Here is a 57,016-nt window from a genome sequence, read left to right as displayed (position 1 = left end):
CATCGCCTTCTGGTTGGGACTCGTGGTCGCCGGCTGCTTCGTGTACTGGCGCCGGCCTCGAGACACCGCCGCCAGGGCCTTCCTCGCTCTGGGACTGGTCGTGCCGGTGGGGATGACGGCCTACCCGGCCGGGCTCCAGGTGATCGACTTCGCCAGCGACGACGGACCGTGGACCTACGTCGTCGGGGACATCGCCAACTGCTTCGCCTGGGCCACGATGCTGCTGCTGTCCCTGGAGTTCCCCAAGCCGGTCTCCGCCTTCGCCCGCCGCCGCTGGCTGCGCGTGCTGCCCTTCGTCGTGCCGTTCGTCCTGTACGCCGCGCGGTACGGCCTCCTGGAGTCGCGCTCGGACGATCCGCTCACGCGCCTCGAGGGGCAGATCCTCCCGTCCGCTACCTCCGCCGTCGTCGTCACCCCGCTCGTCGCCCTGGTGCTGTTCGTCCGCGCACGCCAGCCCGACCAGACCCGGGAGAACAAGCTCGCCATCCGCGTGGTGCTCACCAGCGTCCTGGTGACCGGGCTCCTGTTCGTCGTCCTCGGCCAGCTACCGCAGCTCGTCGACGGTCTGCCGCAGGTGGCGCTCTGGCTCCAACCGATCGCGTTGTTCATCTCGCTGGTCGGGGTGGCCGCGGCCATGCTGCGCTACCGGATCTACGAGCTCGACGTCATCGTCCGGCGATCGCTGCTGCTCGAGGTGGCGCTCATCGTCGTCGGCGTCGCGTTCCTCGGGGTGGCCTGGCTGCTCAACCGCCTCGGGATCGCCACCGACCGCGCGCAGGTCGTGGTCGGCGGGTTGGTCGCCGTGTCGCTCATCCCCCTGGGCCACTGGGTCCGGCAGCGACTGAACCGCTGGTTCTTCGGCGCCCGGGACGACAGCTACCAGGTCGTCTCCCAGCTGCGCGGCGTCGGCTCCTCGGTGTCGATCGAGGACGCTCTCACGGATGCGCTGACCAGGCTGACGCGCACCCTGCGGCTCGTGTACGCCGCCATCGAGGTCGACGGCCGCGACGGCAACGAGGACATCGCCGTCTCCGTGGGCGAGCCGGATCGACCCGCGACCATGGTCGAGCTCGAGCACCACGGCCAGCCCTGGGGCCGTCTTTCCCTGGGCGTCTCCCGCGGCCGCGAACCCTTCGGGCCGCGAGACCGCCGGCTCCTCGACGACGTCGCCTCGCAGCTGGGTGCCCTCGTGGCAAGCCTGGTGATGAACCGCGACCTGCGCCGGTCGCGAGAGCGGATCATCTCCGCGCGGGAGGAGGAGAGGCGACGGATCCGTCGCGACCTCCACGACGGGCTCGGACCCGCACTGGCCGGCCAGTCGATGCAGCTGCAGTTCGCCCGCGAGCTGCTCAGGACCGACCCGGAGCAGGTCGACGCCGTTCTCGAGCGGATGAACGGTGAGGTGCGCGACGCCATCGCCGAGATCCGGCGGCTGGTGGACGACCTGCGGCCCAAGGTCCTCGACCAGCTCGGGCTGGTCTCGGCACTGCGTCAGCACGCCGCAGGCGCCTCGTTCAGCCGGGCCGGCGAAGGTGACGGAGCCGGTCTGATGAGGTGGTCGGTGTCCGCCGGTGACGTCGAGCCTCTCCCTGCCGCGGTCGAGGTCGCGGCGTACCGGATCGTGCTGGAGGGCGTCAACAACGCCGCGAAGCACAGTGCGGCCTCGCACTGCCAGGTCGACCTGCAACGGGTCGACGGCACCCTCCGCATCACCGTGGCCGACAACGGCCGAGGCCTCCCCCACGAGGTTCGCACCGGCGTGGGGCTCGGCTCGATGCGCGAGCGCGCCGAGGAGCTCGGCGGCACCTTCGACCTCGTCTCCACCCGACGGGGGACGACGATCACCATCCACCTTCCGCTCACCCTCTCCTGAAGGGCATGACATGGACACCATCCGCGTGATGATCGTCGACGACCACCCGACGTTCGTGCAGGGACTCCAGTTCGTCGTCAGCACCACCGAGAGCATCGCGGTGGTGACCGTCGCCGAGAACGGCGCCGAGGCGGTCGAGCAGGCGGCCGAGCTGCAGCCCGACGTGATCCTGATGGACCTGCACATGCCCGTCATGAACGGCATCGACGCCACCGCCCAGATCAAGGCCACGTCCCCGAACATCGCGATCCTCGTGCTCACGATGCTCGAGGACGACGACTCGGTCTTCGCCGCCATGCGCGCTGGTGCCTCGGGGTACCTCCTCAAGGGGGCCGACAAGGATGAGATCGTCAGGGCGATCCAGGCGGTGTTCGCCGGCGAGATGATCTTCGGACCAGGCATCGCCCAGCGGGTGATGCGCTACTTCCAGTCCCAGCCCACCCAGCACGAGGCCGACCCGTCGGCGGCCTTCCCCCAGCTGACCGAGCGCGAGCGCCAGCTCCTGGGGCTCATCGCCGCAGGCCACGACAACTCCACCATCGCCTCGGAGCTGGTCCTGTCACGCCGGACCGTCCGCAACCACATCAGCAACATCTTCTCCAAGCTCCAGGTGGCACATCGTGCCCAGGCCATCGTGATGGCCCGGGAAGCCGGGCTCGGCACCAAGCGCGGCGGCTAGCGCCCGAGCCAACCCGCAGAAACCGGCACTCGCGCACCGCTCCCCGCACGAACACCGGCGAGCCCGTCGCCGAACCGTCGGCGCGGCCGGGGAGAATGCGCCCATGGCACGGCGCAGCACCAAGCAGGACCCGCTCCCCGACGACTTCGTCGAGCACATCGTCGACACCGACGTGGGCGTGGAGATGAGGTCGTCGTTCCTCGAGTACGCCTACTCCGTCATCTACTCCCGCGCCCTCCCCGACGCGCGCGACGGGCTCAAGCCCGTGCAGCGGCGGATCCTCTACACGATGGCCGACATGGGGCTGCGGCCCGACCGCGGGCACGTGAAGAGCGCCCGCGTGGTCGGCGAGGTGATGGGCCGGCTGCACCCCCACGGCGACGGTGCGATCTACGACGCCCTGGTGCGGATGGCGCAGCCGTGGTCGATGCGGCTGCCCACGGTCGACGGCCACGGCAACTTCGGCAGTCCCGACGACCCGCCCGCGGCCATGCGCTACACCGAGTGCCGGATGGCGCCGCCCGCGCTGGCGATGACCGACGGGATCGGCGAGGACACCGTCGACTTCCGGCCCAACTACGACTCGCGCGAGACCGAGCCGAGCGTGCTGCCGGCGGCCATCCCGCACCTGGTCGTGAACGGCACGACGGGCATCGCGGTGGGCATGGCCACCAACTGCGCCCCGCACAACCTGGTCGAGGTCGTGCAGGCGCTGCGGCACCTCATCAAGCACCCGGACGCCTCGCTCGACACGCTGATGCGGTTCGTCCCCGGCCCAGACCTGCCCACCGGCGGCAAGATCGTCGGGCTCGACGGGGTGAAGGACGCCTACCAGACCGGCCGCGGCACGTTCCGGATGCGCGCCACCGCCCGGGTCGAGACCCTCGGCCGGCGCAAGGGCATCGTGGTCACCGAGCTGCCCTACGGGGTGGGCACCGAGAAGGTCGTCGAGCGCATCAAGACCCTGGTCCAGGGCAAGAAGCTCCAGGGCATCTCCGACATCAAGGACCTCACCGACCGGGCCAAGGGCCTGCGGCTGGTCATCGAGGTGAAGAACGGCTTCCACCCCGAGGCACTGCTCGAGCAGCTCTACCGGCAGACACCGATGGAGGACTCCTTCGGCATCAACGCCGTCGCGCTCGTCGACGGCCAGCCCCGCACGCTCAGCCTCAAGGAGATGCTGCGGGTGTTCCTCGACCACCGGTTCGAGGTCGTCCGCCGCCGCTCCGTCTACCGCCGCGGCAAGGCTGCCGACCGCCTGCACCTCGTGCTCGGGCTCCTCATCGCGATCCTCGACATCGACGAGGTCATCCAGGTCATCCGCGGCAGCGACAACGCGGCGATGGCCAAGGAGCGCCTCATCGAGATCTTCGACCTCACCGAGATCCAGGCCGACTACATCCTGGAGATGCCGTTGCGCCGGCTCACCAAGTTCTCCCGCATCGAGCTGGAGAAGGAGCAGTCCGAGCTCGAGCGCACCATCGAGCAGCTCGACGCGATCATCAGCGACGAGGGCCTGCGCTGGAACGTCGTCTCCGACGAGCTGGCCGAGGTCGCCAAGACCTACGGCACCCCGCGCCGTACCGTCCTGCTCGAGTCCGCCGGCACCGCCGTCACCGCGACGGCCGCGCCGCTCGAGGTCGCCGACGACCCCTGCTTCGCGTTCCTCTCCTCGTCCGGTCTGCTCGCCCGATCGTCCTCCGACGAGGTGCCGGGCACCGGTGACGCGGGTTCCCCGGGCAGGGCCAACCACGACGTCGTCGTCTCCGTGGTGCGGACGACGGCGCGCGGCGAGATCGGCGTGCTCACCAGCCGCGGCCGGGTGCTGAAGCTCGGCGTCCTCGACCTGCCCGCGCTCCCGGCCTCGGCCAACGACCCCAACCTCCAGGGCGGCCTGCCGCTGAGCGAGGTGCTGCCGCTGGAGTCCGGTGAGAAGGCTCTGGCCCTCACCTCGCTGGGCACCGACGGCCCCGGACTCGCGATCGGCACCCGGCAGGGGGTGGTCAAGCGGGTGAACCCCGAGGTGCTGACCAACCGCGACGAGTGGGACGTCATCGGCCTGAAGGACGGCGACGAGGTCGTCGGCGCGACCGACCTGGTCAGCGGGACCGAGACGCTCTGCTTCATCACCAGCGACGCGCAGCTGCTGCACTTCGGCGCCGACCAGGTGCGCCCGCAGGGCCGAGCGGGCGGTGGCATGGCCGGCGTGCGGCTCGCCGCCGGCGAGCGGGTCGCCTGGTTCGGCGCCCTCGACCCCGCCGATGCCGTCGTCGTCACGGGCTCCGGCTCCTCCACCGCGCTGCCCGGCACCGAGCCGGGGGCGCTGAAGGTGACGCCCTTCTCGGAGTACCCCGGCAAGGGCCGCGCCACCGGCGGAGTCCGCTGCCACCGGTTCCTCAAGGGCGAGGACACCCTCGTCGTGGCCTGGGCCGGCACCGGTCCCGCCCGGGCGGCGGCGGCGAGCGGCGCACCGGTCGACCTCCCCGAGGCCACCGGCAGGCGCGACGGCTCCGGAACGCCCGGGTCGCAGCCGATCGCGGCCGTCGCCGGACCCGTCGCTTCGGCCGCGGCCGTCCTCAGTCGTGTGACAGGGTGACGACCGTGCTGACGTCTGGGTCGATCCGAGCCGCCGCCGGAGCCGCTGCCCTCGTCCTCACGCTGACCCCGGCGCTGGCGGGCTGCGGCGGCAGCGACGACAGCGGGTCGACGTCCGGCGACCAGACGCCCGCGCAGGTCGTGGCGACCGCGCAGCAGAAGCTCACCGAGGCCTCCGGCGTGCAGCTCAGCCTGACCACCGACGACCTGCCCGACGGCATCAACGCGATCCAGAAGGCCGTCGGCGTCGCCACCGACGCCCCGGCCTTCGACGGCAAGCTGACGGTCCTGCTCAGCGGCCAGGCGTTCGAGGTCCCCGTCATCGCGGTCGACGACGTCGTCTGCGCGCAGATCCCGCTGACACCGGGCTGGTCGGACGTGGACCCCGTGGACTACGGCGCGCCCGACCCCGCCGGCTTCCTCTCCCCCGACGACGGCTTCGGCGCCATCCTCGGCGCGGCCACCGGGCTGACGAAGGGCAACAGCATCCGCGGCGGGGCCGACAACGACGAGATCCTCACGTCCTACTCCGGGTCGGTGGCCGGCGACGTCGTCGCGAAGGTGATCCCCGGCTCGTCCGGCGACTTCGAGCTGAGCGCCCAGATCACCGACGACGACGAGCTGCGCCAGCTGGCGCTGACCGGTGTCTTCTACAAGAACGCCACCGCCAACACCTACACGGTCGGCTTCGACGACTACGGCACGACGAAGGACGTCCAGGCCCCGTGCCCATGATGTGCCCGTGAAGACCGCCCGGCCGCGCACCCTCCTGGCGCTGGCGGCCGTCGCGGTCGCCTTCGCCGCGGCCGACACCTACGTCGTCGTCCTCGCGCTGCCGGAGATGATGGCCGCCGTCGGGGTCCCCATCGACCAGCTCCAGGAGGCCGCGCCGATCGTCTCCGGGTTCCTGCTCGGGTACGTCGCGATGCTCCCGCTCATCGGCCGGATCGCCGACCTCCGCGGACGGGTGCCGGTGCTCGTCGCCGCCCTCGTCGTGTTCGCCACGGGCTCCCTGCTGACCGCGCTCGCCTACGACATGCCGACGATGGTGCTGGGGCGCTTCCTCCAGGGCGTCGGTGGCGGGGGGCTGGTGCCGGCGACCCTCGCCCTGGTCGCCGACCTCTACCCCGTCGAACGCCGCGGCGTCCCCCTCGGCGTGGTCTCCGCCGTCCAGGAGATCGGCAGCGTGCTCGGCCCCCTGTTCGGTGCGGTCGTCCTCTCGGTGGCCGACTGGCGGTTCATCTTCGTGGTCAACCTGCTCGTCGGGCTGGTGCTGGCCGCCGCCGTACGCCGCCTGGCCGGCCACCCCGACGACCGGTCCGGAGCGCGCACCGGCCGCTTCGACTGGCCCGGGAGCCTGTTGCTCCTCGTCACGCTGGGATCCGCCGCCCTGGTCTTCCTGCGACCACCTGCGCTGCTGCGCGACGTCACGTGGGGCGAGCTCTTCGTGCCGTGGACCGGCGAGAGCCGGTGGACCACGCCGATCGGCACCGTCACCGTCGTCGTCGGCCTGCTGTTCGTGATCCGCACGCTCACCGCGAGCCGGCCGCTGGTCGACGTGCGGGCGTGGCGGGGCATCGCCCGCGAGGCGGACCTCCGCGGCGCGCTGCTCCTGGCCGCCGCGCTCGCCGGCGTCGTGCTGGCGTTCGCCACGGCCGACCCCCGTGTGGAGGTCTTCTCCGACCGCGGTCTCTGGTACCTCGCCGGCGGCGTCGTCGCCGCCGTCGTCTTCGTCCTCCACCTGCGCCGCGCGCCGAACCCGATCATCCCGACCGGCGCCCTGCGCCGCACCCCGGCCTGGGGCTCGATGGCCGTCAGCTTCTTCGTCGGCGCCGCCCTGATCGCCGCGCTCATCGACATCCCGATCTTCGCCCGCACCACGATCTACCCCGACTCCCAGCTGCTCGCCGCGCTCGTGCTCGTCCGCTTCCTGGTCGCGCTGCCCGTCGGCGCGGTGGTCGGCGGGTACCTCACCCAAGGCCTGCCCGCCGGCGTGGTCACCGCGGCCGGGATGGCGTGCGCGGCCGTCGGCTTCGTCGCGATGAGCTCCTGGCACCTCGAGACGCTCGAGCACGCGTCCGCCACGATTCCGCTCGTCATCGGCGGCTTCGGCTTCGGCCTGGCCCTCGCTCCGGTGAACGCCGCGGTGCTGGCCGCCACCGACCACGAGGTGCACGGCCTGGCGACCGCCACGGTCGTCGTGTCCCGGATGGTCGGCATGCTCGTCGGCATCTCCGCGCTGACCACGATCGGGCTGCGCCGCTACTACACCGAGCAGCAGGACATGCCAGGAGTCCGCGAGGTCTGCGACGGCAAGTCCCGCTGCGAGGCGTTCACCCTGCTCCTCAAGGAGGCGGGCATCGCTCAGGAGCACACCGTCTTCCTGGGCGCCGCCGTCTGCGCGGTCATCGCCGGGGTCCTGGCCCTGGTGCTGTTCCGGTCCGCGGCCACGAGGGCGCTCGACGCCCGGACCCTGCTCCGGTCCGGCGGCTGATCTCACTAGGGTGAGGGACCGTGGGAGACGAGTTCGACGACCTGCTCGCCGCCAACGCGGCGTACGCCGCCGACTTCAAGGGCGGTGACTTCGACGGCATCGCCCACGCGGGCGTCGCCATCGTCACGTGCATGGACTCCCGGATCGACCCGCTGCGGATGCTCGGGCTGCACCACGGCGACGCCAAGATCTTCCGCAACCCCGGCGGTCGGGTCACTCCGCAGGCCGTCGAGGCGCTGGTCCTCGGCGTGCACCTGCTGAACGTCAACCGGATCCTGGTCATCCCGCACACCCGGTGCGCGATGACCGCCTCGACGCAGGAGGAGCTGCGCGAGCGGGTCGGCCGCTCGGCCGGGCAGGACGCCGCCTGGCAGGAGTTCGACGTCGTCGAGGACCAGATGGCCGCCCTCGAGGAGGACGTCGCCAAGATCCGCTCGCACCCCCTCATCCCGCACAGCGTCAAGGTCGGCGGTTTCCTGTACGACGTCGACACCGGCCGCCTCGAGAGAATGCTCTAGCCCCGCGACGGGACGGGGGCCGACACTGGTCCCATGCGTCTCCTCGAGCGGGAGCACCAGCTCACCGCGCTGCACGACTACGCCGATGACGCCCGTCGCGGCGACGGACGGCTGGTGCTCGTGTCGGGCGAGGCCGGCATCGGGAAGTCCAGCGTGGTCGACGCCTTCGTCGAGACGCTGCCGCACGACGTCCGGGTCGCCTGGACGGCCTGCGACGGTGCGTTCACGCCGTCGGCCCTCGGCCCGCTGCAGGACGTCGCCGAGCAGTGGGGCGGCGCGGTGCGCGTGGCCTGCTCGGAGGGTGTCCCCCGCGACGCCCGTTTCGCGGCCCTGCTGTGCGACCTGCGCGACCACGACGGCCTGTCGGTGCTCGTGCTGGAGGACCTCCACTTCGCCGACGAGGCCACGCTCGACCTCCTGGGGCACCTGGCCCGACGTCTGCGCGGTGTCGGCGCGCTGGTGGTGGCGACGTACCGCGACGACGGCCTGGCCGAGAACCGCTCCCTCCGCGAGACGCTCGGGGAAGCCTCCAGCCAGCGGTCGACCCGCCGCATCGCGCTCCCCGCACTCACCTCCGCTGCCGTGGTCTCGATGAGCGAGGGCAGCGGGCTGCCGGCCGAGGAGGTGCACGCGCTCACCGGCGGCAACCCGTTCTTCGTCAGCGAGATCCTCTGCAGCCCCGGCGAGGCGCTGCCGGCGTCGGCGCGCGACGCGGTCCTCGCCCGGGCCGCGCGGCTGACCCCTGCGGGCCGAGCGGTGCTGGACGCCGCCGCACTGGTCGGCGAGCGCGTCGAGCCCGCGCTGCTGGCGGCGGTGACCGGTGCCGGCGTCGACGCCCTCGACGAGCCGGTCGCGGCCGGGCTCCTGACCGCCGAGGACGGGCAGATCCGGTTCCGCCACGAGATCGCCCGGCGTGCCGTCGAGCAGGAGGTCGGCCCGCACCGGGCCGCCGAGGTGCACCGCCGCGTCCTGGCCGAGCTCCGGCGCGCGGGCGTCACCGACGACGCGCGCCTGGCCCACCACGCCGAGGGTGCGCTCGACGCCGAGGCCACCCTGCTCCACGCCCGGCGAGCGGGCGACCGGTCCGCGAGCCTGGCGTCGCGTCGCGAGGCGGTGTCGCAGTACGAGCGGGCGCTGCGCGCCGTGCCCGCCGACCAGCCCCTGGTCCGGGCCGACCTGCTCGACCAGCTCGGCCGGCAGCTCGCCGTCCTCGACCAGTGGGCCCCCGCGGCCGTGGTGATGGAGGAGTCCGTCGCTCTGTGGCGCGCCGGCGGCGTGCTGCTGCGCGAGGGCGACGCCCTGCGCCGGCTGTCGGTGGCCTACTACCGCCTCTGCCGAGGACCCGAGGAGCGCGAGGCCGCCGCCCAGGCGCTGGCCGTCCTCGAACCGTTGGGACCGTCCCACGAGCTGGGGTGGGCGTTGGCCCGACTGGCCGCGGAGTTCATGGACTCCGATCCGGAGAGGGCCCTGGACCTCGCCACCCGAGCGCGCGAGATGGCCGCCGCCCTCCACCTCCCCGACGTGGCCAGCGACGCCCTCAACACCCTGGCCTGCGTCGAGTACGACCGGAGCGACCGCTGGCTGGAGTGGATGGAGGAGGCACTGACCGTCGCCCTCGAGCACGGCATGCACGAGCAGGCGGGCCGCGCGTACGCCAACCTCCAGGCCATGTTCCTGGACGCGATGCGTCTCACGGAGGCCGAGCAGGTCTACCGGGACGGGATGGCCTACTGCGAGGAGCACGACAACAGGACGTCTGGCCTGTGCCTGGCCGGCGGCCAGGCCGGCCTGCTCGCGGTCTCGGGGCGCTGGGCCGAGGTCGAGCAGATCTCCGAGGGACCGCTCAGCGGCGACCGCAGCTCCCCCATCAACCGCGTCACGTTCCTGGTGCCGCTGGGGCTCTCGCGCGCCCGGCGCGGCGCCGCCGATGCGTGGCGGCCGCTCGACGAGGCGGCCGCCTCGACCGACGCGTCCGGACTGCCGTCGTACGCCGCGGTCTGCCGAGCGGCGCGCGCCGAGGCCCGCTGGCTGGCCGGCGAGCACGAGGAGGCAGTCAGGGAGCTCGAGCTGGCCGCGGGCTTCGCGGCCGACTGCCCCTCGGAGCGTCCGAACGTCGCCCTCGTCCGGTGGCGCCTCACCGGTGAGCTCGGGCCGGAGGCCGGGGACCTGCCGGCGCCGTACGCCGCGGAGCTGGCCGGGGACGTGCGGAAGGCGGCCGAGCTGTGGGACGAGGCGAGCCGCCCGTACGACGCGGCGATGGCGCTGCTCGGCTCGTGCGAGGAGGACGACCTCCGCGAGGCGCTCGAGCGCCTCGACGCGCTCGGCGCCGTGCCGTCCGCCGCGATGGCGCGCCGGCGGCTGCGGGAGGCCGGTGCCCGGGACGTGCCGGTCGGTCCGCGCCCGGCCACCCGTCAGCATCCCCAGGGCCTCACCGCGCGCGAGCAGGAGGTGCTGGAGCTGCTCGCGATCGGGCTCAGCGACCAGGACATCGCGGACCGGCTGGTCCTGTCGACGCGCACGGTGCACCACCACGTGAGCTCCGTGCTGGGCAAGCTGGGCGTCGCCAACCGGCGCGAGGCGGCGGCTACCTATGCCGGAAAGTAGGCAGTCGCCCGCCCGGCATGGGTAGTCGCTACCGATCCGTCGTACCCCTCTTCTTCCTAGGTTCGTGGTCGTCCAGAGAGGACACATCGAACCCAAGGGAGAACCGCAATGCCGCTCTACATGGACGTCCACCACCTCGGTGAGCCCGTCAGCCTCGACGACGTGGCGAAGGCCCACGTCGCCGACCTGCAGCACCAGGACAAGTACGACGTGAAGTACCTGCGCTACTGGGTCGACGAGACCCGCGGCGAGATCTTCTGCCTGGTCGAGGCACCGGACCCGGAGTCCGCGAACCTGGTCCACAAGGAGGCCCACGGCCTCGTCGCCGACGAGGTCCACCTGGTCCGTGAGGGCTCGTGATGAGGCGCCAGCTCGCGGCCGTGCTGGCCGGCGCCGCCGTGCTCACGGCCGTGGCGGCCGGTGTGCCGGCCCCGTCCACGGCGTCCCCAGCCTGGCTCGACCAGGTCCGTGACGCCACCCGCGCCTACCACAGCCTGAAGGCCGCCAAGGCCGACGGCTACGGCAAGCTGAAGGACGCCGACGGCATCGCCTGCATCGACATGCCCGGCGAGGGTGGCATGGGCGTGCACTTCGTCAACGGCGACCTGGTCGGCGACGCCGAGGTGGTCGCGACCACGCCCGAGCTCGTCGTCTACGACCCGACGCCCGACGGCATGAAGCTCGTCGCGCTCGAGTACGTCGTGTTCAAGAAGGCCTGGAGGGCCGAGCACCCGACCGGCCGGCCGCAGCTGTTCGGCCAGACGTTCGAGCTCGTGAAGGCGGGCAACCGCTACGGGCTCCCGGCCTTCTACGAGCTCCACCTGTGGGCCTGGAAGAACAACCCGTCCGGGATGTTCGAGGACTGGAACCCGCGGGTCACCTGCTGACCCTGCCCGGAGACGGCCGGCGCACCGGGGGGTACGCGCCGGCACGGGGGTACGGCGGTGGGTGAGTGTTGGTTGCCTCTGCAAGAGCCAACACTCACCCACCGCCCTTCGTCGTCCCAGGAGTGGTCCCGGATCCGTAGACGTGCGCGAGCACCAGCCCGATGCCGGCCCCGACCGCGGCGCCGACGCAGTTGCGCACCAGGTCGTCGCTGTGGCAGGTGCCGTTGCCCAGCAGGCCCTGGACCAGCTCGACCAGCAGCGAGGCGCCGACGCCGGCGAGGAACACCGGCCAGAAGCGACGCAGCGCGTAGGCCGCGGCCACGCCCCAGGGCACCAGCAGCACCACGTTGAGCACCGCCTCGGCGTCGTCCACGGGCAGACCGGTCCCACCGCCGCAGCCGCGCCAGTCGACCGACAGACCCGGCGTGACCCGCGCCAGGGTGACCGACAGCGCCATGCTCATCGCCGCGGCGGCCGCCCTCCCCGCGTAGACGCGGTCGCGCGGCCAGCCGCGCGCCTTCGCGAACCGCGAGAACTGGTTGACGGTGCCCACGCAGAGCAGCGCGAACGCCACCCACACGTTCGGCTGGCGCAGGATGCTCCACGCGACGGTGACGAGGTCGCTCACCGCGCCAACGCGCTCATCACGACCTCCAGGCCACGGGTGTCCTCCGCGGGCTCGCGCATCTGGTTCGTCACGAACGCCACCACCGTCCGCTGAGCCGGCTCGATCATCACCAGCGACCCTCCCCAGCCGCCCCAGCCGCGCATGCCGCCGAAGCGCCCGTAGCCGAGCCCCCAGCTCACCGGCATGCCGAGCACGCGGTCGACGCCGGCGTACTGCTCCTCCCACGCGCGGGCCACGGCCGCCTCCGAGATCAGGGGTACGCCGCCGGCCAGCACCGACTGGACGAGCGCCACCGACCGCGCGTTGCCGTAGCCACCCGCGGCCGGCACGAGCGCCCGCCGCCACGCCACGCCGTTGGCGTCCCGCACCCGGATCGGCGTCCCGCCGGTGGCCGGCGCGTCGGCCGCGGCGGCGCCCGCGACGTAGTCGTCGTCGCGGCCCGGCGGAGGGACGGCGAGCGCGAGGCGCGGGTCGTCACCTTCCGGCAGGCCGAAGCGGAAGTCCGCGCCGAGGGGGCCGGCGACCTCGCTCGCGAACACGTCGCCGATGCTCCGCCCGGTGACGCGCCGCACCACCTCGCCGAGGAGGTACCCCTGCGTCAGCGAGTGGTAGCCCGCCGCCGTCCCCGGCTCCCACTGCGGCGTGAGAGCGGCCAGCCGCCTGGTCGCGGCGTCCCAGTCGACGAGCTCGGCGACCGGACCGTCCCAGTCCGGCAGGCCGGCGGTGTGCGCGAGCACGTGCCGCACCAGCACGCCGCCCTTGCCGGCGACCGCGAACTCCGGCCAGTACGCCGCCACGGGCGCGTCGAGGTCGAGCTCACCGCGGTCGGCCAGCAGGAGGACGGTCAGGGCGGTCATCGTCTTGGTGACGGAGAACACGCAGGCGACGGTGTCTCGCGACCAGGGCACGGTCCGCGCTGGGTCGGCGTACCCGCCCCACACGTCCACGACCGGCTCGCCGTCGACGTACACGGCGACCGATCCCCCGGTGTCGCCCTCGTCGAGGTAGCCCGCCAGCGCCTGGGCGACGGCGGCGAACCGCTCGTCGTACTCGCCCTCGAGCTCCCCCTCAGGCCTCGAGCGCCTCGACATGGGCGAAGCCAACCACACGGCACCCGGACACAAAGAGGCCCCGCGCGGTCGAACGCGCGGGGCCGTGGTCAGCTGGCTACTTCGGTCGCCTGAGCTCGTCGCCCTTGGGCTTCACCGGCTGGGGTGCAGCTACTTTCTTCGCCATCCTTCGATCCCTTCACTCGCGTCGGCTAGGTCGTACCTCCCTTGCCGTGCTCCACGAAGTGATGCGTCCCGTCGTCCCACTCCTCGAGTGCACCGTGGCAACTGAGGCGCCCACGACCCTAGACCTGCAGCCATCGACCTGTCTCTGGCCCGGACGGGCGGCAGACACCCTGGGGTCACGGCTCTCGGGCTCAGGCGTCGAGCGCCTCGACGTCGACGTCGTAGGCGCCCTGCACCAGGAACTCCTTGCGCGGGGCCACGTCGGAGCCCATCAGCAGCTCGAACACCGCGACCGCCTCGTCGGCGTCGTCGATGGTGAGCCTGCGCAACGTCCGGTGGCGGGGGTCCATGGTGGTCTCGGCCAACTGGTCGGCGTCCATCTCACCGAGGCCCTTGTAGCGCTGGACGGGGTCCTTCCAGCGGACGCCCTTCTTGGTCAGCTCGGCCAGCCGGCGCTGGAGCTCGTCGTCGGAGTAGCTGTAGACGTACTTCTCCATGCCCTTCTTGGGGTTGCTGATCTCGATGCGGTGCAACGGCGGCACGGCGGTGAAGACACGGCCCTCCTTGATCAGGTCGGGCATGTACTTGAAGAACAAGGTGGCCAGCAGGCAGCGGATGTGGGCGCCGTCGGAGTCGGCGTCGGCCATGAAGATGATCCGGCCGTACCTGGCGGCGTCGAGGTCGAAGGTGCGTCCGGAGCCCGCGCCGACCACCTGGATGATCGAGGCGCACTCGGTGTTCTTCAGCATGTCGCCGACCGAGGCCTTCTGGACGTTCAGGATCTTGCCGCGGATCGGCAGCAGCGCCTGGAACTCGGAGTCGCGCGCGAGCTTGGCCGTGCCGAGCGCCGAGTCGCCCTCGACGATGAACAGCTCGGTGCGCTCGTTGTCGGCGGCCCGGCAGTCGGCGAGCTTGGAGGGCAGCGCGGAGGACTCGAGGGCGTTCTTGCGGCGCTGGGTCTCCTTGTGCTGGCGGGCCGCGATGCGGGTCTTGGAGGCCGCCACGACCTTCTCCATCACCAGCTTGGCCTGGGCCTTCTCGGCCCGCTTGGTGGAGGTGAGGAACCGCTTGAGCTCGGCGGAGACGACCTTGCGCACGGACGTGCGCACCTGGGGCGTGCCGAGGATCTCCTTGGTCTGGCCCTCGAACTGCGGCTCGGCCTGACGCACCGTCACCACGGCGGTCATGCCCTCCAGCACGTCGTCCTTGATGACGTCGGCGTCGCCCACCTTGAGCGCCTTGCTCGACCGCATCACGTCGTTGAACGTCTTGGTGATCGCCTGCTCGAAGCCGCTGACGTGGGTGCCGCCCTTGGGGGTGGCGATGACGTTGACGAACGATCGCAGCTCGGTGTCGTAGCCGGTGCCCCAGCGCACCGCGATGTCGATGCCGAGCTCGCGCTCGACCTCCTGGGGCGTCATGTGCCCCTTCGCGTCGAGCATCGGCACGGTCTCGGTGAAGGTGTCGCTGCCCTGGAGGCGGACCACCTCGGTGACCGGCTCGTCGTGGGAGAGGAACTCCACGAACTCGGTGATGCCGCCGTCGTGGCGGAACTTCTCCTCCACGGGGGTGTCGCCGCGCAGGTCGCGGATCACCAGCTCGAGGCCGGGCACGATGAACGACGTCTGGCGGGCGCGTCCGAGCAGCCCCTCGATCTCGAAGTGGGCGTCCTTGGTGAAGATCTGCCGGTCCGGCCAGAAGCGGATGTGGGTGCCCGTCTTGGCCTTGGCCACCCGGCCGCCCTTGCGGGACAGGCCGGACCTGGGGGTGAACCCGGCGTCCGGACCGTCGGCGTCGAAGACGCCCGGGGCGCCGCGGCGGAAGCTGATGCCCTGCTGGGACGGGGACCGGTCGACGTCGATGTCCATCCGCGAGGACAGCGCGTTGACGACCGACAGCCCCACGCCGTGCAGACCGCCCGTGGCCACGTAGGAGCCGCCGCCGAACTTGCCGCCGGCGTGCAGCTTGGTCGCCACCACCTCGACGCCGGGGAGCCCGGTCTTGGGCTCCTTGTCGGTCGGGATGCCGCGGCCGTCGTCGTGCACCTCGGCCGACCCGTCGGGGTGCAGCGTCACCTGGACGGTGTGGGCGGCCCCGGCCAGCGCCTCGTCCACGCCGTTGTCGATGATCTCCCAGAGGCACTGCATGAGGCCGCGGGTGTCGGTGGAGCCGATGTACATGCCCGGCCGCTTGCGCACCGCCTCGAGGCCCTCGAGGACGAGGAGGTGGGCGGCGTTGTAGGTGTTGTCGGCGATCGTCGTGCTCCTGCGGTCGTGCGCTCTGCCTGGGGTGTCCAACCTACCCGCGCCCGCCGACGGGGCTGCGGAGGCACGCGCGTCCGCACCCGCTGCCCGCCTGTCCAGACCGGTGGCACCTGCTCGCGACACGCCGTGTACGCGAATCGCCCCCTGTCATCTCCTGTAACACAGCGGGTCTACGGTTCAAGAGTCACGAAGAGAGCACGATCCGGGCACAGGATGTGGGAATCCGACCCGGAAGCTCGGAGAGGCAGGCAGACTCGTCACGAGGGGGAACACCCATCCACGGAGGGGCGTTCCGACGAATGAGAAACAGACGGACGCAATCCACGTGTTGGGGTGAGGTGGCTGGCACCGATGAGGGGGAATGTTGGCCCCGGTCGGTACGTTGACCAGACACCGATGAGTAGAAATGAGGGCGAAGTGACCACTGCCGTTGCCACTGGCTCTGCCGCACTGAGTGCGGCGGACAGATGTGACCGCTGCGGGGCGCAGGCCTACCTCAAGGTCGAGCTCCTCAGTGGGGGTGAGCTGCTGTTCTGCGCCCACCACGCCCGCGAGCACGGCGACGCCCTCAAGGCCGTCGCTGCCACCGTGATCGACGAGTCCCACCGCCTCGCGGACACCGGGTCCTCCACCTCCGACGAGGAGCGCTGAGCGGACCGCACCACCACCGACGTACGACGGCCCCGGACCCCGTGTCCGGGGCCGTCGGCATCTCCGGGCACGGCTCTCTCCTAGGGTGACCGGGTGAGCCTGGTCGAGGTGGTGGTCGCCCTGGCGATCCTGGTCGGGCTGGTGGGCGTGGTCGTCCCGGTCCTGCCCGGCCTGGTCCTGGTGCTCGTGGCCGTCCTCGTCTGGGCGGTCGACGTCGGCGGCGGCACCGCCTGGACGGTGTTCGGGCTGGCCACGGCCGTCCTCGTGGCCGGGACGGTGGTCAAGTACGCCGTCCCGGGACGCCGGCTCAAGAGCTCCGGCATCCCCGCGTCGACGACGTGGTTCGGGATCGCCCTGGGCGTCGTCGGGTTCTTCGTCATCCCGGTCGTCGGGCTCATCATCGGCTTCGTGCTCGGCGTCTACCTCGCCGAGCACCGCCGGGTCGGCTCCGCCGCAGCCTGGCCGTCCACCCAGCAGGCACTGCGCGCGGTCGGTGTGAGCATCCTCATCGAGCTGGCGGCCGGCATCCTCGCCGCGCTGGTCTGGGTCGTGGGTGTCGTGGTCACCTGATGGCCATCCTGCTCAGCCTGCTCGCAGCGGCGTCGTACGGTCTCGCGGACTTCTCCGGCGGCTTCGCGAGCAAGCGCGCCAGCGCGTGGTCGGTCGCCCTGGTCGCGTGCCTCACGGGTGGCGTGCTCGTCCTCGCCCTCTCGGCCGTCTCCGGGGGCGAGCCGACGACGAGCGACCTCTGGTGGGGCGCCGCCGCAGGCGTCGGCAACGGCTTCGGGACGGCGTTCCTGTACCGCGGACTGTCCTCGGGCCGGATGGGCGTGGTCGCCCCGGTGTCCGGCGTGGGCGCCGCCGTCATCCCCGTCGTCGTGGGTGTGGCGCTGGGCGAGCGGCCCGCGGCGCTGGTGTGGCTCGGCATCGTGCTCGCCCTGCCCGCCATCTGGCTGGTGGCCCGGGACCCGGCCGGCCTGAGCTCCGCCGCGCCCGGAGGCGTCGCCGACGGCTCGCTCGCCGGGCTCGGCTTCGGCCTCTTCTTCGTCGCCCTGGGGCAGGTCTCCGACGACGCCGGCATGCTCCCCCTCGCCGTGAACCAGCTCGTCGCCGGGGTCGTGATCGTGCTCGTGGCCCTGACCCTGCGGCAGCCCTGGCTGCCGCGCGAGCGGGCGGCCCTCGGCGGCATCCTCGCCGGGGCGCTGGGCACGTGCGCCGCCGTGCTCTTCGTGGCCGCGACCCACCACGGCTACCTGAGCGTGGCCGCCGTGCTCACCTCGCTCTACCCCGCGTTCACCGTCGTGCTGGCCGCGTCCGTGCTCCGCGAGCACGTCCACCGCGCCCAGGCAGCGGGTCTGCTGCTGTGCGCGGTGGCCGTGTCTCTCGTCGCGGCGGGCTGACCCTGGGTCACGGAGCGGCGGTCGCCACTCCGTTGGTGATGACCACGTCGGCGGCCCGCACGTAGGCGATCCGGTGACCGAACCAGATCTGGTAGTAGGGGTCGGTGCCCTTCACCTGGATGCAGTCCGGCTGCACCGAGCAGTTGAACGTGGTCGCCCGGTAGTAGTCGGTCTGGATCTTCTTGTCGGCCAGCACGTAGGCCTGGCCCGGCTGGATCGAGTACTGCAACGGCGCGACGGTCTGGTACGGGATGCCGGCGGGGTACGCCGACTTCTCCGGGTAGGCCCGGCCGTAGACCGGCACCGCGGCGCCGGTGCCCGACCACACGACCTGGCCGCGCGAGGGCAGCAGCACCGGGTCGGCCACGGGGTTGTAGATCCACGCCTCCTGGCCGAGGTACCAGACCGCGGTCCAGTCGCCCAGGGTCTGGGACACCAGGAACTTCTGGCCGGCCGCGGCTCGCGCGCCGATGTCCGAGACGTACGTCGTCGACGGCGAGCCGTCGGCGTGCAGGCCGATGTCGGGGACGAGCGGGCTGCTCGCGTCGGGCGCGGTGTAGAGGTAGACGAAGTTCGTCCCTTGCGGCGGGCACGGCGTCGTGGACGGCTGGCCCGCCGTGCAGCCGGTCACCGGCTGGACGTTGTCCGCGAACCCCGGGGCCACGGTGACGACGTCGCTGGCCCCGCGGCGGTCGGCCTTGATCGGCGCGCCCAGCAGGTCGAAGTAGTGCTGCCAGTCCCAGTACGGGCCCGGGTCCCAGTGCATGCCCGCGACGTTGGCCGGCAGGATCCCCGGCACCTGGTCGTGGCCGATGACGTGCGCGCGGTCCAGCGGGACGCCGTACTCGGCCGACAGGTGCTTCACCAGCGTCGCGCTGTTCTGGTAGAGCGCCTCGGTGAACCAGGCGGCGCCGTCGGCCGCGAAGCCCTCCTGCTCGATGCCGATCGAGTGCATGTTCACGTACCAGTTGCCGGCGTGCCAGGCGACCTCGCGGTTCGCGACGTGCTGGGCGATGTGCCCGTCGGCGGACCGGATCGTGTAGTGCCACGAGACGTACGTCGGGTCGCTCACGAGCTGGAGCGTCGTGTCGTACGTCGCCTCGGTGTCGTGCAGCAGGATGTACTGGATGTGGCCGGTGCGCGGCCGGTCGGCCAGGTCGTGGTTGCCGTAGTCGCCGGCGTCGGGGCCGTACTTCTCGTACGGCGCCGGGTACCACTCGCAGCCGAGGCTGGGCGGGCAGTCGGCGGCCTGCGTGCCGGTGACGGCGAGCCCGAGGGACGCCACCGCCGCCCGGTCCACGCGCGCCGACGAGATCGGCCGCAGCAGCATCCGCTGGCCGTCGTTGGTGGTGCGGGCCTCGCCGGTGCGGATGACCCGGAACACCTGCTGGGCGAACCGCAGCGCGGAGGCCTGGTCGTCGGCCCCGCTGTAGCGGGCCACGGCCGCGGACCAGTCGCCCAGGTCGCGGGCTCCCCCGGCCTCGCGCTGGTACTGCGCCAGCACGGCCGCGCCTCCACAGATGTTCGCGACGGCGTCGGTCTTGAGGCGGTCCGCGCTGACGCCCGTCAGCCCGGCGGCCTTCGCGAGGGTGCTGAGCGCGTCCTTGCCGATCCGCACCCGCGTGGCCTGCGCGCGCGCCCGGCTCTGCCGGTCGGCCCGGCTGCCGTCGCCCTTGCCCATCGCGTGCTCGGCCGGCGTGCGCTCGATGCCGTCGGGCGAGGTGAGGTGCATCGGGCCGTAGCCCGCCGAGGTGCTGGGGGCGCCGGCATGGTCGTCCCACCGGGACTCCATGAACGAGACGCCGAGCAGGATCGACCGGGGTACGCCGCTGCGCTCGGCCGCGCGGCCGAAGACGGCCTGCCGGTCGGTCGACCCGGCCAGGCACGACGACCAGTCGGTGGCCTGGGCAGGGGTGCTCGCCAGTGCGGCGAGGGACGCGGCCACCAGCCCGACCGCCGTGGACGCGCCGAGGTACCGGATGGCCTGGTGGGGCGCGCGCGAGGATCGCGACACATTTCCTCCCGAGAACGAGTGTCAACACCCGCCGGTCCGGCGGGCCGCTTCGACCCTAGCCACCCCTAGCCCATTGGTCTAGGGAGACCCCAGGTGGCGCTGCTGAGCCGTTCGGGTGGCCCGCTGCACCCTAGCGGCGGAACCACCCCTTCTCGTCATGGTGATGATCAAGGAGGTGGGTCAAGGATGCGAAGACGGGGGCTCGAACAACTGTGGGGGAAGGACAACATGATGCATACCAAGTCAGTGCTGGCAGCCACCTTGATGTCGGTAGCGCTGGCCGCAGGCACCAGTGGTGCCGCGTTCGCCGGCGAGGTGACCGGCCGACCGGGCACACCGGACGTCGCCGGTTCGGGGTCGGGAGTTCGGACGGGGGCACCCGAGCACTCGAACTCGATCTGCTCCTACAACGGTCTGAACGACATGGACCCCACCCAGGGGCCCATTCACGAGATCGTGCAGACCCCGCACAACCAGGGCAGCCCTGGGGACGCGGGTCATGGGACGTGTGCCGGCGGGACCAACCCGGAGAACCCACCGGCACCCTGACCGCGTGGGGCCGCTGCAGGGACTACCGGCACGTCGCGTCCGGTAGTCCCCCCGGGGCCCAGCCTCACTTGGCGAGCTCGACCCCGTCGGCGAGGGCGTGCTGCAGGCGGGTGTAGATCGCCGCTCCCGAGTCCAGCCCATCGACGAGGTGCATCTCCCGGAGCGGGCGGTCGCGCGGCAGGGCCGCGCCAGCTCCGCGTCCATCGCACGGCTCGTCATGGGCCGAGGATCGCCATCCCGTCGCTCCTCGGCAGAGGCAGAGGTCCCCGGCGGGAGCCACCCTTGGACCGATGCCGTCGGGACCTCGGCCCCTCCCGCCGGCAGCACGACCAGCGCGACGATGGCGTCGTGGAGCGACTCACCCCGCTCGCCGCGGCCTTCCTGCACGCGGAGGACGTGGACCCCGACGCATCGCTCTCGATCGGCTCGCTGGCTGTCTTCGCCGGGCCGGCGCCGGGGTTCGCGGACTTCCGGCGAGCAGTCGCGGGCCGACTGCCCCTGGTGCCGCGGTACCGGCAGCGCGTCCGACGGGCGCCGTTCGACCTCGCGGCGCCCTCCTGGGTCGATGATCCCGGCTTCGACCTGCGCCGGCACCTGCACCACGCGTCCCTGCCCGCCCCCGGAGGACCGGACGAGGTCTCCAGGTTCCTGAGCCGGGTCATGACGCGACGGCTGGACCGCGCTCGGCCGCTGTGGGACTACTGGTACGTCGACGGGCTGGCCGGCGGACGCTGGGCGCTGCTCTCGAAAGTGCACCACAGCGTCGTGGACGGGGTGTCGGGCACCGACCTCTACCGCCTGTTCCTCGACACCACACCTGAACCCGGGGGCGCGGTCGAGGACGCCTGGGCCCCGCGCCCGCCCGCCACGACGCCGCTGGACGCCGTCGCGGCCGTCGCCTCCCTGGTCGCCGCTCCGGCGTACGCCGCGCGGCGGGCGTTCGGCGCTCCCCGCCGGGTCGTGGGGCTAGGCACCGCCGCGGCCCTCGGCACGCTCCGCCTCGCGGGCGCACTGCGTCCCGTCCCGGCCTCGTCGCTCACCGGTCACCTGGACGGCCGCCGGCGCTACACGTGGACGACGACGAGCCTGGCGGACGTCGCCGCCATCCGCCGCGCCTTCGGCGTGAGCGTGAACGACGTGGCCCTCGCGGCGGTTAGCGGCGGGTTCCGCCGGCTGCTGGTGGCCCGCGGCGAGGACCCCGCCCCCCATATCCTCCGGTCCCTCGTGCCGGTCTCGACCCGCGCTCCCGGGGAGGAGTCGACCCCGGACAACCGGGTGTCCCTGATGCTCCCGTACCTCCCGGTCGACGTGGCGGACCCGGTCGAGCGGCTGATGGCCGTCCACGAGCGCATCCGCGACCTCCGTACGGCCCACGAGCCCGAGGCGGGACTGGCGATCACCACGCTGGCCGAGTACGAGCCGTTCCCCTTCGTCTCCTCGGTGGTCCACCTCGGCCTGCGGATCCCGCAGCGCCACATCACCGCGGTGACCACCAACGTGCCGGGGCCGCGGGAGCCGTTGTACGCCCTCGGCCGCGAGCTGCTGGAGATCCTGCCGTACGTCCCGATCGCCGACCGGGTCCGCACGGGGGTGGCGATCTACTCCTACCGGGACGCGCTGACCTTCGGCATCACCGCGGACCACCGGGTCACCGACCTCGACGTGCTCGCGGACGGCATCACCGACTCGGTCGCCGAGCTGCTCGCCGCGGCGTAGGCCGCCCTCGCTCAGTCGAGCCAGTCGCGCACGGCGAACGCCTGAGCGCTGTGCGGTTCAGGCTCAGGACCGGCCTCAGTGTGAGCTCAGCTCGAATGCGGGAACGATGACCAAGGAGACCATGGTCTGCCAGGTGCGGGAGTCGAAGCTGGTGGTGTCGTCGATCCAGGTGGAGGCGACCACGACCAGACGCAGGTCCGGGACGACCTCGACGATCTGTCCGCCGTACCCGATCGCCGCAAACGCCGGGTGCTCGCCGGCTGAGGTGACCCACCACTGGTAGCCGTAGTCGGCTCCGCCGAAGCCGTGGGCGGTGCTCACGACAGGGCTGGTCGCGTCCTCGACCCAGCCGCTGGGAACCAGTTGCTCGCCCTCCCATGCTCCCTTGTCGAGGTACAGGTTGCCGAGTCTCACCATGTCCTCGGCGGTCATCTTGATGTAGCCGTAGCCGACGTTGATTCCCTGCGGATCGCGCGGCCAGGCGAAGCCAGCGTCGTCGTAGGCACGGACGGGGTCAGGCCGGCCCGCCGCCAGGGTCGGCTGGAACGCCTGCCTCGTGTCGATTCCGAGCGGTTCGAACAGCCTCTCTCTCGCGTACGTCAACATCGGCTCGCCGGTGGCTTCGACGAGGATCGCGGCCAGCAGGTGACTACTCACGCTTGAGTAGGCAAAGCCCCGGCCCGGAGGCTGGACTGTTCCGCGCCGCAATATGTCGGCGACCCAGTCGCTGCCGGAGGGGCGCGGATCCGGTTTGCCGTCAGCGGGCAGTCCTGCCGTCATGGTGAGCAGCTGGCGAACGGTGATCGCGCCAACCTGGCGCGTCATCACGCCCGCATAGGAGGGCAGCAGTTCACTGATCGTCTGGTCGAGCGTCAGGTCGCCCTCGGACACGGCGATGCCGACCAGCGTGCCGACGACGCTCTTGGTGACCGAGGCAATCGGAGCGCTTTCCTCAGCACTGCTGTCGTAGTAGCGCTCGACCACGGTCTTGCCGTCGACGGCGACCAGGATCGCCCTTCGGTTGCGGATGCCCGGGGACAGGCTCTGGTCCACAAACCTGTCAACCGCGGCCGCCAGCTCCGCACCAGTCGGAGGTGCGGGCGCTGCCGGACCCGGCGAACCGCAACCGGCGAGCAGGACGGTGACCACAGCCATGACCTCAACGGCAGCGACCAAGCCCCTGCGAGGGGTTGAACGACACCGAGTGATACGCATCGGCAACAGCCCTTCGCGTGGAAGCCACAGCCTCACGGGACGCTGATCCCGACACGCTGGAGCACGCCTGGCCCCCGAGTCCATGGACACTACGCTCGCCACGCGAGGCCTGTCGACGACCCGATCCACGTGGGCCCAGGCGCGTCCGCCACACTTCTGGTCTCACGAGATGCGCGAGCGGGCCCTCGATGCACGCCGCCGAATCCGTCCGGTCATCAGGCCGGACTGCCTCCCCCAGATCTCAGGGCTCAGTCCAGGTAGTCGCGCAGCACCTGGGAGCGGCTCGGGTGCCGCAGCTTCGACATCGTCTTGGACTCGATCTGGCGGATCCGCTCGCGGGTCACGCCGTAGACCTTCCCGATCTCGTCGAGGGTCTTCGGCTGTCCGTCGGTGAGGCCGAACCGCATCGACACCACGCCGGCCTCCCGCTCGGAGAGCGTGTCGAGGACGGCGTGCAGCTGCTCCTGGAGGAGCGTGAACGACACCGCGTCGGCCGGGACGATCGCCTCGGAGTCCTCGATCAGGTCGCCGAACTCGGAGTCGCCGTCCTCACCGAGCGGGGTGTGCAGCGAGATGGGCTCGCGGCCGTACTTTTGGACCTCGATGACCTTCTCGGGGGTCATGTCGAGCTCCTTGGCGAGCTCCTCCGGCGTGGGCTCGCGGCCCAGGTCCTGGAGCATCTGGCGCTGCACGCGGGCCAGCTTGTTGATGACCTCGACCATGTGCACCGGGATGCGGATGGTGCGGGCCTGGTCGGCCATGGCGCGGGTGATGGCCTGGCGGATCCACCACGTGGCGTACGTGGAGAACTTGTAGCCCTTGGTGTAGTCGAACTTCTCGACCGCGCGGATCAGGCCGAGGTTGCCCTCCTGGATGAGGTCGAGGAAGAGCATGCCGCGACCGGTGTAGCGCTTGGCCAGGCTCACCACGAGTCGGAGGTTGGCCTCGAGGAGGTGGTTCTTCGCGCGGCGGCCGTCCTCGGCGATCCACTCGAGCTCCTCCTCGAGCTTCTCGGAGATCTTGCCGCCCTTGCCGAGCTTCTCCTCCGAGAACAGGCCGGCCTCGATCCGCTTGGCGAGCTCGACCTCCATCTCGGCGTTGAGGAGGGGCACCTTGCCGATCTGCTTGAGGTAGTCCTTGACCGGGTCGGCCGTCGCGCCGGCCACCATGACCTGCTGCTCGGGCTCGTCGGTGTCGTCGGCCTCGGAGACGACGAAGCCGCTCGAGGCCTCCTTCTCGTCCTCGACGATGGACGGGTCGGTGGCGACGGCCTTCTCGAACTCCTCGTCCGGGAGGTCGGGCAGGACCTTCTTGCCGTCCGGACCGATCACGACCCCCTCGGCCTCGACCGCGACGACCTCCTCTGCGGGCTCCTCCGCAGCCGCCTTCTTGGCCGGCGCCTTCGCGGCGCTCTTCGCGGCGGTCTTGGCGGCCGGCTTCTCGGCCGTCTTCGCGGCCGCCGTCTTGGCAGGGGCGGCCTTCTTGGCCGGAGCCTTGGCCGCGGCAGCCTCTTTCGCCGGCGCCTTCGCGGCGGTCTTCGCCGTGGTCGTCTTCTTGGTCGTCGTCGCCGCGGCCACGCGCGCGTCCGCCGGCAGCAGGACGGTCACGCCCAGGCCCGCCAGGTGGGTCATCAGCGCCTTGAGGTGGCGCGGCTCGACACCGGACTCCTCGGCGGCGCGGCGTACGTCGTCAGGGGTGACGGTGCCGGAGGGCTGTGCCGACGGTTGGGCCGACTGCTCGGCCTGCGCGACCAGGGCCGTGATGGCGGGGTGGGCGAGCACGCCCGCGGGAACAGTCTTGCGCGCGTTCGAGGACACGAACACCTCTCGTCAAAAGGGCTTCGGGGCGCGGCAAGGCCCGCTGTCGTCAAGAGCCGCGCTGGTCATTCTGCCATGGGGCTGGTGAGCCAACGAACCGAGGCCCCGTGGCGGGAGCGTCAGCCCGCCGAGGCTTTCGCCGCTGCCTTCTTGGCCTTCTTGTAGTCGCGCACCTTCTGCAGCGAGGCCGGGTCGACGACGTCGGCCACCGACCGGTAGCCGTCCTCGGCGTAGTCGCCCACGGCCTTCTCCCAGCCCTCGGGCCGGACGTGGAGCTGCTTGGCCAGCAGCGCGGTGAAGATCTGCGCCTTCTGCTTCCCGAACCCGGGGAGCGCCATCACGCGCGCCACCAGGTCCGACCCCGACGACGCCTCGGTCCACAGCCGCTCGGCCCGCCCGTCGTAGGTGTCCACCACGATCCGGGCCAGCTCCTGCACGCGCCCGGCCATGGACCGCCCGTAGCGGTGGATCGCCGGCGGCGTCGACGCCATCGCCGCGAACTCCTCGGGATCGGCCGCCGCGATGGTCGCGGGGTCGAGCGTCTCGAACCGGTCCAGGATCTTGGCCGGCCCGCGGAACGCGTGCTCCATCGGGTACTGCTGGTCCAGCAGCATCCCCACGAGGAGCGCGAACGGGTCGTCGGTCAGGACCTGGTCGGCGTGGTCGTCGCCGGTGATGTGCAGCGCGGTCTGAGCCATGGGGCAATGGTGCCCCACGCCTCGGAACGTCGCGCTAGTCGCCGGCCTTCACGGCCAGCACGGCACAGTGGGCGTCGAGCAGGATGCGCTGGGCGTTGCTGCCCAGGATCAGCTTGCCGACCGGCGAGCGGCGACGCAGGCCGATGACGATCAGCTCGGCATCGTTCGCCTCCGCGATGCTGATGAGGTCCTCGGCGGGCTCGAAGCCGCGGACCAGCTGGCGCAGGTCGAACTCGACCCCGGATCCCTCGAGCTTGGCCCTCACCGATGCCATCGCCTCGTCGTCGCGGATGACGTCCTCCCCGTCGTACTCCCGGCCGCCGCGGTGGGAGTTGACCACGACGAGCTTGTCGTCGCGCAGCTTGGCTTCCTCGATGGCCCGGTCGAGCGCCGCGTCACCCTCGGGCTTGGGCACGTAGCCCACGACGATGGTCCCCATTGCTCTCCCTCACTGCTGCTCGTCCGGAGGTCCTGACCGGCACCGTAGCGTGAAGCCCGGCGACCAGGCACCTGTGGAGGGGTCGGCGAGGCCTGCTCCGGGCTCGGGCATCGTGGTCCGGTGCCACCCGTCGAGGAGCCGCTCTCCCGGGCCGACCTGGTCCTGCTGCGCCGGCTGGTGCTCGAGCACAAGGCGGCCGAGCGGCGGCACCGGTTCCCCGCCGTGCTGCACCTCGGCGGCCCCGGCCGCCCCGAGGCCGGGCGCATCGTCGAGGACCACGCGGGCCCCGATGCCGAGCGGCTGGACCACGCGCTGCGCTGCGACGTGCTCGAGGCGCTGCTCAAGCGGGCCACCAGGACGGACCCCGGACGGCCGCTGATGACCTGGCTGACCCGCCCCGGCACGCTCGAGGTCCAGGACCTCGACCTGGAGTGGCTGCGAGCCGTGACCCGCGTGAACGCCGAGACGGACCGGGCGCTGCCGTTCCTGGTCGTCACGCGGGACGGCTGGCGCGACCCCGCGTCCGGCGTGGAACGACGGTGGCGGCGGCTGCGCCAACGATGAGGGCCAACGATGAGGGCCAACGATGAGCTGCCGGCTCAGTCCCAGGTGTGCACCGGCTCGTTGGAGTGCATCCGGTCGCGGTACTCCAGCAGCACGTGCCGCAGCGCGTCGAACCGCTCCTCGTCCTGCCGGTCGGCCATCCGGCGCACGAACCACTCGGCGCCGTTCATCCCGGTCAGGCAGCGCTGCTCGATGATGCCGAGCAGCCGGTCGCTCTCCTCGGCGGGAGCGCCCCAGGCGTCCAGGCCCTGCTTGGCCAGCGGCAGCAGGCGTCGCAGGGTCAGCTCGGTCGCGCGCACCTGCCCCACGCCGGGCCAGTAGATCTCGGTGTCGATGCCGTGCTCGGCGGCCGCCTCGAAGTTCTCCTCCGCGGCCCGGAACGACATCTGCGACCACAGCGGCCGGTCGGTCTCGGCCAGGGCACGGACCAGCCCGAAGTAGAACGCCGCGTTGGCCATCAGGTCGGCCACCGTCGGGCCGGCGGGCAGGACGCGGTTCTCGACACGCAGGTGCGGGCGGCCGCCCTGGATGTCGTACACCGGCCGGTTCCAGCGGTAGATCGTGCCGTTGTGCAGCCGCAGCTCGGACAGCTGCGGCGTGCCGCCGTCCTCGAACACCGCGACCGGGTCCTCCTCCTCGATGACCGGCAGCAGCGCGGGGAAGTACCGGACGTTCTCCTCGAACAGGTCGAACACCGAGGTGATCCACCGCTCGCCGAACCACACCCGCGGCCGGACGCCCTGCGCCTTCAGCTCCTCGCTGCGGGTGTCGGCCGCCTGCTCGAACAGCGGGATGCGGGTCTCCCGCCACAGCTCCTTGCCCAGGGCGTACGGCGAGTTGGCGCCGACCGCGAGCAGGATCGAGGAGATCGCCTGCGAGGCGTTCCAGTACGCCGCGAACTGGTCCGGCGAGGTCTGCACGTGGAACTGGGTGCTGGTGCAGGCGGCCTCGGGGAGGATCGAGTCGGCGGTGGTGATCAGCCGCTCCGGACCGGTGATGTCGATGTGGATGTCCTCGCCGCGGGCGGCCAGGATCTGCTCGCTGATCAGGCGGTACCGCGGGTTGGCGCTCATGTGGCTCGGGCTGAGGTGGCCCTCGGCGAGCGTCGGCAGGATGCCGATCATCACCAGGTGGGCGCCCACGTCGGCCGACTTGGCCTCGGCGTCGTTGAGGCTGCGGCGGAGGTTGGCCTCAGAGGTGGCCAGGCCGCCCTCGCGGATCTTGGTCGGCGGCACGTTGATCTCGATGTTGAACTGGCCCAGCTCGGTCTGGAACGCCGGGTCGGCGATGGCGGCCAGCGCCTCGGCGTTCTTCAGCGCCGGGTCGCCCAGCTCGTCGACCAGGTTGAGCTCCACCTCGAGGCCCGTCATCGGGTCGTCGGTGTCGAAGTGGTGCTCGCTCAGCATCCGGGCGAAGGTGTCGAGGCAGCGGTGGACCTTCTCGCGGTACCGGGTGCGGTCGGCGCGCGAGAACTCCTGTGCTTCGACGTCTTCGCCCATGCTCGGCACCCTAGGGCGGATGACCCGCCCGCGGCAGTGCCCGCCCGGGTGACGACATCACCTCCCCTCCCACACGTCCGGCGGCAGGGCGAGGTCCAGCGCCTCGGCGACGGCCTGGGCCAGCGTGCAGGGCGGATCGCCCTCGGCGGCCCGGTCGAGGGCCAGCCAGGCGAGCGCCCCGTCGCCGGACAGCCAGGCCAGGAAGCCCAGCACCGAGGCGACCGGCGCCAGCAGCGGCGGCGGCGCCGCCCGGACGAGGGCCGAGAAGAGCGGCAGCCGCAGATCGGCCCCGTCGCGGGTCATCGCGTGCATCGCCGCGTCGCGCCCGGCGGGCTCGGCCAGCGCGACCAGCAGCCGGGCCGTCGTGGGCGGATCCGGCAGGGCGCTGGTCTCCACGAGCGTCTCGACCAGGGCCGGCAGCCAGGTCGCCGGGTCCTCCGGCGGCCCCAGGGTGTCCAGCACGTCGGCGACCGCCGCCACGCGGTCGGGGTCGGGCGCGACGGTCGCGGCCAGCTCGTCACGCGACCCCAGCGTCACCCGGCCGGCGGCCACGGCCTGCGCGGTGAACAGGTGGCCGGTGACGTCATAGCGCGTGCCGGGGCCGTCGGCCTCCGAGCCGTCGAGGGACACCGGGAACCACCGGTCGCCGTCGCTGCGCAGCACGTCGACCACGTCGATGCCGCCGCGCCGGAACCGCCGGACCAGCACCCGACCGCACGCCCGGGCGACCCGGGAGTCCGCGGCGTACATCACGAACAGCACGCGCCTGACCCGGTGCCGGTGTGCCGGCCCGAGCAGGGACTCGGCGGCCTCGCGGCGTGCCTCGGCGGTGATTGGGAGGTCGAGCCGGGCGTGGAAGGTGTGCGTGGCGCCGAACGTCAGCATCACCACCGACTCCACAGGGAGGAACCCGAGCACGAGCGGCACCGCGGCCAGCACGTCCTCCGGCGTCCGGGCGGTGAGGGTCGGGAGCGCTGTCGTCGTCATGGCCAGGACGCTCCCCAGCGGCACCGACAGTCACGCCGACGCCGGGGGAGGCCTGTGGAAAGCCCGTCCGGAGGTCCGCCTGTGGGCGCAGAACGGGCCACCGGAGCCGCGGCCGGACCACTACCGTGGCGTCGTGCTCACCCTCGACCAGGTCCTCACCTTCGGGCTCGCCGCGCTGATCCTCATCGCGATCCCCGGCCCGAGCGTGGTGTTCGTGGTCGGCCGCGCCCTGGCCTACGGCCGCGGCGTCGCACTGGCCAGCGTCGCCGGCAACTCCCTCGGCCTGCTGACCATCGTGGTCCTCGTGGCGTTCGGCCTCGGGGTGGTCGTCCAGGAGTCGATCCTCGTCTTCCAGGTCCTCAAGCTCGCGGGCGCGGCGTACCTGGTGTACCTCGGCATCGAGGCCGTCCGCCGGCGCAAGGAGTTCCTGGCGCCGGACGCGGACACCACCACCGGGCGGCCGATGACGTGGCGCCGCGCGATCCGGCAGGGGTACGTCGTGGGCGTGTCCAACCCCAAGGCGTACATGATCCTGGCCGCGGTGCTCCCCCAGTTCGTCGACCGCGGCGCGGGGCACGTGCAGCTCCAGCTGCTGCTGCTCGGCCTGCTGGCGTTCGCGATCGGCATGGTGTCCGACAGCACGTGGGCGATCATCGCCAGCCAGCTGCGCTCGTGGTTCATGCGGTCGCCCAGGCGCGGCGAGGCGATGGGCACGGTCGGCGGTCTCTCCATGATCGGCCTGGGAGTCGGGCTCGCGGTCACCGGCGAGGCCGGCCGCTGAGGAACGTCGCCTCGGTCCTGCACCTCGACCTCGACGCCTTCTTCGCCGCGGTCGAGCAGCGCGACAAGCCGTCGCTGCGCGGCAAGCCGGTCGTCGTGGGCGGCGTCGGCGGGCGCGGTGTGGTGTCCACCGCGTCGTACGAGGCCAGGAAGTACGGCGTGCGCTCGGCCATGTCGACCCGCGAGGCGCGGTCGCGCTGCCCGCACGCGGCGTTCCTGAGCGGGCGGTTCCACGCGTACCGCACCGCCAGCGAGCAGGTGATGGCGGTGCTGCGCGCGACCTCGCCGCTGGTCGAGCCGCTGTCCCTCGACGAGGCGTTCGTGGACCTGGCCGCGGCCGGGCTGCCCGACCTGGAGGTCGACACGGTCCGCCACGTGGCCGAACGCCTACGTGCGCAGGTCGCCGAGGTGACGGGCGGGCTCACCGCGTCGGTCGGGATCGGCTCCTCGAAGTTCATCGCCAAGGTGGCCAGCGACCTCGACAAGCCCGACGGGCTGGTCGTCGTGCCTCCCGGCGGCGAGCTGGACCTGCTGCGCCCGATGCACGTCTCGGTGATCCCCGGGGTCGGCCCCGCGACCACCGAGCGGCTCCGGCGGGCCGGCATCCACACCGTCGCCGACCTCGAGGTGATCAGCGAGGACGAGCTGGTCCGGATGCTCGGCGCCGCCCACGGCCACGGCCTGCACCTGCTCGCGCACGCCGAGGACGACCGGCCCGTCGTGCCTGAGCGGGAGACCAAGTCGGTCAGCGTCGAGGGCACGTACGACACCGACCTCACCGACCGCCGCCTGATGGCCGCTCTGCTGACCCGGCAGGCGCGCCGCGTCGCCGAGCGGCTGCGGGCCAGCGGGCTCGCCGGGCGCACGGTGACGATCAAGGTGCGGCTGCACGACTTCACCACCATCAGCCGCTCGTCCACGATCGGCTCGCCCACCGACGCGGCCTCCACGATCTCGCGGCTCGCGGTCGCGCTTCTCCAGGACCTCGACACCACGGGCGGCGTGCGCCTGCTCGGCGTGGGCGTCTCCGGCCTGGCCGACTGGATCCAGGAGGACCTGTTCGGCACGACCGAGGACGACGTGGAGCCGGAGGGCGACCTGGACGCCGACCTCGACGCCGGGGCGCCGTCCACCGCCGGGGCGAAGGCCACGACCCACACCTGGGCGCCGGGGATGGACGTCGAGCACGCCGAGATGGGGCGCGGGTGGGTGTGGGGATCGGGACGCGGGGTGGTCACCGTCCGGTTCGAGACCGCCGCGACCGGACCGGGTCCGGTGCGCAGCCTCAAGGCCGACGATCCGGCGCTGCAACCCTGGCGACCGGAGTCCCCGGACGGGTCTACAGTGCCGGACATGCACGAACGACATCGCTGACAACGCCGTCGGCCGGATGGGTTCACTGCGAGGGTGGTGGCGTACGCCGCCCTGCGCGAGCTCATCCCGGTGTTCCCGGTCTACGCCCTGCTGTTCACCGACGCGGGGCTGTCGACGGGCCAGGTCTCGACGCTCTTCGTCATTTGGTCGGCCACGCACGTCGTGCTGGAGGTGCCGTCCGGCGCCTGGGCGGACACCGTGTCGCGGCGCCGCCTGCTCGTGGGGGCGTCCGCGATCTACGGCGGCTGCTTCGCGCTGTGGTCGGCCGTGCCGACGTACCTCGCGTTCGCCGGCGGCTTCGTGCTCTGGGGCCTGAGCAGCTCGCTGGTGTCGGGCACCTACGAGGCGTACGTCTACGACCACCTGTACGCCCGGCAGCGCCAGGACTCCTACCGCGGGGTGATCGCCGCCGGGCAGACCGGTGCCCTGGTGCTCAACCTGGTGGCGACCGCGGCGGCCGCCCCGATCGTCGCCCTCGGGGGGCTGACCGGCGCGGGCTGGGCCAGCGTGGCCGTCTGCGTCGCGGCGACGGTCCTGGCGCTGTGGTTGCCGCCGGACGCACCCCGCTCGCACGTCGACCCCGACGCCGACCCCGAGGACCCGGGCCTCTCGTACCCCGGCATGCTGCGGGCCGGGCTCCGCGAGTCCCTGCACCCGAGCGTCGCCCGCGCCGTGCTGCTGGCGGCGGGCGTCCCGGCGTTCCTGGCCTTCGACGAGTACTTCGGCCTGCTCGCCCACGACCTCGACGTGCCGCTGACCGTCGTGCCGCTGCTCGTCGCCCTGACCGTGGCCGCGCAGGCGGTCGGCGCGGCACTCGCGCCCCGGCTGCCGATGCACCGCCTCGGTCCGGTGCTCGTCGTCGCCGGCCTCCTGGTGGCGGCGGGGGCCGCCGTCCAGCGGCCGGCGGGCTTCGTGGCGGTCGCGGCCGGGTACGGCGCGCTCCAGGCCGCCATCGTCGTCGCGGAGACCGACCTCCAGCACCGCATCCACGGCGCGGCCCGGGCGACGGTGACGTCCGTGAGCGGCCTGCTCAGCGACGTCGGCGCGATCGCGCTGTACGCCTTCGTCGCGGTGGGCTCGGGGGTCGCGTCGATGGCGGCGCTGGTGACGGTGCTGGCCCTCGTCGTGGTGGCGCTCGGCCTGGTCGGGGCGCGCGCCTACCCGGCCACCTGGCGCAAGGAGACCGGTTCGCCGGGCCGCAGCTGAGCGCAGCGCCACAGGTCGTCGGGGTGGAGGACCCCGACGACCGGGTACCCGCCGGTCGTCGGGTGGTCGGCCAGGAACACCAGCGGCTGCCCGTCCGGCGGCACCTGGACCGCGCCCAGCACCAGTCCCTCGCTCGGCAGCTCGCCCTCGACGGCCCGCTGCAGCGGCTCGCCGTGCAGCCGCAGCGCCACCCGGTTGGAGTCGGCCGCGACCGTCCAGCCGGCCTCGGCCAGGCGCCGTACCCCGCCCTCGACCCAGCTCTCGCGCGGTCCGGGCGTGACCCGCAGCGGCCCGTCGACGGCAGGGAGGCGGGGTACGTCGGCCGGTCGCGGCCGCCGTCCCGCGCCGACGGGCAGCACGTCGCCGTCCGCGACGACCGGCGGACCCAGCCCGGAGAGCGTGTCCGTCGACCGCGAGCCCAGCACCGGGTCCACCTCGATGCCGCCGGCCACCGCGACGTAGGTGCGCACGCCCGACCGCGCCGGGCCGACGGCCAGCACCGCCCCGGCGGGCACCGAGAGCGGCTCGCTCCAGGGCGCACCCCGGCCGTCGACGAGCACGTCGGCGACCGCTCCGGTGACCGCGACCGTCACGGCCTCGCCGGTGCGCAGGGTGACGCCACCGAGCGTCGTCTCCAGGAGCGCGGCACCCGGCTCGTTGCCCACCAGCCGGTTCGCCAGCCGGGCGGCGTGGTCGTCCAGGAAGCCCGACCGCGGCACGCCGAGGTGCGCCAGTCCCGGCCGGCCGGCGTCCTGGACGGTCGTCAGCGGGCCGGCGTCGACGACGGTGAGCGCGCGGGCCATCAGGACTCCGTGAACCGCACGCGGGTCCCGGGCGTCAGCAGGGCGGGTTCCTCGCGGGACGCGTCCCAGAGCGTCGCCGACGTGCGGCCGAGCAGCCGCCACCCGCCGGGCGACGCCGACGGGTACACCCCGGCGTACTCCCCCGCCAGCCCCACCGAGCCCGCCGGCACCCTCGGCCGCGGCCGGTCCAGCCGGGGTACGGCGAGCTCGGCCGGCAGCCCGGTGCAGTAGGCGAAGCCCGGTGAGAACCCGACGAACGCCACCGTGAACTCGGTGCCGGTGTGCGTGGCGACCACCTCCGCCCGGGTCATCTCCCAGCGCCGGGCGACGTCGTCGAGGTCCTCCCCGTCGTACGTCGTCGGCAGCTCGACCACGCGCGGCTCGCCCCCCGCGGAGCGGGCCGACGGCGTCCAGGCGGCGAGGTACGTGCGGGCGGCCTCGAGGTCCTCCAGCCCGTCGAGCAGCACGGTACGGGCGCCCGGGACGACGTCGCGGCAGCCCTGGATCGTGGGCAGGTCCCGGCGCAGGTCGGCGTACAGGACGGGCACGTCGGCGGCGTCCTCGAGCGCCGCCAGGAGGGCGCCCGGCCCCGCCGGCAGCACCTGCATGTCGGTGAGTATTCACCGTCCTCGAGTTGCAGGCCGCGCGGAGAAATGGTCACGATGGCCGGGAAAGAGTGAGGGGCCCGACGATGGTATGAGCATCGTAGGGCCCCTCGGCTTGACCTCGTGAGGTGACGCCTCGGTCTCCCCGACTCTCTGCTCCGATCCCGTCGTCCCCGTCACCGGGCCGCCGCCGCGAGCCGCCCCGAAGGGTGACTCTCGGTGTGGATCCTTGCTCCTGTCGGTTCCCCAGCCCCCCGCAAGCGGTGAGTTGGTAGGGAGAGTTCTACGGGGCCCGGGACACCCCGCACAAGGGGTCTCGGCCAGGAATTTCCGCGGACCTCGCCGTCCCCAGGTCCCTCCACAGGACGCCCGGCCCGAGTCCACAGCCCGAGGCGGGTGCTCCACAGGTGAGGGCCGCTGCTGTGGAGAAGCGGTCTAGCCGTCCCCGCCCGCCAGCGCGGTCGCGATGGCGCCCGCGAGGGCCACGTTGTTCTCGTACACCGCGACGTTCACGTCCAGGCTCCGGCCACCGGTGGCCCGCTGGACCTGGTCCAGGAGGTACGGCGTGGCGTCGTGGCCGCCGATCCCCGCGGCGTCCATGCTCGCCAGCGCCTCGCGGAGCACGCGGTCGTGCTCGGCCGGGTCCAGCTGGTGCTCGGCGGGGACGGGGTTGGCGACCAGCACCGCGCCGGGCACGCCGAGGGCGTCACGCGCGCGGGTCAGCGCGGCGGCCTCCTCGGGGCTGTCGACGGCGTAGTCGAGGGCGAACCCGGAGTCGGCGAGGTAGAAGCCGGGGAAGCGCGTCGTCCGGTACCCCACGATCGTGATCGACAGCGTCTCCAGGCGCTCGAGGCTGGCGCCGACGTCGAGGATGGACTTCACGCCGGCGGACACCATCGTGATGGGCGTCCGCGCGAGCACCGGCAGGTCGGCCGACTCGTCGAAGGTCTCCGCCGCACCCCGGTGCACGCCGCCGAGGCCGCCGGTCGCGAACACCGCGATCCCCGCCCGGTGCGCCAGGAAGGCGGTGCCGGCCACCGTCGTACCTCCCGAACGCCCCTGGGCGGCCACCACGGGCAGGTCGCGCAGGCTGACCTTGACCCCGTCGTCGTCGCCGCCGAGCTCGCGGACCTGGTCCGCGGTGAGCCCGACGGTCGGCACCCCGGCCAGGACGCCGATCGTGGCGGGCACGACGCCGGCCGCCCGCAGGGCGTCCTCGGCCGCCAGGGCCACCTCCACGTTGCGCGGGCGGGGCAGCCCGTGGGTGAAGATCGTGGACTCGAGGGCCACCACCGGGGCACCGTCACGCAGCGCGTCGCGGACGTGCGTGGAGACGAGAAGGGTCACGCGCGGGATTCTGCCGGAGGCAGGTCACCAGGGCGCGGCCAGCACGTACCCCGCCTCCTCGAGCGCCCGGCGTACCGCCCGTGCCGCCGCCACGGCGCGCGGGCTGTCGCCGTGCACGCAGACGGAGTCGACGCGCACTGCCAGGGTCACCGCCTGGGCGGCGATGGCCTCCTCGCCCTCGACGAGCGCCCCGGGCTCGTCGCGTGGCACCAGGCGGTCACCGCGATAGGCCCGGTCGGCGAAGCCCTCGAGGTACGTCGCCCGGCCGGTCGCCGCGGCCCGGTCCAGGAGCGCTCCGGGCTGGCCCAGCACGGGGAGGTGCCCCGCGCCGGCGAGGACGGCCGCCGCCTGCTCGGCGTCGTCGCGGACGCGGTGGTAGAGCGCACCGTGCGGCTTGAGGTAGCCGACGACCGCGCCCTCCGACACCGCGATGTCGGTCAGGGTGCCCACCTGGTCGGCCACCTGCTGGGCGAGCACCTCGAAGGCCACGTCGCGGGCGACCCGGCCGAAGTGCTCGCGGTCGGCGTAGGACACCTGGGCCCCGATCGCGACGCCGAGACGGGCCGCCTCCGCGCACACCGCACGCATGACGACCCGGGACCCCGCGTGGTAGCCGCACGCGACGTTCGCGCTGGTCACCACGGCGAGCAGGGCCGCGTCGTCGGTGACCTCCTCGCCGAGGTCGGCGTTGAGGTCGACGGTCGCGTCGGCGGACAGATCGGCGGGCAGATCGGCGGGGGCCGTCATCGCGGCAACGTATCGCCTCCCCCGTCAGGGGGTACCCCTGAGAAGTCCCTGAGAGTTCGGTGGGACGGCAACTCCGCGGGGCCCTCACACGTCTGTTCGGGTGACGGCTCCGAATGACCACAGCGGTGACATACCGAGGGAATCTTCGACCACCGTCAGACGTTGATCCCGATGTGCGGCGCCACCGGCGTCGCACGGACAGCAGGAAGAGGTTCCCCATGGCTACCCGCACCACCACCGCCGGGACCCGCGAGATCGAGGGTCGCGACAGCGTCGGCCTGTACCTCGACGAGATCGCCCGCAACCCCCTGCTGGACGCCGAGACCGAGGTCGAGCTCTCCAAGACCATCGAGGCCGGCCTGATGGCCGAGCACCTGCTGGCCACCGGCCGCGTCGGCCGCAAGAAGGGCGGCGCCCCCGGCAACGCCTCGCAGGAGGAGCTGGAGTGGCTGGCCGAGGAGGGCCGCAAGGCCGTCGACCAGTTCATCACCGCCAACCTGCGCCTCGTCGTGTCGATCGCCCGCAAGTACGGCCGGGCCCAGATGCCGATGCTCGACCTGATCCAGGAGGGCAACACCGGCCTGATCCGCGCCGTCGAGAAGTTCGACTACACCAAGGGCTACAAGTTCTCCACGTACGCCACGTGGTGGGTCCGCCAGGCCATCACCCGCGGCATCGCGCAGCAGGCCCGCGTCGTGCGGCTCCCCGTCCACGTGGTCGAGGAGCTCAACCAGGTGGGCAGCGCCCGCCGCACGCTCGAGCGCCAGCTGGGCCGCGAGCCCGACCCGCAGGAGATCGCCGCCGAGCTGGGGATGGACGTCGACCGCGTGCTGGACCTGATGTCCTGGGGCCGCGACCACGTCAGCCTGGACACCCCGGTGGACGAGGACGGCGACACGTCGCTCGGCGACCTGATGGCGCAGGAGACGGCTCCCGGCCCGGACCTGACGGTCCTCGACGTGGAGGCCCGCGAGCGGCTCGACGCCCTCGTGGACACCCTCGACGAGCGGGCCGCGGACATCATCCGCTCGAGGTACGGGCTGACCGACGGCCGCCAGCACAAGCTGGCCGACATCGGCGCCAAGCACGGCATCTCGGCCGAGCGCGTCCGCCAGCTCGAGCGGGAGGCCCTGCAAAAACTGCGCCGTCTCGGCGATCCGGACTTGGCCGCCTGAGACAAGTCAGGCACCATAGACCCAAGCCGGGTTCGAGGGGATTTCCCGGCTTCCGGAACGTGGACCGACCGTAAGGTCGGTCCATGTTCCGTTTCCGGGCCCTCGTCGTCACCGCGGCGCTGCTCCTCCCCGCCGCTCCGGCCCACGGGGCTCCCACGCCGGGGCCGGTCGCCGTGCCCCGGGAGGCTCGGGCGGTCGACACCTCGCACCCCGACCGCTGGGTCGGTGACGGCACGCCGGCCAGCTGCACCTCGGGCGCCGTGGTGCGCGCCGTCGCGAAGGGCGGGATCATCCGGTTCCGCTGCGGTCCCGACCCGGTCACCATCGTGATGCGGCGGACGGCGAAGGTCGTGAACACCAGCACCCGCGTCGTCCTCGACGGCGGCGGTCTCGTCACCCTCAGCGGCGGCGGCGAGCGGCGCATCCTCTACCAGGACACCTGCGACAAGCGGCAGACCTGGACCACGTCGCACTGCGACGACCAGGCCACACCTCGGCTCGTCGTCCAGCACCTCACTCTCGTCGAGGGGAACTCCACCGGCGAGACGTACGACGGCGGGGGCGGCGGCGCCGTCTTCGTGCGCGGCGGCCGGCTCAAGATCGTGGACACGGTGTTCCGCGACAACCGCTGCGACCGCACCGGCCCCGACCTCGGTGGGGCCGCGGTGCGCGCGCTGTCGCAGTACCACGGTCTCCCCGTGTACGTCGTCGGCAGCACCTTCAGCGGCGGCCGGTGCAGCAACGGCTCGGCGCTGAGCAGCATCGGGGTCTCCTGGTCGGTCTACAACTCGACGTTCAGCGACAACCGCGCGATCGGCCGAGGCGCGAACCCGCAACGGCCCGGCACGCCCGGAGGCGGCTCGGGCGGGGCGATCTACGCCGACGGCAACGACTTCACCGTGCTGGTCGCCGACTCCACGATGACCGGGAACCACGCCCGCGAGGGTGGCGGGGCGGTCTTCTTCGTCAGCAACGACCGCACCGGTGACCTGGTGGTCCGCTCCTCACGGCTCGAGGACAACCCGAGCGACGGCTTCGAGACCTCGCCCGGCATCTTCTTCCTCGGGCATCGTCAGGTCGTCGAGGACTCGATCGTCCGGTAGACCTCCTCGACGCGCCGGCGCAGGTCCTCCAGCGAGCCGGTGTTGTCGACGACGTACGTCGCGATGGCCAGCCGCTCCTCCCGGCTCGCCTGGGCGGCGATGCGGGCGCGGGCGTCCTCCTCGGACATGTCGCGGATGCGCACCATCCGGTCGACCTGCACGTCGTCGGGGACGTCGACCACCACGACCGCGTCGAAGCCCGACGCCTGGCCGGTCTCGGCCAGCAGCGGGATGTCGTGCACGACCACCGCACCGGGAGGTGCGGCCGCCTCCAGCTCCGCGGCCCGGGCCCGCACCCGCGGGTGGATGACCGCCTCCAGGGCGCGCCGCTTCGCGGGGTCGGCGAAGACAAGGGCGCCCACCTTCGGCCGGTCCAGGGCGCCGTCGGGGGTCAGCACGCCGGGGCCGAGCTCCTCGACGACCGCGGCCAGCCCCTCGGTGCCCGGCGCGACCACCTCGCGGGCGAGCAGGTCGGCGTCGATGACGACCGCTCCGAGCTCGGCCAGGATCGCCGACACGGTGCTCTTGCCGGAGGCCACTCCCCCGGTCAGGCCGACCCTCACGGACGAGCATCCTGCCGCACCGGCGACCGCACCTGGCACACGCCCGTCTTCGTCGTCCGGTCAGGCGGTGCGGGAGAACGACCGGCGGTACTGCTGCGGCGAGACGCCGCGGAACCGGGTGAAGTGGTGCCGCAGCGCCGCGGCGTTGCCGAACCCGACCTCGTCGGCGATCCACTCGACCGGCTGGTCGGTGAGCTCCAGCAGCTCCTCGGCGCGGATCACCCGCTGCTGGGTCACCCAGGCGTGCGGCGTCGCGCCGGTCTCGGCGCGGAAGCGCCGGGCGAAGGTGCGCGGCGACATCAGCGACTTGTGGGCCAGGGTCGGGACGTCCAGGTCGTCGCCGAGGTTGCGGACGATCCACTCCAGGAGCGGCCCGAAGGTTTCGGTGTCGCAGTCGGGCACGGCGCGCTCGATGAACTGCGCCTGGCCGCCGTCGCGGTGCGGCGGGACCACGATCCGGCGGGCGACCGTGGCGGCCACGCGGGCGCCGTACAGGTCGCGCATCAGGTGCAGCGACGCGTCGATGCCGGCCGCCGAGCCGGCACCGGTGAGCACGTTGCCGTCGTGGCAGTAGAGGACGTCGGGCCGGACCTTGGCCTCGGGGTACATCTCCTCGAGGACCCCGGTGTAGCGCCAGTGCGTCGTGCACTCACGGCCGTCCAGGACGCCGGCGGCACCCAGCTCGAAGGTGCCCGAGCAGTGGGCGTAGAGCATCGCGCCGCGCGCGTCGGCCGCCTGGATCGCCTCGATCACGGCCGGGTCGTGGTGGAGGAAGTCGTGGTGCGGCGCCAGGCAGACCAGGTCGGCGTCCTCGGTGGCCTCGAGCCCGCGCTCGACGTAGATGTCGTAGTCGGAGCGGCCCTTCACGCGGCCCGGGCGCGGCGTGCACACGCGGAAGTCGAAGACCGGGGTGCGGTCCTCCGGGTGCTCCGGCTCGCCCCAGACCTCGACCAGGGCGCCCAGCCCGAAGGGCTCGGCGTTGTCCTGCACGATCACGGCGACGGTCTGCATGGGGCGGTCCCCGGGTGGGTTGTCGGGCATGGCAGCCATCCTCGCGCAAGGTTGGCAGAAAATCAATGTACTATGACTTTTCTGCCACTCGTGGCGCGATCTCGACGGAGCGATGATTACTGCCATGACCTTCTTGCTGATCCTCACCGTGATCGCCGTCGCGTTGGCCGCCCGGACGATCGACCTGCTCCTCCACGACGGCCGCGGCCCGGCCGCCCCGCCCAGCTCGCACTTCCAGGACCCGCGGTTCGCCGCTCCCGGCGCCGGTCGGTGAGCACCGGTCCCACGACCCAGCCCTGAAGGCCCGGTCCGCTTCGGCGGTACCGGGCCTTCTGCTGTCTAGAGTGACCCCGTGCGCGGGCTGCTGGCATCCGGGACCGCGGCGTGCCTGGCCGTCAGCCTTCTCGCTGTCGCGACCTCCGACGCCGCGGCGCCGCCGACGCACACCGTGTCGGTCACCGGCACCGGGATCACGCCGTCCTCCACGTGGCCGGCGTACGACCCGGCCGTCGACCGGTACGCCGTGAGCACCACCGCCGCGACCGGCGGCAGCCTGACCGTGACGGCGGGGACCAGCGACGCCGGTGGTGTCGTCCGCGTGGACGGTCGCCGCGCGACCGGTCCGGTCACCGTCACCGGCCTCGCTGCGGGCGACGAGGTGAACGTCCAGATCGAGGACTCGGCCGGCACCAGCAACCAGTCGTTCGTGTACCTGCCCGAGGGCTTCCCGACCCTGACCGCGACCACGAACGGCACCGGTCTGGCCGACGGCGCGGTGCTGCTCGGCCTCGGCAGCTTCTTCTCGAGCCAGGGCTACGAGGCGGCGGTCGACCGGCACGGGGTGCCGCTGTACGTGAAGGCCGTCAACGGGACCGACTTCAAGGCCGCGCCGGGCGGGTACTCCGTGGCGCGCCCGAAGGACGGCGCCTACGAGATCGTCACCCTCGACGGCCAGCTGCGGCGTACCGTCGCCCGGCAGCTCGACGGCATCCCCGGCAGCACGGACTTCCACGACTCCGAGCTGCTGCCCGACGGCCGCGCGCTCCTCATGGGCTACGACTTCTCCACCCACGCCGACGCCAAGAACTACCTCGACGCCGTCATCCAGCTCCAGGACGCCGACGGCCGCGCGACGTGGCAGTGGAACAGCAAGGACCACGTGGACCCGGCCGAGGCGTACGTCGCCCCCGGCGTCATCTTCGGCGACTACGCCGACTACGCCCACATCAACTCGCTGCAGCTCGTCGGCGCGCACGACGACGTGCTGGCGTCGTTCCGCAACCTGTCCCAGGTACGGCTGATCGCGACCGAGGCGCACGACGGCTACCTGCCCGGCGACACGATCTGGACGTTCGGCGGCGCGGTGAACGACTTCTCGATCGTCGACGGGAACGGCGACCCGGACGGCGGCCCGTGTGCGCAGCACATGGCCCGGCTGCTCCCGAACGGCCACCTGACGCTGTTCGACAACGGCTCCCTGGACCAGGGCAGCGCCCTGGGGGGCCAGACCGCCGACATGTGCGCGGACCCCGCCGACCCCACCGGCCCGCGCATCGCCCGGCCGCACACGCGCGTGACCGAGTACGCCCTGGACCTCACCGACCCCGCGCACCCGGTCGCCACCCTGGTGTGGCAGTTCGCGCCCGAGCACCTGTACGCCGCGTTCGCCGGCAGCCAGCAGCGGCTGGACAACGGCGACACGCTCGTCGGCTGGTCGGCCTCCACCGACCCTGACGGCACGGGTGCGCCGCAACCCGTGGCCTCCGAGGTGACCCCGGCGGGCCAGGAGGTGTGGTCGCTCTCGTCCCCTGGCTGGTTCAGCTACCGGGCCGCGCAGGCGCTGGTGCCCGACGAGGTGCCTCCCGCGGTCACCCTCACCGGCATCGTCGACGGCACGACGCTCGACCCGGACGACCCCGCCCCCACGGTGAGCTACGGCTGCACCGACCGCGGCGGGAGCAACCTGGACACCTGCACCGGCACGGTCCCGGACGGCGGTGCCGTGCCGATGACGCCCGGCGCTCACGCGGTCACGGTGACCGCGAAGGACCGGGCGGGCAACACCGGCACGGCGACGCTGGGCTACACCGTGTCCGCGCCGCCGACGCCGCCGAGCCCCACCGCCACACCGACGCCGACCGCCACACCGACCCCGACACCGGCCGCCACCTACCAGCCGGACGCCTGGATCAAGCTCCGCGGCAGCGGGGACCCCTGGACCGGCAAGGGCCGCACCGGGCCCGCCGGCGGCCAGGTGGTCCGCCTGAAGGTCGCGGCGTCGGCAACGGGTGCGGCCTGGCCCGTCGTGGTCGAGGTGCACAACGACGGCACCGCCCCGGACCGCTTCGAGGTCACCGGGCCGGCCGGCGACGCGTCGTACCGGGTCCGCTACCTCAAGGGCTCGAAGGACATCACCGGGAAGGTGCTGCGCGGATGGCTCACGCCGGCGCTGCCCCCGGGCGCGTGGACGCGGCTGGTGGTCATGGTGACCCGCACGGGGCACGCCGCACCGGGCGACAAGAGGCGGCTGGTGCTGACCACCCGCTCGCAGCACACGCCCGACCACCGGGACAAGGTCGGCATCGTCGTCGAGTCGAGATAGCAGCGGGCCGGCCACCCGAAGGTGACCGGCCCGTCGCTCGCTCGCTGAGCGGGTGGCGTCAGTTGCCCTTCGAGACGCGCGCTAGCGCGCGCTCCTCAGGAACCACCGCCGGTGAGCTTCTCGCGCAGAGCCTGGAGCGCCTCGTCGGAAGCCAGGCTGCCGGAGGTCTCCTCCGTGCCGGCCTCCTCCTCGGAGCCCGAGGAGTACGTGGTCGGCTCGGCCGCGGCGATCTCGGCCTGCTTGGCCTCGGCCTGCTGCTTGACGTGGGCCTCCCAGCGCTCGTGCGCCTTGGCGTACTGCTCCTCCCACGCCGCGCGCTGCTCGTCGTAGCCCTCGAGCCACTCGCCCGTCTCCGGGTCGAAGCCGTCGGGGTAGACGTAGTTGCCCTCGGCGTCGTAGGTCGCCGCCATGCCGTAGAGCGTCGGGTCGAACTCCTCGACGTCGGAAGCGGTGGCCGTGTCGTTGGCCTGCTTGAGCGACAGCGAGATGCGGCGACGCTCGAGGTCGATGTCGATGATCTTGACCATCACCTCGTCGTCGACCTGGACGACCTGCTCCGGGATCTCCACGTGGCGCTCGGCCAGCTCGGAGATGTGCACCAGGCCCTCGATGCCCTCCTCGACGCGGACGAACGAGCCGAAGGGCACCAGCTTGGTGACCTTGCCCGGCACGATCTGGCCGATCTGGTGGGTGCGGGCGAAGTGCTGCCAGGGGTCCTCCTGCGTCGCCTTGAGCGACAGCGAGACCCGCTCGCGGTCCATGTCGACGTCGAGCACCTCGACGGTGACCTCGTCGCCGACGGCCACGACCTCCGAGGGGTGGTCGATGTGCTTCCAGGACAGCTCGGAGACGTGCACCAGGCCGTCCACGCCGCCGAGGTCGACGAACGCACCGAAGTTGACGATCGAGGACACGACGCCCTTGCGGATCTGGCCCTTCTGGAGCTGGGTGAGGAACCCGTGACGCACCTCGGACTGGGTCTGCTCCAGCCAGGCGCGACGCGACAGGACCACGTTGTTGCGGTTCTTGTCGAGCTCGATGATCTTCGCCTCGAGCGTCTGGCCCACGTAGGGCTGGAGGTCGCGCACGCGGCGCATCTCCACCAGGGAGGCCGGCAGGAAGCCGCGCAGGCCGATGTCCAGGATCAGGCCGCCCTTGACGACCTCGATGACGGTGCCCTCGACGACGCCGTCCTCCTCCTTGACCTGCTCGATGGTGCCCCAGGCGCGCTCGTACTGGGCGCGCTTCTTGGACAGGATCAGACGGCCTTCCTTGTCCTCCTTCTGGAGGACCAGGGCCTCGACCTTGTCGCCGACGGCGACGACCTCGTTGGGGTCGACGTCGTGCTTGATCGAGAGCTCGCGCGAGGGGATGACGCCCTCGGTCTTGTAGCCGATGTCGAGCAGGACCTCGTCCCGGTCGACCTTGACGATGGTGCCATCCACGATGTCACCGTCGTTGAAGTACTTGATGGTCTCGTCGATGGCGGCGAGGAAGTCTTCCTCCGAGCCGATGTCGTTGACGGCCACCTGGGGCGCGTCGTGCTCGGCGATCGTGGAGGCGTAGGTGCTGCTCGTCATATAAAAGGGATTCCCTTGGGTGGACAGATGTCGTGCGGGCACGCGCAGGAATCTGTTTCACCACCGACGGGTGCTCCCCAGAAGATGAACTCGGAGGGAGCGGTGCGCAGTAGCGAGCTGGGGTCCGCTCGGTCCGGGAACCCAGCAGACGCCTGGCGCAAGCGGCGAGTCTACGCGCGTGACGGACCGGTGGTCCAACCGGCGTAGGCAGGCCCGTCATACTGGTGGGGTGACCGCGGATGCGCCCCTCGAGGGCACGTCGTACCCGGTCAACTCACCTGGCAGTCCCAGCGTACGTGTCGAGCGGCGCGCGGTCGGTGAAGCGGAGTCCCGCCAGGCCAACGGCCCGGACTGGGACCGGTACGCCGACGAGTACCAGGCCACGCACGGCGAGTTCCTCGGCGACATCGGGTTCGTGTGGGGTCCGGAGGGACACACCGAGGCCGATCTGGGCGCTCTGGGCGACGTGTCCGGGCTGGACGTGCTCGAGGTCGGCTCCGGCGCTGGGCAGTGCTCGCGCTGGGTACGGTCGCAGGGCGGCCGGCCGGTCGGTCTGGACCTCTCGTTCCGCCAGCTCCAGCACTCCCGCCGCATCGACGACGCGACCGGCGTGACCGTGCCCTCGGTGCTGGGCACCGCCACCGCGCTGCCGTTCGCCGACGCGTCGTTCGACGTCGTCTTCTGCTCCTTCGGCGCCCTCCAGTTCGTCGCGGACCTGGACGACGCCGTCGCCGAGACCGCGCGGGTGCTGCGGCCCGGAGGCAGGTTCGCGTTCTCGATCACCCACCCGACCCGCTGGATGTTCCCCGACGACCCCACCGAGGCCGGCCTGGTCGCCAGCCAGAGCTACTGGGACCGGCGGCCGTACGTCGAGATCGACGACGAGACCGGCCAGGTGTCGTACGTCGAGCACCACCGCACCCTCGGCGACTGGGTCGCCGTGCTCGCCGGCCACGGGTTCGTCCTCGACACCCTCCTCGAGCCCGAGTGGCCCGAGGGGCACGACCGCGTGTGGGGCGGCTGGTCCGGTGTCCGCGGCCGCCTCACGCCGGGGACGGCGATCTTCGGCGCCCGCCTCCTCCCCCGTTGAAGCGAGTTGCGCCCCCGGTACCTCCGAGTTGCGCCCCCGGCACGCAACTCAGCGGTACCGGAGGCGCAACTCGACGTCCCTAACCCCGGCAGACGGTGTAGGTGCCGCCGCGGTTGAAGACCATCACCAGCTGGGCGTCCTTGGCCGTGGACGCGACGTACGTCGTGTCGTCGGGGTCGATGGACCACGTGCGCTCGTCGCTCTCGCGGCCGTCGCGGACGAGGTAGGTGCGTACGGACGTGCTGTCGCTGCGCACCGCGACCTCGTTGCCGGCCGAGCCGATGTCGACGGTGATGACCCCGGCGTCCGCGGCCGCGCGGTAGGTGCCGCAGCCCTCCCCAGCCTGGATCGGGTCGAGGAAGTACAGCAGCGACACCTCCCCACCGCTCATCAGCGAGAACGGCTCGTCGGACACGCCGACGTAGAACTGCCGCTCGGCCTCGAGCCGCTCCGCCGCAGTCGCGTGCCCCGGCGGCAGCTTGTCGCGGATCGCCTCGCTGGCCACCAGCGACGGGCTGAAGCCCTCGCTGAACCACTCCTCGGGGTTCTCGGTGAGCACGCGCTGGCGATCGGCACTGGCCGCGACGATGCCCCGGATGGTGCCCGGCCAGGCGTCGGTGTAGCTGCGCGTGGCGCTGTAGTACTTGTGCTCGAGGTACACCCCGTTGGCGGCGACGCCGAGCACGAGGACGCCGCCGAGCAGCCCGACCAGCCAGCGCGGCTCCGGAGTACGCCGGGCCAGCGCCGCCAGGCAGACCGCCACGGCGGGCAGCAGGAAGATCACCACGAGGTAGGTGTAGCGCCCGGTGCTGGCGATCCCGGGGCGCACCAGCGCGGTCAGGAAGGTCTGGAACAGCGACGCCCCGATGCCGGCCAGCGCCAGGTCCCGCAGCGGCCGCGGGGTCTCGTGGGACAGCGTCGTGCCGGCGACGAGCACGAGGAGGAGCACGCCGCCGGTGCCCGGGATGGCGCTGGTGCTCTCCAGGGCCGAGGTGATGACCAGCCAGACCTGCGACGGCACCTGGGTGAGCTCCCACGCGCTCGACTGACCCGCATCGGCGCCGGTGTGCCCGATCCACACGAACCAGACCGCGAACACCAGCGTCGGCACCGACGCGACCGCCAGCGCCTCGCGCCAGCCGCTGCGCAGCAGGACGAAGAGGGCCGCACACCCGATCACGGTGATGCCGAGCCCTGAGAACGAGAGGGCCAGCACGAGCAGGCCCCACACCACCCGCAGCCGGCCCGCGTCGGCGCCACCCTGGAGCACCAGCAGGGCCGCGAAACCACACACCAGCGAGCCCAGCAGGGTCAGCTCGACGTCCCAGAGGATCGCCTGGGCACCGGCGCCGAGGAACACGCCGACGACCGTGGCCGCGGCAGCGGCCCACGCTCCCGAGCCCGCGCGCCGCAACAGCGCGTAGAGCAGGAGGCAGGCCGTGAGGTGAAAGACGATCACGACCAGGCCGTACGGCAGGTAGTGGCGTAGCCCGAAGAAGTGGAACAGGACGCGGTAGATGGCGATCGCCGCGGTCGACCAGTGGTCGTAGTGCGGCACGAACCACCCGCGGTTGACCCCGGGGATCGTGCCGCGGAAGAGCAGGAAGTCCCAGTCGTCGCCGCCGAAGAAGTACAGCCGCGACGCGAAGACCACCAGCAGGACGCCCTGCACCAGCACGGCGAGCAGCACGACGGCCAGCGGCAGGTTCCGCCGCGTCAGCACCCGGCGTACCGCGGCACGGCGCCGACGGGAGCCGTGCGAGCGCACGCGCGTCGGCACGTCCCGGGAGGTCACCTGCTACAGGGTGTCAGGAGGCCGGCAGCGTCAGGCAGCGGACTCGGTGGCGGGCTTCTTCTTGCCGCCTCGACCGGTCAGCACCAGGCCGATGACCAACAACGGGATGCCCACGATGAAGCCGATCAGCGGCACGGTGTTGCGCACGAGGTTGAGCTTGTCGCGGCTGGACTTGGCGTCCTTCACACTGTCGGCCACCTCGTCCTCGGTGTAGGCCAGGTCGAGGGTGATGAAGTTGTCGCCCGTGTTGGTGGTCTGCTCCATGTGGTAGCTCAGCTTGACGAACGACCCGGTGACCGGCTCGATCCAGATCGTCGAGTCCTTGCTGTAGGTGCCCTTAACGCCGTCGGTGACCTCGTAGGGGACGTCGGAGACCACTGCGTGGAACTTGTAGGCCTCGATGCCGTCGACGTCCTCGGTGCCTTCGTAGGTGGCGTCCACGACCTGGTTCACGTTGTCGTCCCAGTAGGGATAGGTCTTCTTCTCCACGTCGAAGGGCCACTTGTTCTGCAGGCCGTCGCGCGGGGTGGCGTCCGGCGGCAGGTACTTGGGGTCGTTGACGGCCATCGCGGTCTTCCGGTCGGTGGCGAAGTTGTCGACACCGGCGGTGATCAAGCGCTGGTCCGGGTCGTCGGCGTTCACGCAGGAGGGCGCGTTGTCGCGGTCGAAGATCAGGCACGACGAGCTGACGAACACGATCACGTCGCCATCGGACTTGGCGGAGTCGGCACGGGTCAGCTGGGTGCCCTTGACCGGCTCGGTCGCCCCGTCACCCACGGCCGCCTGCCCCGCCGCGTTGGTCGTGGAGTCCACGTCCAGGGGAGTCTTCATCAGCTGACCCGGAGCGTAGAACTTCGCCAGGATCGCGAGCATCACGAGGAAGCCGCCGAGACCGGCCAGCACCATCCCCAGCTTGCGCACCGTTACCTCCCAGTAATGCCAGCGAGACGCCCGAACAGTAGCAGCGTGCGAGCCGGCCTGACCTCCCTCGACACGAGGTCCCCGACGGCCGGTCAGGAACTAGAGTTCGGCCCATGGTCCAGACGGGACAGAGCGTGGGGACGACGACACGCGACCGGATGCTCGACGGCATCCGGGGCTACGCCATCGTCCTCGTCCTGCTCTCCCACACGTGGATCCTGGCGCCGACGAACGACTGGACGGCCGTGACCTGGCTGTTCTCCAGCGGGGACTACGCCGTCACCATCTTCTTCGTGGTCAGCGGCTTCCTGGCCACCCGCGGGATGCTGCGCGAGCAGGAGCGCACCGGGACGATCCGGCCGGGCGTGATCTGGCTGCGACGCTGGATCCGCATCTCCGCCCACGTCTACCCGCTGGTGATCCTGGTCCTGGCGCTCACGGCGGCCAACTGGAACATGATGGTCGCCTACCAGGGCACCGACACCCGGGAGTCGGCGATCCGGATCGTCACCTACACCTGGAACGGCTACGTCCGCGAGAACGCGTTCGCGGCCCGGCCCGACCTCGGACACCTCTGGTACGTCTGCACCGACCTCTGGGTGATCGGCCTGATCCTCCTGATCGTGTTCCTCGTCGGTCGCTGGCGCCCCGTCCTGGCTCTCACCCTCGCCGCCACCCTGCTGGTGGTGATGATCTACCGCCAGCACGTCTACGAGACCGAGGGAGTCTTCTCGGCGCTGATCCGCGTCCAGACGCGCGCCGACGGCCTCTTGTGGGGTGCGCTCGGCGCCGTGGTGCTCCCCTGGGCCCAGAAGCTGCACCGGTACGCCGTGCCGGCGATGGTCGCCTCGACCGTGCTGCTGATACCGCTCCTCGGTGCCGTGGAGGACGAGTCCGGGTACTTCGGCCTCGGCGGCTGGCTGCTCAACATCGACGTGGTGGTCTTCGTCCTGGCCGTGGCGATGGCCGGCCCGCCGAAGCTGCTCGCGCGGACCGTCGGCTGGGGACCGCTGGCCCTCGCCGGCCGGACCTCGCTGGTGCTGTACGTCTGGCACTACCCGCTCTTCTGGTACCTGTCCAAGAACGAGACCGAGTGGAGCTGGCAGACCCGTACCCTCCTCGCCTACGCCATCACCCTGCTGATCGCAGTCGCCACCCAGCTGCTGATCGAGCGGCCCGTGCGCCGGTGGCTGGCCTCGGAGAGGTGGCACGCCCTCGACCGCGGGATCGGGCCGGCGCTGGTCGCGGCCGCCCGGCGCGGGCGGGACGAGGCCCGCGAGCGCATCCGGGCCACCCGGCACCACGCCGAGCGCGACGACGAGCTGACCGGCGTGTAGCCACCGGTCTCGTGACGGTCGCTAGCGCGACCTCCTCGACCAGCGGGGGCGGCGGTGCAGCCTCGCGAGCAGGGCCTGCGCCTTCTCGTCGGAGACACCGAACCGCCGCTTCGCGCGGTCGTAGAGGTCCACGGCCACCCGGTCGGCCCCGATCGCCCACCGGCGCCAGCCGTCCTGCGGCCGGGCCCGGTAGTTGGTGGACCGGCGGACGACGTGGTCCTCGACGGTGAAGTAGTAGAGGGCCATGGAGCGCCGGGCGACGTCCTCGGGGCAGGTCAGCCCGTCCGGGTGTCCGTGGAAGGAGTCGTCGGAGGTGGAGAACACCAGCATCCGGTTGCCGGCCGGGGTGACCTTGTCCTGGCAGGCGGTCATGTCGCGGTCCCAGAGCTCGAGCTCGCCGCCCCACTCGTCACGCCACTCGCGGTTGAGGTACAGCAGGATGTTCACCCGCCGTGCCCAGTTCTCGTGGGTGTGGTGGCTGGAGAAGTCGGCGTGCACGTTGAGGTGCCCGCCCCGCAGGGTCTGGTGCAGCCCCCCGCCGTCCATGCTCCAGTCGGGGACCAGCCCCTCGATCCCGGTCAGCTCGACGAGGTACCGCACGAACCGCGGCGAGCAGAACTCGCGCGCGACGGCGTTGAGCGTCGGTCCCCAGGTGTCCGGCTCGGTGTTGGAGTACTTCGTCTCGTTGACGTGCAGGTAGCCGTTCCACCGCTCGTCGCGCAGGTCCGGGAACTCCGCCGCGGCCCGCTCGAACACCTCGGGCACGAGCACCCCGTCCAGCACGACGTGCGGGAACGGCTGGGCGGCGGCGTACGCCGCGGCGCGGGTGGGCAGGTCGGCCTCGAGCCGGCCGTAGTCGACCGTGGTGGCCTGCAGGGTGTCGTCGCCCGACGAGTCATAGGACATGGAAACGCCTCCGGGAGCTGCTGTGGGGCCTTATCGTGCCAGAGGACAGATCACGCACCGCCAGGAGAACGACGTGGCCCCAGCAGTCCCCCTGCTGACCGACGACCGGACGCCCATGCGCGTCGGTGTGCTGGTCGTCGCCTACAACGCCGCGTCCACGCTCGCGCAGACGCTCGACCGGCTGCCCCCGTCGTTCGCCGCGTCCGTCGACCACGTGCTGGTCTGCGACGACGCGAGCCCCGACGAGACCTACGACGTGGCGCTGCGCTACCTCGAGCGCACCCAGCTGCCGCTGACGGTGGTGAAGCACCCCGAGAACCTCGGCTACGGCGGCAACCAGAAGGCCGGCTACCACTGGGCCATCGACCACGGCCTGGACGTCGTGGTGCTGCTGCACGGCGACGGGCAGTACGCCCCCGAGGTGATCGAGTCGATCGTCGAGCCGCTGGTGCGCGGCGAGGCGGACGCGGTCTTCGGCTCGCGGATGATGGAGAAGGGCAAGGCCCGCGCCGGCGGCATGCCGATGTACAAGTACGTCGGCAACCGGATCCTCTCCACCTTCCAGAACAAGGTGACCGGCCTGGAGCTGAGCGAGTGGCACAGCGGCTACCGGGCCTACCGGGTCGACGCGCTCACCGACATCGACCTCGACAGCTACACCAACGACTTCGACTTCGACACCGAGATCATCCTGGGCCTGCACGCGGCCGGGAAGAAGATCGCCGAGGTACCGATCCCGACCTACTACGGTGACGAGATCTGCCACGTCAACGGCATCAAGTACGCCAAGGACGTGACCAAGGACGTGATCCGGTTCAAGGCCCGCCGGATGGGCTTCGGCACCGGGCCCTCCGGCCTCGGCGCGATGACCGCGCACGACACCGAGGTCTACGAGCTCAAGCCGTCCCCGCACTCCTCGCACGGCCGGCTGCTCGCCTGGACCGCCCGGCACCGGCCCGGTACGTCGGTCCTGGACGTCGGCTGCTCCGACGGGCAGTTCGGTGCGCTGGTCCGCCAGCAGGGCCACCGGGTCGACGGCGTGGACCTGGTCAAGCACCACGGGGTCGGCGAGCGCCTCGACGACTTCGTGGAAGCCGACGTCAGCCAGGGGCTGCCGTCCAGCACGCCGTCGTACGACGTGATCATCGCCGGCGACATCCTCGAGCACGTCGTGGACCCGGAGACCCTCCTGAAGGACATCCGCGACCACCTCAACCCGGGCGGCGAGATCCTGGTGTCGGTGCCGAACTTCGGCCACTGGTACCCCCGCGGCAAGGTGGCGCTGGGCCGGTTCGACTACGACCAGCGCGGACCGCTGGACCACACCCACGTCCGGTTCTTCACCCGGCGCACGTTCGAGCGCTTGGTCAACACGTGCGGGCTGGTCGTCGTCGAGCGCGACGTCGTCGGCTCGCCCGTCGACGTGCTCGACCGCGGCGGCGAGTCGTTCGTCTCGCGGGCCGCACGGGGCGCCGCACGGGCCGACCGGGCCGCCACGGCGGTCTGGCCTACGATGTTCGGCTACCAGTTCCTCTACCGCCTCGAGGCCATCTAGGAGCACGCCGGACCATGCGCCCTTCCCAGTGGCGCGTCGTCGTCGCCAGCCTCGCCGGGACACTGGTGGGCGGGCTCGCGTACCTCCTCGTGCTGATGGACTTCGGCACCGACGTCGGCCGGTCGGCGGTCGCGCTGCGGTACGCCGGGGGGTTCTTCGAGGCGCAGGGCAACGCCTTCCTGGACGGCCACCTCGACGTGCCGGCGTACGTCATGGGCATCGAGGGCTTCACCGAGGGCACCAAGACCTATATGTACTTCGGCCCGTTCCCGGCCCTCCTGCGCATCCCGGTCCTGCTGGTCACCCAGGACTTCGACGGGAAGATGACCCTGGTCTCGATGCTGGTGGCCTGGGTGGTCTTCGCGGTGTTCGCGACCCGGCTGGTCTGGCTGGTGCGCCGCGCCGTCCTCGGCGACGACGCCGAGGTGACCCGGCGGCAGGCGGTGCTCGCCGGGCTGTTCCTGGCCGGCATCACCGGTGGCACCACGCTGACCTTCGACGCCTCGCTGCCGTGGGTCTACCACGAGGTCTACCTCTGGCAGACCGCGCTCGTCGTCGCCGCGGCGTACTGGCTGGTCCGCCTGGCCCTCGAGCCGACGGGCCGCGGCGTGGCCTGGCTGGCGCTGGTCATCCTGTGCGCGGTGCTCACCCGGACCACCGGCGGCTGGGGCGTCTGCCTGGGAGCGGTGGCGCTCGGGCTCTGGATGTGGCGGGGCACGTCGTTCGCCGCCCGCCGCCGGCTCGCGCCCTGGGTGCTGGCGGCCGGGCTGGTGCCGCTCGCGGTCGGCATCGCCTACAACATGTGGAAGTTCGGGCACCCGTACCTCTTCCCTCTCCAGGACCAGGTGTGGACGGAGACCAACCAGCACCGGCGCTACGCGCTGGAGAGCAACGGCGGCACCATCACCGGGCCGCAGTTCTTCACGTCCTCGCTGACGACGTACTTCGACCCGCGCGGCATCCGGTTCGTCGACTACTTCCCCTGGGTGACCCTCCCCGGCAGCAACGCCACCGGCAGCGGGACGGCGGTGATCGACCAGTCGTACCGGACCGGCAGCGTGACCGCGTTCATGCCGTTGTGGCTGCTGATGGCGGTCGCGTCGCTGCCGGTGCTGCTGCGGCGTACCCCCGCCGGTGAGGGCGGCCACGGCGTGCGGGCGCTGCGTCCGGCCGCGCTCGCGACGTTCCTGATGACCGGCGGCGTGATGGCCTACGGGTACCTCGCCCACCGCTACACCAGCGAGTTCGTGCCCGCGCTCGTCCTCGGCTCCACGATCACGCTCTGGGCGCTGGTGGCCCGCTGGGCCGCGGCCTCGCGCGCGCTCGCCGTGGGACTCGGCGTCGTGCTCTCGCTGGGCGGGCTGTTCTCCATCGCGGCCCAGGCGAGCACCGGGTTCGCGATGGCCGCGACGACCTACCGCGGCGAGCCGCTCGAGCGGTACCTGGACCTCCAGGACCGGCTCAGCGGCGGGCCCGGCACGGCGTTCGCGCGGCTGATCAGCCACAGCGACGCGCTGCCGATCGGCGGCTCGGCCGACGACCTGCACATCCGGGGCGACTGCGACGGGCTGTACCTCAACACCGGCGACAAGTACGAGCCCTGGGTCATCGTCGAGGAGCGCGCCCGCGTCGTGTCGGTGTCCTTCCCGGCGAAGCTGCCGAAGACCTCGGTCGACCTGTTCGTCACCCACGGCAAGGCGACCCGTGCGGTGTTCCTGCAGACCTTCCGCGACGGGTCGATGCAGCTGGGGATCCGCAACGAGACGGGGGTGTTCTACGGGCCGCTGTTCATGCCGTACCCGCGCGAGGTGCTGCACATCGGGCTGCGCACGGACTCCTCGCTCGGGTACATGGAGCTGACGTCGACGCCCGGCGGGTACGTCGGGTACGTGCCGATCCAGGAGTGGTACGGCGACTGGGTCTCGCGCATCGGCAGCGTCGATGAGCTGTACGACGCACCCACCACGCTGCCGTCGGGGCTGCGGGTCGCCCCGGAGACGGGGCTCACGCCGCCGCTGTGCGCGCAGCTGGCGAGCCACAACGGGATCGACCTGTCGTGAGGGTCCTGTTCCTCTCCTGGCGGGACACCACGCATCCCGACGGGGGTGGGTCGGAGGTGTACGTCGAGCGGATCGCGGCCGGGCTCGCCGCGCGCGGGCACGACGTGACCGTGCTGTGTGCGGCTCACGAGGGCGCAGCCGACGTGACCGTCCGCGACGGGTTCCGGATCGAGCGGCGCGGGGGCCGGCTGACGGTCTACCTGCACGGACTGGCCGCACTGCTCGGCCGGGCCGGGCGGCGTACGGACGTGGTCGTCGACGTGGTGAACGGGCTGCCGTTCGCGGCGCCGCTGGTGCGCCGGCGCGGCCTGGTCGCCCTGGTGCACCACCTGCACCGCGAGCAGTGGCGGATCATCTACCCCGGCACGGGCGGCCGCGTCGGGTGGTTCGTGGAGTCGCGGGTGGTGCCGTGGCTGTACCGCCGGGTGCCGTTCGTGACCGTGTCGGAGGCGAGCCGCCGGGACCTGGCGTCGCTCGGCGTGACCCGCACGACCGTGGTCCGCAACGGCACACCCCCGTTGCCGGCCCCGCGTCTGCCGCGGTCGCCGACACCGCGGCTGTGCGTGCTCTCGCGGCTGGTGCCGCACAAGCGGATCGAGCAGGCGATCGGGGTGGTGGACGCCCTGCGTGAGCGGTACCCCGACCTCGTGCTCGACCTGGTCGGCGACGGCTGGTGGGCCGGCGACCTGGACGCCGAGGTCGAGCGGCGGGGCCTGCGGGACGCGGTCGTGCGGCACGGCCGGGTCGACGAGCAGACCAAGGCCGACGTGCTCGGCCGCGCCTGGCTGATGGTGCTGCCGTCGGTGCGCGAGGGGTGGGGCATCTCGGTGATGGAGGCCGCGGCTGCGGGCACGCCGACGGTCGCCTACGCCAGTGCGGGAGGTACGGGCGAGTCGGTGGTCGACGGGGTCACCGGCGTGCTCGTCCACGACGAGGCGGGACTGGTCGCCGCGGTCGACGAGCTGTTGTCGGACCCGGAGCGGCGGACGCGGCTCGGCCTCGCGGCGCGCGAGCGCGCGGCGACGTTCGGCTGGGACGAAGCCGTGGACGCCTTCGAGAAGGCGCTGGTCGCGGCCTACTCGCCGTAGACGATCGCGGGCTGCTCCGACGGGTTCGTGTCGGGGCCGGCAGTCTGCGACTGCACGAGCCCGAACATCGCGAGGAACGCCAGGATCGCGCCGATGATCGGCGTGATGATGAAGCTGGCGAAGTTCGGCATGCGGCGCAGACTAGCAGGAGCGCCGGCGTCTCGTGGCCATCATCAGCGTGATGCCCAGACCCGCCAGCCAGGCCAGTCCCCAGAGCGCGTCGACCGCCACGGCGGCGACCACGGCGGCGTCGGCGGGACCCTCGGGGCCGGAGTCGACGCCCGGCACGCGGTACAGCACCACGTCGTCGCCGTCGACCACCGGATCGGTCCCGGTGAGGTCGACGCCGGAGGCGCCCGGCTGGTCGAGGTACAGCAGCAGCCAGCCGACGTCCAGCCCGGCGAGCTCCGAGGCGACCGGACCTCCTGCCTCGATGACCGCCCCGACGGCCCGGGCTCTCGGGTCCTCACCGGCGACCGCTCCCCCGGGCACCGCGAGGACGTCGGAGACCACCACGGGGTGACTCGTCCAGCGCGGCAGCGGGTCGGCGGCCGAGAGGTCGTTGCCCCAGGAGTACCTCCGGTACGACGTGAACGGCAGCGTCACCACGTCGCCCGGTCCCCCGTCCGCGTCCAGGGTCCGGACCGCGGCGGCCAGGTCGTCGGGGTAGTGCACCGGCTCCAGGGCCTGCCACGTGCGGCCGGCGGCGTCGGGCAGCAGCAGGACGGGGACGACGGCCAGCGCGGCCGGCAGCAGGCGGGCCAGGTCGGCGTCCCGGCGGCGCAGCCGCTCGGCGACCACCGCGGTGGCCGCGCCTGCGCTCGCGGCGACCAGCACGACGTACGGGAGCAGCCACTTCTGCCCGTCGCGCAGGAGCCCGGCGCCCGGGACGTGGAGGACGGCCCACTCGAGGGCGTTCTCGCCGCCGGGCAGGTGCGCGAGACCGGCGAGCAGCAGCCCGAGCGCGGCCGCGACGGCCAGGGCGGGCTCGCGGCGGGCGATGGTGCGGCCGCCCACGAGCAGGGCCAGGACCACGCCGACGGTGAGCACGTGGCCGAGCAGGCCGGTCAGCGAGTGAGGTACCTCGAACGGGCTCCACAGCCCGCCGGTGCCGAGCAGCGTGGGCCAGACCCCGCCGGCGCGCTCGGCCCGCGCGGCGAACGCCGCCACGCCGCCGGGGTCGCTGGTCGCCGGCGCGGTGCCGAGGAGGGCGGCGACCAGCCACGGCAGCTGGCCCAGGACCGAGACGAGCAGCCAGCGCGCGGCGGTCCCCCGCTCCTTGGTCACGACGACGGCGACGAGGGCGACCAGCACCAGCGCGGCTCCCCCGGTCGGGGTCAGCGAGCCCAGCCAGGTCCAGGCGAGCACGGCCGGCCACGCGCGCCGGCGGACGGCGGGCAGCACCCAGAAGAGAGCGGCGTACCCGGCCAGCAACGCCCACTGGCCGAGGGCGAGCCGCTCGACGACGTAGGGGTTCCAGACGGCCGCGACCGCGGCCACGCACCGCGCCGCCGTCCGGGCCGCGGGAGGTACGTCGGGGAGCGCCGCGTCCAGCAGCCGGTGCGCGCCGAAGCCGGCGAGCAGGAGCACGCCCGCGACGGCGACGCGGAAGACCACGGCTCCGTCGACCAGCGACGTCGCGGCGGCGAGCACGAGGTCGAGCGGCACGGCGCGCGGCGGCGAGCCGCCCAGGCCGAGGGCGTCCATCGACCACGGGGCTCGCGGCGTGAACACCATGTCGCGGGCCAGGCCGTAGCCGCTGCTGGTCCACACCGGCCACGTCAGCACCGCCGTCGCCAGCACGACCAGGCCGTCAGGGAGGACCCGCGAGGACGCACGACCCACGAGCCCGACCTCCCTATGCTGACCGTCCGAGCGCTTGGTCGGGCGAGCTCGCGAGCCCGCCCGAGCAAAGCGAGGAGATTGAGGAGGCTAGGCCAAACCGGAGCGCAGCGACGGGAGGGCCTGGCCGTCTCGAAATCATGAGGCGGCCCCATTGAACACCTTCGACGACGTCTGGCCCCGCATCGAGCCGGTGGGCG

At 72.3% G+C, this 57,016-nt stretch carries 51 protein-coding genes (2 of these 51 only partly in view); 28 read left to right on the top strand and 23 right to left on the bottom strand.

Going from position 1 to position 57,016, the window contains the following annotated elements; all coding sequences use genetic code 11:
• From ISU07_RS12400 to ISU07_RS12360, 9 genes are all read left to right on the top strand, one after another.
• Positions 1 to 1,873, top strand: the 3' portion of a protein-coding gene (locus tag ISU07_RS12400; protein ID WP_194707101.1) for a sensor histidine kinase. It extends 458 nt beyond the left edge of the window; the window shows 1,873 of its 2,331 coding nt (coding positions 459-2,331); the start codon falls outside the window, past its left edge; the stop codon is at positions 1,871 to 1,873.
• Positions 1,874 to 1,883: 10 nt separating this feature from the next.
• A complete protein-coding gene (locus ISU07_RS12395) occupies positions 1,884 to 2,552 on the top strand; it encodes a response regulator (protein ID WP_194707100.1) in 669 nt (222 codons plus the stop codon).
• Positions 2,553 to 2,655: 103 nt separating this feature from the next.
• On the top strand, positions 2,656 to 5,148 hold the full coding sequence (locus ISU07_RS12390; protein ID WP_194707099.1) for a DNA gyrase/topoisomerase IV subunit A: 2,493 nt from the start codon (positions 2,656 to 2,658) through the stop codon (positions 5,146 to 5,148).
• Positions 5,149 to 5,153: 5 nt separating this feature from the next.
• Positions 5,154 to 5,882 carry an LppX_LprAFG lipoprotein gene (locus ISU07_RS12385; protein WP_194707098.1) on the top strand — a complete coding sequence of 243 codons (729 nt, stop codon included), beginning with the start codon at positions 5,154 to 5,156 and terminating at the stop codon, positions 5,880 to 5,882.
• A gap of 7 nt (positions 5,883 to 5,889) precedes the next feature.
• Positions 5,890 to 7,641 carry an MFS transporter gene (locus tag ISU07_RS12380; RefSeq protein ID WP_194707097.1) on the top strand — a complete coding sequence of 584 codons (1,752 nt, stop codon included), beginning with the start codon at positions 5,890 to 5,892 and terminating at the stop codon, positions 7,639 to 7,641.
• 20 nt (positions 7,642 to 7,661) lie between these two features.
• Positions 7,662 to 8,159 carry a beta-class carbonic anhydrase gene (locus tag ISU07_RS12375; RefSeq protein ID WP_194707096.1) on the top strand — a complete coding sequence of 166 codons (498 nt, stop codon included), beginning with the start codon at positions 7,662 to 7,664 and terminating at the stop codon, positions 8,157 to 8,159.
• A gap of 33 nt (positions 8,160 to 8,192) precedes the next feature.
• A complete protein-coding gene (locus tag ISU07_RS12370) occupies positions 8,193 to 10,763 on the top strand; it encodes an ATP-binding protein (RefSeq protein WP_194707095.1) in 2,571 nt (856 codons plus the stop codon).
• Between the two features lie 108 nt (positions 10,764 to 10,871).
• Positions 10,872 to 11,123, top strand: a complete 252-nt coding sequence (locus ISU07_RS12365) for a DUF4242 domain-containing protein (RefSeq protein ID WP_194707094.1) — start codon at positions 10,872 to 10,874, stop codon at positions 11,121 to 11,123.
• Positions 11,123 to 11,650 carry a hypothetical protein gene (locus ISU07_RS12360; protein ID WP_194707093.1) on the top strand — a complete coding sequence of 176 codons (528 nt, stop codon included), beginning with the start codon at positions 11,123 to 11,125 and terminating at the stop codon, positions 11,648 to 11,650. The genes ISU07_RS12365 and ISU07_RS12360 overlap by 1 nt, the downstream gene beginning before the upstream one ends.
• Before the next feature lie 94 nt (positions 11,651 to 11,744).
• On the opposite strand, the gene ISU07_RS12355 is transcribed toward ISU07_RS12360, so the two are convergent.
• The 3 genes from ISU07_RS12355 to ISU07_RS12345 form a co-directional block, all read right to left on the bottom strand.
• The gene (locus ISU07_RS12355; protein WP_194707092.1) at positions 11,745 to 12,278 is read right to left on the bottom strand and encodes a VanZ family protein; all 534 of its coding nucleotides are present in this window, start codon (positions 12,276 to 12,278) and stop codon (positions 11,745 to 11,747) included.
• A complete protein-coding gene (locus tag ISU07_RS12350; RefSeq protein WP_194707091.1) occupies positions 12,275 to 13,369 on the bottom strand; it encodes a serine hydrolase domain-containing protein in 1,095 nt (364 codons plus the stop codon). Before ISU07_RS12350 ends, ISU07_RS12355 begins: the two co-directional genes overlap by 4 nt.
• 335 nt (positions 13,370 to 13,704) lie before the next feature.
• A complete protein-coding gene (locus ISU07_RS12345) occupies positions 13,705 to 15,810 on the bottom strand; it encodes a DNA gyrase/topoisomerase IV subunit B (RefSeq protein ID WP_194707090.1) in 2,106 nt (701 codons plus the stop codon).
• Between the two features lie 363 nt (positions 15,811 to 16,173).
• Here ISU07_RS12345 and ISU07_RS12340 point away from each other — a divergent pair, with 363 nt between their 5' ends.
• The 3 genes from ISU07_RS12340 to ISU07_RS12330 all read left to right on the top strand — a co-directional run bounded on the left by ISU07_RS12340 (position 16,174) and on the right by ISU07_RS12330 (position 17,828).
• Complete coding sequence (locus ISU07_RS12340; RefSeq protein ID WP_194707089.1) at positions 16,174 to 16,428, top strand: DUF7455 domain-containing protein; 255 nt, start codon at positions 16,174 to 16,176, stop codon at positions 16,426 to 16,428.
• 93 nt (positions 16,429 to 16,521) lie between these two features.
• Positions 16,522 to 16,998, top strand: a complete 477-nt coding sequence (locus ISU07_RS12335) for a DUF456 domain-containing protein (protein ID WP_194707088.1) — start codon at positions 16,522 to 16,524, stop codon at positions 16,996 to 16,998.
• Entirely contained in the window at positions 16,998 to 17,828 is an 831-nt protein-coding gene (locus ISU07_RS12330; protein WP_194707087.1) for a DMT family transporter, read from the top strand. Before ISU07_RS12335 ends, ISU07_RS12330 begins: the two co-directional genes overlap by 1 nt.
• A gap of 7 nt (positions 17,829 to 17,835) precedes the next feature.
• On the opposite strand, the gene ISU07_RS12325 is transcribed toward ISU07_RS12330, so the two are convergent.
• Positions 17,836 to 19,842: an N-acetylmuramoyl-L-alanine amidase gene (locus ISU07_RS12325; RefSeq protein ID WP_194707086.1), complete on the bottom strand. Its 2,007-nt coding sequence runs from the start codon at positions 19,840 to 19,842 to the stop codon at positions 17,836 to 17,838.
• A 231-nt stretch (positions 19,843 to 20,073) separates the two neighbouring features.
• Here ISU07_RS12325 and ISU07_RS12320 point away from each other — a divergent pair, with 231 nt between their 5' ends.
• A complete protein-coding gene (locus tag ISU07_RS12320; protein WP_194707085.1) occupies positions 20,074 to 20,391 on the top strand; it encodes a hypothetical protein in 318 nt (105 codons plus the stop codon).
• Between the two features lie 64 nt (positions 20,392 to 20,455).
• Here the strand turns inward: ISU07_RS12320 and ISU07_RS24800 are convergent, their stop codons facing one another.
• Complete coding sequence (locus tag ISU07_RS24800) at positions 20,456 to 20,671, bottom strand: wax ester/triacylglycerol synthase domain-containing protein (protein ID WP_323742573.1); 216 nt, start codon at positions 20,669 to 20,671, stop codon at positions 20,456 to 20,458.
• A 68-nt stretch (positions 20,672 to 20,739) separates the two neighbouring features.
• Here ISU07_RS24800 and ISU07_RS12310 point away from each other — a divergent pair, with 68 nt between their 5' ends.
• On the top strand, positions 20,740 to 22,107 hold the full coding sequence (locus ISU07_RS12310) for a wax ester/triacylglycerol synthase family O-acyltransferase (protein ID WP_194707084.1): 1,368 nt from the start codon (positions 20,740 to 20,742) through the stop codon (positions 22,105 to 22,107).
• Positions 22,108 to 22,182: 75 nt separating this feature from the next.
• On the opposite strand, the gene ISU07_RS12305 is transcribed toward ISU07_RS12310, so the two are convergent.
• The 4 genes from ISU07_RS12305 to ISU07_RS12290 all read right to left on the bottom strand — a co-directional run bounded on the left by ISU07_RS12305 (position 22,183) and on the right by ISU07_RS12290 (position 26,276).
• Positions 22,183 to 23,262: a serine hydrolase domain-containing protein gene (locus tag ISU07_RS12305; protein WP_194707083.1), complete on the bottom strand. Its 1,080-nt coding sequence runs from the start codon at positions 23,260 to 23,262 to the stop codon at positions 22,183 to 22,185.
• A gap of 308 nt (positions 23,263 to 23,570) precedes the next feature.
• On the bottom strand, positions 23,571 to 24,953 hold the full coding sequence (locus ISU07_RS12300; RefSeq protein ID WP_228521808.1) for an RNA polymerase sigma factor: 1,383 nt from the start codon (positions 24,951 to 24,953) through the stop codon (positions 23,571 to 23,573).
• A gap of 305 nt (positions 24,954 to 25,258) precedes the next feature.
• On the bottom strand, positions 25,259 to 25,837 hold the full coding sequence (locus tag ISU07_RS12295; protein ID WP_194707082.1) for an HhH-GPD-type base excision DNA repair protein: 579 nt from the start codon (positions 25,835 to 25,837) through the stop codon (positions 25,259 to 25,261).
• A 34-nt stretch (positions 25,838 to 25,871) separates the two neighbouring features.
• On the bottom strand, positions 25,872 to 26,276 hold the full coding sequence (locus tag ISU07_RS12290; protein ID WP_194707081.1) for a universal stress protein: 405 nt from the start codon (positions 26,274 to 26,276) through the stop codon (positions 25,872 to 25,874).
• A gap of 120 nt (positions 26,277 to 26,396) precedes the next feature.
• On the opposite strand from ISU07_RS12290, the gene ISU07_RS12285 reads away from it, so the two are divergent.
• On the top strand, positions 26,397 to 26,840 hold the full coding sequence (locus ISU07_RS12285) for a hypothetical protein (RefSeq protein WP_194707080.1): 444 nt from the start codon (positions 26,397 to 26,399) through the stop codon (positions 26,838 to 26,840).
• A 35-nt stretch (positions 26,841 to 26,875) separates the two neighbouring features.
• Here the strand turns inward: ISU07_RS12285 and ISU07_RS12280 are convergent, their stop codons facing one another.
• Together ISU07_RS12280 and ISU07_RS12275 are read right to left on the bottom strand one after the other, a co-directional pair.
• Positions 26,876 to 28,339 (bottom strand): glutamate--cysteine ligase family protein, encoded by a 1,464-nt coding sequence (locus ISU07_RS12280; RefSeq protein WP_194707079.1) that lies wholly within the window; start codon positions 28,337 to 28,339, stop codon positions 26,876 to 26,878.
• Positions 28,340 to 28,396: 57 nt separating this feature from the next.
• Complete coding sequence (locus ISU07_RS12275) at positions 28,397 to 29,326, bottom strand: DUF4192 domain-containing protein (RefSeq protein ID WP_194707078.1); 930 nt, start codon at positions 29,324 to 29,326, stop codon at positions 28,397 to 28,399.
• A 133-nt stretch (positions 29,327 to 29,459) separates the two neighbouring features.
• Between ISU07_RS12275 and ISU07_RS12270 the strand changes: the two genes are divergently transcribed.
• From ISU07_RS12270 to ISU07_RS12260, 3 genes are read left to right on the top strand one after another with little or no spacing between them, the layout of a single operon-like run.
• A complete protein-coding gene (locus tag ISU07_RS12270; RefSeq protein ID WP_323742572.1) occupies positions 29,460 to 30,107 on the top strand; it encodes a LysE family translocator in 648 nt (215 codons plus the stop codon).
• A complete protein-coding gene (locus ISU07_RS12265; RefSeq protein ID WP_194707134.1) occupies positions 30,104 to 31,480 on the top strand; it encodes a DNA polymerase IV in 1,377 nt (458 codons plus the stop codon). The genes ISU07_RS12270 and ISU07_RS12265 overlap by 4 nt, the downstream gene beginning before the upstream one ends.
• A 33-nt stretch (positions 31,481 to 31,513) precedes the next feature.
• Entirely contained in the window at positions 31,514 to 32,686 is a 1,173-nt protein-coding gene (locus tag ISU07_RS12260; RefSeq protein ID WP_194707076.1) for an MFS transporter, read from the top strand.
• Here ISU07_RS12260 and ISU07_RS12255 read toward each other — a convergent pair.
• From ISU07_RS12255 to ISU07_RS12240, 4 genes are all read right to left on the bottom strand, one after another.
• Entirely contained in the window at positions 32,638 to 33,489 is an 852-nt protein-coding gene (locus ISU07_RS12255) for a 5-oxoprolinase subunit C family protein (RefSeq protein ID WP_228521757.1), read from the bottom strand. The two genes, ISU07_RS12260 and ISU07_RS12255, sit on opposite strands and share 49 nt — an antisense overlap.
• Positions 33,489 to 34,097: a 5-oxoprolinase subunit B family protein gene (locus tag ISU07_RS12250; protein ID WP_194707075.1), complete on the bottom strand. Its 609-nt coding sequence runs from the start codon at positions 34,095 to 34,097 to the stop codon at positions 33,489 to 33,491. Before ISU07_RS12250 ends, ISU07_RS12255 begins: the two co-directional genes overlap by 1 nt.
• A 432-nt stretch (positions 34,098 to 34,529) precedes the next feature.
• Positions 34,530 to 35,441 carry a pseudouridine-5'-phosphate glycosidase gene (locus ISU07_RS12245; protein ID WP_194707074.1) on the bottom strand — a complete coding sequence of 304 codons (912 nt, stop codon included), beginning with the start codon at positions 35,439 to 35,441 and terminating at the stop codon, positions 34,530 to 34,532.
• 24 nt (positions 35,442 to 35,465) lie between these two features.
• A complete protein-coding gene (locus tag ISU07_RS12240; RefSeq protein WP_194707073.1) occupies positions 35,466 to 36,188 on the bottom strand; it encodes a LamB/YcsF family protein in 723 nt (240 codons plus the stop codon).
• A gap of 218 nt (positions 36,189 to 36,406) precedes the next feature.
• Between ISU07_RS12240 and ISU07_RS12235 the strand changes: the two genes are divergently transcribed.
• Together ISU07_RS12235 and ISU07_RS12230 are read left to right on the top strand one after the other, a co-directional pair.
• A complete protein-coding gene (locus tag ISU07_RS12235) occupies positions 36,407 to 37,363 on the top strand; it encodes a sigma-70 family RNA polymerase sigma factor (protein ID WP_194707072.1) in 957 nt (318 codons plus the stop codon).
• An 83-nt stretch (positions 37,364 to 37,446) separates the two neighbouring features.
• Positions 37,447 to 38,466: a hypothetical protein gene (locus ISU07_RS12230; RefSeq protein ID WP_194707071.1), complete on the top strand. Its 1,020-nt coding sequence runs from the start codon at positions 37,447 to 37,449 to the stop codon at positions 38,464 to 38,466.
• Here ISU07_RS12230 and coaE read toward each other — a convergent pair.
• Positions 38,436 to 39,029, bottom strand: coding sequence for a dephospho-CoA kinase (gene coaE, locus ISU07_RS12225; protein WP_194707070.1), 594 nt, complete (start codon positions 39,027 to 39,029; stop codon positions 38,436 to 38,438). The two genes, ISU07_RS12230 and coaE, sit on opposite strands and share 31 nt — an antisense overlap.
• Before the next feature lie 60 nt (positions 39,030 to 39,089).
• Positions 39,090 to 40,070 carry a GlxA family transcriptional regulator gene (locus tag ISU07_RS12220; RefSeq protein ID WP_228521756.1) on the bottom strand — a complete coding sequence of 327 codons (981 nt, stop codon included), beginning with the start codon at positions 40,068 to 40,070 and terminating at the stop codon, positions 39,090 to 39,092.
• A gap of 94 nt (positions 40,071 to 40,164) precedes the next feature.
• On the opposite strand from ISU07_RS12220, the gene ISU07_RS12215 reads away from it, so the two are divergent.
• Positions 40,165 to 40,314 (top strand): hypothetical protein, encoded by a 150-nt coding sequence (locus ISU07_RS12215; protein WP_194707069.1) that lies wholly within the window; start codon positions 40,165 to 40,167, stop codon positions 40,312 to 40,314.
• Positions 40,315 to 40,392: 78 nt separating this feature from the next.
• Positions 40,393 to 42,642, top strand: a complete 2,250-nt coding sequence (locus ISU07_RS12210) for an aryl-sulfate sulfotransferase (RefSeq protein ID WP_194707068.1) — start codon at positions 40,393 to 40,395, stop codon at positions 42,640 to 42,642.
• Positions 42,643 to 42,737: 95 nt separating this feature from the next.
• On the opposite strand, the gene rpsA is transcribed toward ISU07_RS12210, so the two are convergent.
• On the bottom strand, positions 42,738 to 44,222 hold the full coding sequence (gene rpsA, locus ISU07_RS12205; RefSeq protein WP_194707067.1) for a 30S ribosomal protein S1: 1,485 nt from the start codon (positions 44,220 to 44,222) through the stop codon (positions 42,738 to 42,740).
• Positions 44,223 to 44,451: 229 nt separating this feature from the next.
• Here rpsA and ISU07_RS12200 point away from each other — a divergent pair, with 229 nt between their 5' ends.
• Positions 44,452 to 45,312: a class I SAM-dependent methyltransferase gene (locus ISU07_RS12200; protein WP_194707066.1), complete on the top strand. Its 861-nt coding sequence runs from the start codon at positions 44,452 to 44,454 to the stop codon at positions 45,310 to 45,312.
• Positions 45,313 to 45,391: 79 nt separating this feature from the next.
• Here the strand turns inward: ISU07_RS12200 and ISU07_RS12195 are convergent, their stop codons facing one another.
• Complete coding sequence (locus ISU07_RS12195) at positions 45,392 to 47,107, bottom strand: MFS transporter (RefSeq protein WP_194707065.1); 1,716 nt, start codon at positions 47,105 to 47,107, stop codon at positions 45,392 to 45,394.
• 30 nt (positions 47,108 to 47,137) lie between these two features.
• Positions 47,138 to 48,028, bottom strand: a complete 891-nt coding sequence (locus tag ISU07_RS12190; protein ID WP_194707064.1) for a DUF3068 domain-containing protein — start codon at positions 48,026 to 48,028, stop codon at positions 47,138 to 47,140.
• Between the two features lie 113 nt (positions 48,029 to 48,141).
• Here ISU07_RS12190 and ISU07_RS12185 point away from each other — a divergent pair, with 113 nt between their 5' ends.
• Positions 48,142 to 49,365, top strand: coding sequence for an acyltransferase family protein (locus ISU07_RS12185; RefSeq protein ID WP_194707063.1), 1,224 nt, complete (start codon positions 48,142 to 48,144; stop codon positions 49,363 to 49,365).
• 21 nt (positions 49,366 to 49,386) lie between these two features.
• Here ISU07_RS12185 and ISU07_RS12180 read toward each other — a convergent pair whose 3' ends face one another.
• Positions 49,387 to 50,271: a 2OG-Fe(II) oxygenase gene (locus tag ISU07_RS12180; protein ID WP_194707062.1), complete on the bottom strand. Its 885-nt coding sequence runs from the start codon at positions 50,269 to 50,271 to the stop codon at positions 49,387 to 49,389.
• Positions 50,272 to 50,344: 73 nt separating this feature from the next.
• Between ISU07_RS12180 and ISU07_RS12175 the strand changes: the two genes are divergently transcribed.
• Genes ISU07_RS12175 through ISU07_RS12165 form a run of 3 tightly spaced genes read left to right on the top strand, consistent with a single transcriptional unit; the run spans position 50,345 to position 54,974 of the window.
• The gene (locus ISU07_RS12175; RefSeq protein ID WP_323742571.1) at positions 50,345 to 51,826 is read left to right on the top strand and encodes a bifunctional glycosyltransferase/class I SAM-dependent methyltransferase; all 1,482 of its coding nucleotides are present in this window, start codon (positions 50,345 to 50,347) and stop codon (positions 51,824 to 51,826) included.
• Between the two features lie 14 nt (positions 51,827 to 51,840).
• Positions 51,841 to 53,886: a hypothetical protein gene (locus ISU07_RS12170; protein ID WP_194707061.1), complete on the top strand. Its 2,046-nt coding sequence runs from the start codon at positions 51,841 to 51,843 to the stop codon at positions 53,884 to 53,886.
• Complete coding sequence (locus ISU07_RS12165) at positions 53,883 to 54,974, top strand: glycosyltransferase family 4 protein (protein WP_194707060.1); 1,092 nt, start codon at positions 53,883 to 53,885, stop codon at positions 54,972 to 54,974. The genes ISU07_RS12170 and ISU07_RS12165 overlap by 4 nt, the downstream gene beginning before the upstream one ends.
• On the opposite strand, the gene ISU07_RS12160 is transcribed toward ISU07_RS12165, so the two are convergent.
• Positions 54,962 to 55,105, bottom strand: a complete 144-nt coding sequence (locus ISU07_RS12160; RefSeq protein ID WP_194707059.1) for a hypothetical protein — start codon at positions 55,103 to 55,105, stop codon at positions 54,962 to 54,964. The genes ISU07_RS12165 and ISU07_RS12160 overlap by 13 nt on opposite strands.
• Before the next feature lie 10 nt (positions 55,106 to 55,115).
• On the bottom strand, positions 55,116 to 56,819 hold the full coding sequence (locus ISU07_RS12155; RefSeq protein WP_194707058.1) for a hypothetical protein: 1,704 nt from the start codon (positions 56,817 to 56,819) through the stop codon (positions 55,116 to 55,118).
• Between the two features lie 151 nt (positions 56,820 to 56,970).
• Between ISU07_RS12155 and ISU07_RS12150 the strand changes: the two genes are divergently transcribed.
• Positions 56,971 to 57,016, top strand: the 5' portion of a protein-coding gene (locus ISU07_RS12150; RefSeq protein ID WP_194707057.1) for a class I SAM-dependent methyltransferase. Its footprint extends 650 nt past the window's final position; only the first 46 of its 696 coding nucleotides appear in the window; the start codon lies at positions 56,971 to 56,973; the stop codon falls past the right edge of the window.

Source organism: Nocardioides islandensis (genome assembly GCF_015352455.1).
In the GTDB taxonomy this organism is placed as follows: Bacteria; Actinomycetota; Actinomycetes; order Propionibacteriales; family Nocardioidaceae; genus Nocardioides; species Nocardioides islandensis.
This window is presented reverse-complemented; position numbering and strand designations above follow the sequence as displayed.

Coding starts and splice junctions, on each gene's coding strand:
- ISU07_RS12330 (WP_194707087.1), top strand. CDS start 16,998: ATGGCCATCCTGCTCAGCCTGCTCGCAGCGGCGTCGTACGGTCTCGCG.
- ISU07_RS12320 (WP_194707085.1), top strand. CDS start 20,074: ATGCATACCAAGTCAGTGCTGGCAGCCACCTTGATGTCGGTAGCGCTG.
- ISU07_RS12160 (WP_194707059.1), bottom strand. CDS start 55,105: ATGCCGAACTTCGCCAGCTTCATCATCACGCCGATCATCGGCGCGATC.
- ISU07_RS12170 (WP_194707061.1), top strand. CDS start 51,841: ATGCGCCCTTCCCAGTGGCGCGTCGTCGTCGCCAGCCTCGCCGGGACA.
- ISU07_RS12390 (WP_194707099.1), top strand. CDS start 2,656: ATGGCACGGCGCAGCACCAAGCAGGACCCGCTCCCCGACGACTTCGTC.
- ISU07_RS12250 (WP_194707075.1), bottom strand. CDS start 34,097: ATGCAGGTGCTGCCGGCGGGGCCGGGCGCCCTCCTGGCGGCGCTCGAG.
- ISU07_RS12295 (WP_194707082.1), bottom strand. CDS start 25,837: ATGGCTCAGACCGCGCTGCACATCACCGGCGACGACCACGCCGACCAG.
- ISU07_RS12235 (WP_194707072.1), top strand. CDS start 36,407: ATGGCTACCCGCACCACCACCGCCGGGACCCGCGAGATCGAGGGTCGC.
- ISU07_RS12395 (WP_194707100.1), top strand. CDS start 1,884: ATGGACACCATCCGCGTGATGATCGTCGACGACCACCCGACGTTCGTG.
- ISU07_RS12300 (WP_228521808.1), bottom strand. CDS start 24,953: ATGACCCACCTGGCGGGCCTGGGCGTGACCGTCCTGCTGCCGGCGGAC.
- ISU07_RS12305 (WP_194707083.1), bottom strand. CDS start 23,262: ATGGCTGTGGTCACCGTCCTGCTCGCCGGTTGCGGTTCGCCGGGTCCG.
- ISU07_RS12340 (WP_194707089.1), top strand. CDS start 16,174: ATGAGTAGAAATGAGGGCGAAGTGACCACTGCCGTTGCCACTGGCTCT.
- ISU07_RS12215 (WP_194707069.1), top strand. CDS start 40,165: ATGACCTTCTTGCTGATCCTCACCGTGATCGCCGTCGCGTTGGCCGCC.
- ISU07_RS12230 (WP_194707071.1), top strand. CDS start 37,447: ATGTTCCGTTTCCGGGCCCTCGTCGTCACCGCGGCGCTGCTCCTCCCC.
- ISU07_RS12255 (WP_228521757.1), bottom strand. CDS start 33,489: ATGGCCCGCGCGCTCACCGTCGTCGACGCCGGCCCGCTGACGACCGTC.
- ISU07_RS12275 (WP_194707078.1), bottom strand. CDS start 29,326: ATGACGACGACAGCGCTCCCGACCCTCACCGCCCGGACGCCGGAGGAC.
- ISU07_RS12180 (WP_194707062.1), bottom strand. CDS start 50,271: ATGTCCTATGACTCGTCGGGCGACGACACCCTGCAGGCCACCACGGTC.
- ISU07_RS12350 (WP_194707091.1), bottom strand. CDS start 13,369: ATGTCGAGGCGCTCGAGGCCTGAGGGGGAGCTCGAGGGCGAGTACGAC.
- ISU07_RS12280 (WP_194707079.1), bottom strand. CDS start 28,339: ATGGGCGAAGACGTCGAAGCACAGGAGTTCTCGCGCGCCGACCGCACC.
- ISU07_RS12185 (WP_194707063.1), top strand. CDS start 48,142: ATGGTCCAGACGGGACAGAGCGTGGGGACGACGACACGCGACCGGATG.
- ISU07_RS12370 (WP_194707095.1), top strand. CDS start 8,193: ATGCGTCTCCTCGAGCGGGAGCACCAGCTCACCGCGCTGCACGACTAC.
- ISU07_RS12290 (WP_194707081.1), bottom strand. CDS start 26,276: ATGGGGACCATCGTCGTGGGCTACGTGCCCAAGCCCGAGGGTGACGCG.
- ISU07_RS12220 (WP_228521756.1), bottom strand. CDS start 40,070: ATGCCCGACAACCCACCCGGGGACCGCCCCATGCAGACCGTCGCCGTG.
- rpsA (WP_194707067.1), bottom strand. CDS start 44,222: ATGACGAGCAGCACCTACGCCTCCACGATCGCCGAGCACGACGCGCCC.
- ISU07_RS12240 (WP_194707073.1), bottom strand. CDS start 36,188: ATGACGGCCCCCGCCGATCTGCCCGCCGATCTGTCCGCCGACGCGACC.
- ISU07_RS12365 (WP_194707094.1), top strand. CDS start 10,872: ATGCCGCTCTACATGGACGTCCACCACCTCGGTGAGCCCGTCAGCCTC.
- ISU07_RS12360 (WP_194707093.1), top strand. CDS start 11,123: ATGAGGCGCCAGCTCGCGGCCGTGCTGGCCGGCGCCGCCGTGCTCACG.